The following is a 55,395-nucleotide window of genomic DNA, read 5'->3' on the forward strand; positions in this document are numbered from 1 at the left end:
TGTGAGAGTAGGTCATCGTCAAGATTAAATTCCGAAACCCCTATCTGCGTATGCAGGTAGGGGTTTTGTTTTTGGCGCTCCTGTAGGCGCGAGCCCGCTCGCGAAAAACCCGAGAGCGCCGCGGGGCGTCAGGTTTCCCGCGTCATCGTTAGCGTTCTTCGCGAGCGAGCTCGCTCCTACAAGGTCATTGTAAAAAAATCACATAAACCTGACTCGCGTTGGGCTGTTGGACCTGTGTTGGATAGACGGCAGTCGCACCAGCTACCTAAACTGTCAGCAGATTTTTTGGATCGGGGCAGTGGATGAATCGCAATGAACTTCGCAAAGCGGATATCAACCTGATGGTGGTATTCGAAACGCTGATGCTCGAACGCAATGTCACTCGGGTGGCGGAGAAGCTGTTTCTCGGTCAGCCGACCATCAGTTCGGCGCTCAACCGCTTGCGTGCGATGTTCAATGATCCGCTGTTCATACGCGTTGGCCATCGCATGGAGCCAACGGCACGGGCCGAGGAGATCATCAGGCACCTGTCGCCGGCGCTGGATTCCTTGTCCGTGGCCTTGAGCCTGACCCATGATTTTGACCCGGCCAGCAGTACGATGTCGTTCCGCATCGGGTTGTCCGACGATGTGGAGTTCGGGTTGTTGCCGCCATTGCTGCGAGCGCTGCGCCAGGAAGCGCCCAACGTGGTGTTTGTGGTGCAGCATGTCGATTACTGGCGGATTCCCGACTTGCTGGCAGCCGGCGATATCACGGTGGGTATCAGCCAGACCCGTGGCTTGCCGGCCAATGCCAAGCGCAAGTTGTTGCGACACATCCAGCCCAGCATTTTGCGCGCCGATGCCTCTGATACACCGCTGACCCTCGATGAATATTGCGCGCGACCGCACGTGCTGGTGTCCCATACCGCCAACGTCAGTGGCTATGCCGACGAGTGGCTGGCGGATATCGGTCGCACACGCCAGGTGGTGCTTTCGGTGCCGCAGTACAGTGCATTGCCGGCACTGCTTGCCGGCACCGACCTGATTGCCAGCCTGCCGGACTACACCGCTGAGGCGATGGCTGCATCGGGAATGCTGTTCAAGGAACCCTTTCCCTTCAAGACACCGACCCTGGATCTATCCATGGTCTGGCTCAGCCATGTCGATAGCGACCCTGCCGAGCGCTGGTTACGTTCGCGCCTGGAGGCGTTCATGAGTGAGCGTGCCGTATTGCCGCTGCCCGAATGAACAGGGTGGCGCTGTGTTATATGTACGACTTTTCCACCCCACTTACAGGAACCCACTCATGCCTCACCTGCACATGGAATACACCGCCAACCTGACTGATCTGAATGCCGAAGTGGCATTGATGCGGTTGAACAATACACTGGTGGCTTCCGGTCAGTTTGCTGCCGAATTCGACATCAAGAGCCGCGCGATCAGGGTCGAGGCGTTCAAGGTCGGTACTGCATTGGCTGAACGGGCGTTCGTGCATGTGAAACTGGCACTGTTGAGTGGTCGTTCCGCACAGATCAAGAAACAGCTGTCTGAAAGCCTGCTGGCGGTGGTGCAGGACGTGTGTGAGTGGCCGAGCGGCGTTGAAGTCCAGTTGTGCGTGGAAATTCTCGACATCGATCGCGATTCCTACAGCAAGACCGCCATCAGCAACTGAGCATCAGGCCGTTTCCTGCTCGAAGCAGGCCTGGATCACTTGCGCTCGCAGCCAGGTGTTGGCGCTGTCCTGATCAACACCCTGGTTCCACTGCATGTCGAGGGTGAAACCCGGCAGGCCAGCGGGGGCTTCACAGTGATCGAAGGTGTCTGCACTGGCCAGTAGTCGCTGGATGCGCCGGGGCAGGGTCAGAACATAGTCGGTGCCGGTAATCAGCTTCAGCGCTGCGCTGTAGCTGTTGGCGCGTGCGACGATATGGCGCTGTTGTGCCTGCTGCGCAAGCCAGCCGTCGACCATGTTGGTGGCGGACGTCCAGGGTGTCGGGAACACGTGTCGACGTTCGACATAGGTTTGCAGGCTCAAGCGTGGTACTGCCGGCGTGGCGCGTTTGTCGAAAACACACACCAGGTCATCTTCGAGCAGCGTCTGCGATTTGAAATCGACGTGACTGCGATGAAAGTTCGGGCCGAAGCACATCACCAGGTCGAGGCTGCCTTCGCGCAACGCTTGGGCAGGGATATCGGCCTGGAGTTTGAACACATTGACCATCACCGGAAGATCGGCGAGGTCGAAGGTTTTCAACAAGCGCGGCAGGATCAGTTGCTCGAAATATTCCGGGGCGCAGATGTTGAAGGTCACGGGTTGCAGGCCTGGGTCGAACGTGGGTAAGCCGGCGTGACACAGGTTGATGCTTTCGAGGATTTTCAGCACGTGAGGGTACATCGCGCTGGCCTTGCCGGTGGGCTGCATGCCGCCGGTGCGAGTATTGATGAACAGTTCGTCCTCGAAACTGGTGCGCAATTTTTTCAGGCAATAACTCACGGTGGACTGGCTGACGCAAAGCGTCTCGGATACGTCGGTGACACTGTTCTGCTCATGCACGGCGACGAATACCATGAGGTCCTGCATGTCGAGCTTTCTAAGCGAATTACTGTTCAGCATCCATTCCATCTCGCTGCGTCCCTTGCGCTGACCATGTGCAAGGGGGGTGAATTATCCTAGCGGAATGGGCGAGCAGGGAGAATGCCTTGCAGGACGTTTCGCCCAAGGCCGTGTCAGCCCTGGACCATCGCCGACACGGCGCGGCGGCTGGACATCAATAGCGCGAACATGCCGAGGCCCACCAGCACCGCGCCGGTCATTTCCAGCGGCAGCGGCGTCTGGTGTCCCCATAGCCAGTGGAACAAGGTGATGAACAGCGTGCTCATATAGATGTAGGAAATCACCGAGGACGGCGCGATCACGCCGATGGCCCGGTGCAGCAGCCAGAACGTCGCCAGGGTGGCGAACACTGCCAGGTACATCAGCCAATAGAAGTCGTTGAGCGTTAGTAATGATGCCGAACGCCAACCGCCACTGAATCCACAGAACACCAGTAGAAACAGCGCACCGAACAGCATGTTCCAGAACGTCATGGGCACCGGTTCGCGTCCCTTGAGGGTATTGGCTTTCAGACGCTGGCTGAGGGGGGCGTAGAGCGCCATCGCCAAGCAACTGATGCCGTACACCGTCAATGCATAGGGCGATGGCAACTCGCCGGGGCCGATGCCTTTCATGATCAACAACACTGCCCCGGCAGCGGCGAGCAGCATCGGCATAATCCGTTGTTTCAGACGGCTGTCAGGTGTGAGCACGGCTTCGAAACCCAAGGTCATCAGTGGCACCAGCGTGAACATCGTCCCGGTGTTGACGGCCGAGGTGTAGCGCAACGCTTCGAACAGCGAACCGAAGTACAACGCCAGCAGCAGGCCGAGCACCGCGTGACCAAACAATGCGCGGGCGGTCATCACGGCATCGCCTTTGAGCAGCAACAACGGCAGAAACACCAAAGCGCAAAACAGCAGGCGTAAACCCGTCAGCAGGATCGGGTCGATGGCCTGACTGACTTGCGCCGCCGCGGAAAACGATGCGGCGATCAACAAGGCCCAAAGCAGCATGCTGGCGTGAGCGACGGCGAAAACGGTGGTTTTCATGACAGGCTCCGGGTCAATGGATGTGGCGGGCGTAGTGCCTTGGGTTGAAGCGCAAAACCATCAGCATCATCAGCGCCATGACCGCCGTGAGCGACCACCAGGCCCATTCAAAGCTGCCGAGCTGGTCGCGGATGATCCCCGCCAGCAGCGGCGACAGGCCGGCGATCAAGTAGCCGATGCCTTGCACGAATGCGGTCAGGCCGCCAGCACGCAATGGATTGTCCAGGTGATCCAGCGATACGATCAGGCTCATCGGGAACAGGCCGCCAATGCCCAGCCCCAGCAGGCATGGCCACAGCAGGCTCAAATGCCGTGGGCTCAGAATCAGTCCGCAGAAACCGGCGATGATCAGTGTCAGCAATACCATCAGCACGACGCGGCGGTCGCGGCTGCGATTGGCAATGACGGGCGTCAACAGACCCGACAACACTTCCATGGCGGTCAGAAACCCGAGCAGCAATCCGGCGTGTTGCTCGCTCCAGCCCTTTTCCACGTAGTAAGGCGCCAGCCAGGCCAGAACACAGGTGTAGGACGCAGTGCCCAGGCCAAAGAAAATCGCGAGTAACCACGCGCGGGAATTGGCAAAGTACGAACCTTTGCCGGATGCCCTCGAATCCAGTGTTGGCATCCCCGCGCTTTGGCTGCGCCAGAAGAGCAATGCCAGCACAGCGAGAACGGCCCAGATCGCCAGGCCCATACGCCAGCTGCCGGTACGTTCCATCACCAGCGGCGCAAAGGAGGCACCCATGGCCGCACCGCCCATGATCGATGTGACGTAGAGCCCCATGCACAGGGCTACGTGGTCGCTGAAGCGGGATTTGATCAACGCTGGCATCAGGGCCTGGATCAGGGCGATCCCGACACCGGCCAGCACCGCGCTGAGGAGCAACTGCGCGGCTGAATCAAGGAACAACCGCGAAAGCGTGGCCACGCCGATGATCAGCAACGAGAAGACTACCGTGCGTTGATCGCCGAATCGCTGACTGACGCGCAGGCCGACAAACATCGCCAGCCCCATGGCCGTCACCGGCAACATTGTCAGCAGTGAAGCCTGGCTGAAGCTCAGCGCAATGTCGTCGCGAATCGCTGAGAGCAGCGGCCCGACAGCGGCCATGGAAGGGCGCAGGTTCAGGGCAACCAGGACAATGCTGAACATGAGCCAGAGGGCAGGGCGGGAAGTGGCTCGGGTGTTTTCCATGATCGGACCTTGATGAATAGGCAGGCGATTAAGGCGCGCGAGGCCCGAAGGGCACAAATCAGAAAGTCCGGGGTGGTATTTAGAAATCAAATACAGGCCTTCTCCCCACAGAAGGCAGCACAAAACCGCCAAATGTTTAGCCAGACGACATCCAAGGTTCTTCAAATCCTGATTTAACGACTTAAGCCATCGTGTGACTCTGCGGGTCATCTGTTTTCTGCGGTTCTCTCTATGGACGGTTGGCCAGTCGCAATCCACTGCAAGGCATCCAACGGCGTTCGAGCGTCGAGCCTTGGTCGTCGATTCACGCCTGCCACCGCGCCAAACCTCTCTGCACTTCCTTCTGAACTGGCTTTTTGGGCGCTGTGGCATTGCCGCCATGCGCGCCCGCCGGATTCCTGCTTTTTCCGCTGATTGTTCCTACCTGTTCCGCTTGATGGCGGGATTAAAGTGCGGGTGCTTTTGCGTACCCGTCTGACACGGAAAAAGAGAGTTCCCATGAGTTGTGCCACGACCTCGTTTGCCACCCGGCAAGAAGCCCTGACCTTTCTGGAGCAGAACCCGGATATTGAAATGTTCGAGCTGTTCATCCTCGACAACAACGGTGTGCCGCGGGGCAAGTTGCTGCATCGTGACGAGTTGTTGGCGGTGTATGAAAGCGGGCGACCATTGCCGAGCACCATCCTCGGCCTGACCATCAACGGTGATGACGTGGAAAACTCCGGGCTGGTCTGGGATGTCGGTGATATCGACTGCCGGGCCTACCCGATCAGCGGCAGCCTCACGCGTATGCCGTGGCGTCTGATACCGACCGCGGCCGTGCAGGTCAGCATGCACCCAACGGAGGGAATGCCCGCCACTATTGCCGATCCCCGTCATTTGCTGGCGAAAGTCATCGAGGGTTTGCAGGCCGACGGTTATTACCCGGTCATGGCGGCGGAATTGGAGTTCTACCTGCTGGATCAGCAACGCGACAGCAATGGCCGGCCGCAACCGGCACGGGATGTCGATGGCGGGCGTCCATACGGCACCCAGGTCTATGGTTTACGCGAGCTTGAACAGATCGAGCCGTTCCTGGCCGATCTCTACAGTGCCTGCAAACTCCAGGGGATTCCGGCGCGCACGGCCATTTCCGAATACGCGCCGGGGCAAGTGGAGATCACCCTCGAACACCGCACCGACGCACTACAGGCGATGGATGAAGCGGTGCGCTACAAGCGTCTGGTCAAAGGCGTGGCGCACAAGCACGGCATGACAGCCTGTTTCATGGCCAAGCCTTTCGATGACCTCGCCGGCACCGGGATGCACATGCACGTGAGCCTGGCGGACAAGGACGGCAACAACCTCTTCGCCAGCGAAGCTGCGGATGGAACGCCGCTGCTCAAGCAGGCCGTCGCCGGCATGCTCAGTACCTTGCTCGATTCGCTGTTGCTGTTCTGCCCCAACGCCAACTCCTACCGTCGATTCCAGGCCAACAGCTATGCGCCCCTGGCGGCCACCTGGGGCGTGGACAATCGCACCGTGAGTTTGCGTGTCCCAGGCGGGCCTGCGTATTCCCGGCACATCGAACACCGAATCTGTGGCGCAGATGCCAACCCCTATCTGGCGGCTGCGGCGATTCTGGCCGGTATTCATCGCGGCATCCGCGAACAACTCGATCCTGGTGCGCCGGTGGAAGGCAATGGCTACGCCCAGGCCACGAAACTGTTGCCGACAGACTGGCTGACCACCTTGCGATCACTGGAAGGTTCGAGTTGGGCCAGGGAAGCCTTCGGCGGTGAATTCCTCGGCGTCTACCTGGCGGTGAAACGCGCTGAGTATCGTCAATTCATGGGGGAGGTCGGTGAACAGGACTGGCGCTGGTACTTGCATCAGGCTTGAGTCGAATCTGAATCGGGGCTGAACCATTCTCAAATAGTCTGAAAGTGTCAGACGGACTTAATAAGCCAACTAATTGTTGGCTTATTTTTCACAAAAAATTGATTGTTGGCTTCCTAAAATTAGAGCTGTCTCGGTAAATGAAATTTTCACATTTGCCGTAGACACTTATTTTCAGGATCCGCCAAATATCATGCTTAATATTAAAGCCGTGCGCCCCGAATGGGTGACACTGATTGCCAGTGCACTTTTGTTAGTTGGCTTCAATTTTGTACTCTGGCAGCACCTGTTCGAAATCACCGCATCCGATGGCAAAGGCATCGTCATGTGCGCGGCCTTCGGGGTGATGATCTTCGCGGCCTTCAACATTGTGATGACCCTGCTGGCATTCCGGCCGGTGCTCAAGCCGCTTCTGACCCTGCTGTTCATGACCAGCGCGGGCGTGGTTTATTTCATGAGCCAGTATGGTGTTTTGATCGATACTGGCATGCTGCGTAACTTCGCCGAGACCAATGCAACGGAAGTGCGTGACTTACTGTCGCTCAAGTTGTTTGTTTATATTTTACTGCTCGGCGTTTTGCCGTCCTGGCTGTTGTGGAAGACACCGATTAATTATCGTCGTTGGCACCGTGAACTGCTCAGTAAAGTTTTGGTGACTTTTGCCTCGGCAGCAGTCATTGGTGGAGTTGCACTGGTTAACTATCAAGGCCTGTCTTCGCTGTTTCGCAATCACCACGAGTTACGCCTGATGGTGGTGCCAAGTAACTACATTGGTGCCTCGGCTGGCTTCTTGCGCGAGCAGGTTGCGTCTGCACATCAACCTTTTGTGAAGCTCGGTGAAGATGCCCGGCGCAATCCAGCCTGGCAAACTCACGGGCGCAAATCCCTGACGGTACTTGTCGTGGGTGAAAGTGCCCGGGCGGAGAACTTCGGCATCCTTGGCTATAGCCGCGACACCACTCCGAAGCTGAGTAAGGAAGACGGACTGATCGCTTTCACCGATGTGCACTCCTGCGGTACTGAAACCGCCGTATCGGTGCCTTGCATGTTCTCCAACATGGGGCGCAAAGACTACAACGCCAGCAAGGCAAAGAACGAAGAAGGCCTGTTGGACGTGCTCAAGCATGCAGGTATCGACGTGATCTGGCGCGACAACCAGTCAGGCTGCAAAGGTACGTGCGATCGCGTCACCCTTCAGGACGTCAGTAATCTGAAGGACCCGGCGCTGTGCGCCAACAGTGAATGCCGCGATGAAATCCTGCTGCAAGGGCTGCAGCATTTCATCGATACCCTGGACAAGGACACGGTATTGGTATTGCACCAGATGGGCAGCCACGGTCCTGAGTACTTCAAGCGTTATCCGAAAGAGTTCGAGCGCTTCACCCCGGTTTGCGAGAGTAATGCCCTGAACAATTGCAGCCGCGAAAGTATCGTCAATGGCTACGACAACACCCTGGTCTATACCGACCATGTACTGTCGACCTTGATCGATCTGCTGCGCAGCAACCAGGACAAAGTGGATACCGCGATGCTGTATCTGTCGGACCACGGCGAGTCCCTGGGTGAATACAACTTGTTCCTCCACGGCACGCCCTACATGCTGGCACCGGAGCAGCAAAAGCATGTCGCCATGTTTGCCTGGTTCTCCGACAGCTATAAAAAGTCGTTTGCGCTAGATACCCGCTGCTTGCAACAGAGCCGTGAAAAGTCCCTCAGCCAGGACAACCTGTTCCATTCGATGCTTGGGCTGCTGGAGGTTGACAGCAAGGTCTACCACCAGGATCTGGACATGTTTGCCGGATGTCGTGGTCCAGTGACAGACGGCGTATTGGCCAAGGATTGATCGCCTCTGACTCTGTTTCACGCAGCGGCCACCGACCTGGTTTTTGACCGGTGTTGGCCGAACACGGTGATTCTCGCGACGGTTCCAGGTGCTGGGCAAGACCAGCTAGCTCGGCTTTGTAGGACTATTCTTTATGTCGCGCAGTAATTTTCGCTAATGCTCTTGTTCAGTGGATGCGCGGAAATCGCCGGGGGCGATATATACTGCGCGCCATTCTTCAAGGGAGAGCCGTGTGGCCATCGATATTCACTGGATTCGCGACAACGATAGCCTCGGACGGTTGTGTGCCGAGTGGCAACAGTTGCCATTCGTTGCCCTCGACACCGAATTCATGCGGGTCGACACCTTCTACCCAATCGCCGGCCTGCTGCAGATCGGTGATGGCGTTCGCGCCTATCTGATCGACCCGCTGACCATCGACAACTGGCAGCCATTGGCCGCTTTGCTGGAAAACCCTGCGGTGGTCAAAGTTGTCCACGCGTGCAGCGAAGACCTCGAAGTCCTGCTACGCCTGACCGGCAGCCTGCCGGCGCCGCTGTTCGATACGCAACTGGCTGCCGCTTATCTGAACCTTGGTTTTTCCATGGGCTATTCGCGGCTGGTGCAGGAAGTGCTCGGCATCGACCTGCCCAAGGGGGAAACCCGTTCCGACTGGCTGCAACGCCCGCTTTCCGAAACCCAGATCAGCTATGCCGCCGAAGATGCCGTGCATTTGGCTGAAGTTTTCGTAAAACTGCGTCCAAAGCTGTCCGACGAGAAATACGCCTGGGTCCTGGAAGATGGCGCCGAACTGGTGGCCAACCTGCGCCGCGAGATCGATCCGTACGAGGTCTATCGCGATGCCAAGCTGGCCTGGAAGCTGTCTCGCGCCCAACTTGCCGTTTTGCGTGAGCTCTGCGCCTGGCGTGAAAAGGAAGCCCGGGCCCGCGACCTGCCGCGCAACCGGATCATCCGCGAGCATTCGTTGTGGCCACTGGCGCGTACGCAACCGGATAACCTCGGCGCGCTGGCGAAAATCGAAGACATGCACCCACGTACCGTGCGTCAGGACGGCGAGTTTCTGCTTGATCTGATCAAGCGCTCTGGCAGTGTGTCGCCTGATCAGTGGCCGTCAGCCGTGCCGGAGCCGTTGCCGGTGGATGCTGCTGCGCTGCTCAAACAAATGAAGGCCATAGGCCAGGCCGAAGCCGAGCGCCTGAACATCGCGCCGGAACTGATGCTGCGCAAGAAAACCCTGGAAGCGCTGCTCAAGAGCGGCTTCCCCAATGGTCCCTACCAATTGCCTGATTCGCTGCGTGGCTGGCGCCGCGAATTGATGGGCCAGGCGCTGCTCGACAGCCTGGCCACCGCCGGAGAACAGCCTTGAAACGTATTTGCTCCATCTACCGCAGCTCGAAAAGAAACGAAATGTACCTGTATGTGCTCAAGAGCGATGCTCTGGAGCGCGTGCCGGATACCCTGATGGCAGCCTTCGGCAAGGCCATCCACGCGTTCGACCTGGTACTGAGCCCAGAGCGCAAGCTGTCGCGCGAGGACATCACGGTCGTGCTGGAAAACCTCGAGAAACAGGGTTATCACCTGCAAATGCCGCCTGCCGAAGACGAGTACATCGAGCACTTGCCGGAAGAATTGTTGCGTCGCAACGATCCGATGTGAGCGGCAGACAGACTCTGTTCAGAGTGGTTATGAAACACTGATTGATTTTAGCGATGGCAGCATCGACGGAGCACTGCTCTGTCGGCGGCCGTCTGCACTGTTTTTGAAAGGTTTGAAGCATGCGCGTCCTGATTGCTGAACACGACCACCCCGTGTACGCCCAACTGTTGCGCGAGGCGGCACCGGACCTGGAGGTGCTGACCAGCGGTGATTCCGCCGAACTGGCCAGCCAGGCCGCCGATTGCCCGGTGTGGCTCGGCCAGCCTGATTTGCTGGCGACCCTGTTACGCCAGGGTCATCAACCGCAATGGCTGCAATCGACCTGGGCCGGCATCACGCCGCTGCTGGCCGATGGCTTGCCGCGGCACTATCGGCTGACCCGTGCAGTCGGAATCTTTGGCCAGGTCATGGCCGAGTACGTGCTCACGTACATGCTCGGTCACGAGCGTGAAGTGCTGGCGCGACTGGTCAGCCAGGTCGAGCGCAAGTGGGACAGTCGCCAGGTCCAGAGCCTGGCGGGGCGCAGGGTGTTGATCGTCGGCACCGGTGATATCGGTCAAAGTGTCGCGCAGTTCCTCGTGCCGTTCGGCGTCGAACTGTATGGCGTTGCCAGCAGCGCACGGGAGCAGGCACCGTTTATCGAAGTTGGTTCGATGGCGGATTTGCCGCGGCTGGTCGGTGAAGTCGATTACGTGGTCAATCTGCTGCCGAACACGCCGGACACCCACGATGTCTACGACGCGGCGCTGTTCAAGCAATTCAAGCCGACCGGGTTGTTCATCAACGCCGGGCGCGGAGTGGCGGTGGTCGATGCGGATCTGGTGGATGCCTTGAAGGAAGGGCATCTGGCGGGTGCAGTGATCGATGTGTGCCGTCAGGAACCCTTGCCCCAGCGTCATCCGTTCTGGACGGCCTGGGGCCTGCTGCTGACCGGCCACAGCTCGGCACCGACTTCGCCTTCGATGATGGTGAAGCTGTTTGTCGAGAACCTGCGGGCTTATGAGGCGGGAGAGGCGTTGCGCGGGGAAGTGGATTTCGATCGCGGGTATTGAACACACCCTCAAAAACTGTGGGAGCGAGCTTGCTCGCGATGAGGCTGGTACATTCAACATCAATATTGACTGTCCTACCGCTATCGCGAGCAAGCTCGCTCCCACAGGGATTTTCAGTATGGCTCAGAGGGTGAAGTCACCTTCAGCCGCCAACTCGCTCAATGGACGACGCGGGCTGGGTTCTTCACGGGCTTGCAGATAATCCGCCAGGCTCGCCTTGTCCCCCAGCTTGCCCACCGCGACGGCGGCGTGCAGGGCGTAGCCTTCAGGAATGTTCAGCGCCTTGCGGGTCAGCTCCTGGTCGAAGCCGGCCATGCCGTGGGTGTGCCAGCCGCTCAGGCTCGCTTGCAAGGCCAGGTGGCCCCAGGCGGAACCGGTGTCGAAGGTGTGCCACAGGGCCGGGGTTTCTTCGGCGGCGCCAGGCACGGCGAAGGTGGTTTTCGAAATCACGATCACCAGGGCCGAAGCATGTTGCGCCCAGCTGCGGTTGAATTCGTTCAGCAGGCCCAGGTAACGCTCCCAGTTCGGCGTGTCGCGACGAGCGTAGAGAAAGCGCCAGGGTTGCGAGTTGTAGGCCGAGGGTGCCCAACGGGCGGCTTCGAAGAAGCTCAGCAGGGTTTCCTCCGGAATCGTTTCGCCAGTGAAGGCGCGGGGCGACCAGCGATCGGTGAACTGAGGGTGAATGGCGTAATCGGCAACGCGTGGGTTGGCACTCATCAAGAGATTCCTGGCTACGTTTGAAAGTGGGAGCAACACAAAACCCTACTTGGCAGCGCAAAAACTGACAAGCCCGGTGTACCGACAGTCGCCAATGCTTGGCCCGCGGAGCTGCGGGCACTAGACTGGCGGCCTTTTCACCACCTGATGTCGATGCTCGAACCATGGCCGCCAAAGTAGAACCGTTCTGGATACGCAAGACCCTTGATCAACTCGATCAGGAGGAATGGGAGTCGCTGTGCGACGGCTGTGGATTGTGCTGCCTGCAAAAGCTTGAAGACGAAGACGACAACAGCGTCTATTACACGCGCATCGCCTGCAAGTTGCTGGACCTGAAAACCTGCCAGTGCACGGACTATCCCAACCGCCGTGACTCGGTGCCGGACTGTATCCAGCTCACGCCGGGCAAGGCCGACGAATTCAAATGGCTGCCACCGACCTGCGGCTATCGCCTGGTCAGCGAAGGCAAGGACCTGCCGTTGTGGCATCACCTGGTGTGCGGTGATCGCGATGCCGTTCATCACGAGCGGATTTCCCAGTCCGGGCGCATGCTCGCCGAAGGCAGCGTGCCGGAAGATGATTGGGAAGATCATCTGATTTTCCGCGCAGGCTGATTGCCTGAGGTTCAACGTTTCACGAAGGAGTGTGTATGGCTGTGGGATGGCGGCAGGCGTGGATCCTTGGATTACTGGCCGTGAATTCGCCGGCATGGGCTGCGAACAAGGTCAATCTGGATTACCACGTGCGCCTGTTGCCGCAGAGCGATCAGGCCGAAGTGCGCCTGACGCTCGCCCAGGGCTCGGCGGTACGCAGCCTGGATTTCGACCTTGGCGACGGCAGCCACTACAGCGATTTCAAGGCTGACGGCCAATGGCAACTGACCCCCGGCAAAGCGGCGCGCGGTGTCTGGCGTCCGGCTGCGGACAAGGCCAGCCTGACCTACCGCGTGAGTATCAGCCACGGGCGCAAGAGCGGCAGCTTCGACACGCGCATGACGCCAGGCTGGGCGTTGATGCGCGGCGACAATCTGGTGCCGGCTGCCAGACTCGATCAACAGGACGGCATCGAACTGGTTTCACGCCTTGAGTTCGAGCTGCCCGGTGGCTGGAAAAGCGTTGAAACCGCTTGGCCACGAATCGGCCCGAATAAATTCCGTATCGATAACCCTTCCCGACTGTTCGACCGGCCTACCGGCTGGATGCTCGCTGGTGAGCTCGGCAGTCGCCGCACTCGTCTGGGCGAGACCGAAGTCACAGTCGCCTCGCCGCTGGGGCAGGGCATGCGCCGTATGGATGTGCTGACGCTGCTGACCTTCGTCTGGCCGCAAGTGCAGGCGCTGTATCCGCGACACCCGGGCAAACTGCTGATCGTCGGGGCCAATGATCCAATGTGGCGCGGCAGCCAGTCGGCGCACGAGTCGATCTATCTCAACAGTCGCCTGCCGTTGGTCAGCGAAAGCGGCACCAGTGCCCTGGTCCGTGAGTTGGCCCAGGTGTTCGGGCGCGTCAAAGGCACCCGGCGCAGTGACTGGATCAGTGAGGGCTTTGCTGAGTATTACGCCATCGAACTGGTGCGTCGGGCTGGCGGCATGAGCGATGAGCGCTACGAGAGCCTGCATCGCAAATTGGTCAAGATCAGCCAGAAAGTCACCACGCTGCGCGGTGAGCGGATCAGCTCGACGCAGGTGGCCAGGGCGGTGGTGTTGCTGCAGGAACTGGACCGCGAGATTCGCCTGAAAACCCACAACAAGCGTTCGCTCGATGATGTGTTGCGCGGGGTGATGCGGATGGATAACGTTGATACCAAGGACTTTGTGCAGCTGTCGGAGAGTGTTATTGGCGACTCTTCCAAAGTCCTTGATACCGGTTTACTTCAGTGAGTCCGTCATCGCGAGCAAGCTCGCTCCCACAGTGATTGGGGGTGAACACAAATGTTGTGAGCGCCACATAACCCTGTGGGAGCGAGCTTGCTCGCGATGAGGCCAGTGGCTTCAGCGCAAATCCTGATTCAAACCCCGGCTTTCGGCGACTTCAAGGAATCATCGCCGGTAACGGTTGCGGTTTTGGTCGCCGCCTCGGCATTGGCCTTCAGCGTCTTCAACTCTTCACCCGCCCGCTGAATTTTCGCCCGCACGTTGTTCATGTCCTGACGGCTTTTCTCCAGCAGGCTTTTCGCCGAGCTGTGGCCGGTAATTCCACGCGCCAGGGCCACGCCGCCGATGGCCACCTGGATCAGGCCAAAGATCCCGCCACGCCGCAGTCCCTTGCCCACCATCACCACGCCACCGGCCAGGGAGCCAATGCGTTCCCAGCCCTGCACGTTTTGCTCGGAAGGGCTCTGGAACGGGGTGGATTCGATACGCTCGACGGGTTTGAGTTCGCTCATGGTCTGTCTCCAGGCTTCAGTGATCGATAGTCAAACTGACAGCCTGGGCGGGCAGCTCGTTCAATCGGATGTGTGGCGATTCAGCGGAATTTTGGTCCGGAGCGGGTATTGAGCCCCTTGGACATGCGGTCGTAGAGCACGACGTTGACCGTGGCGGCCAGGTTCATGCAACCGGTGGTCGGAATGTAGACCACGTCTTCGCACCAGTCGCGAATCTCTTTATCCAGCGATCCGTCTTCCGGGCCGAAGATGTAGAGCGCGCGATCCGGGTGGGTGTATTCCGGCAACGGGCGGGCGCCCTCGACCAGTTCCACGGCGACGGGCACACAATTGAGGGGCAGGATTTTCTTCAGGTCGTCGATGCCGATCAGCGGGATGTCGTAGTGCACGCGCTTGGTATCGGTGACGAAGTCTGCGGCGCGCTCATAGCGCTTGCCGGTGTAGAACACCGACGCCACGCCATAACAGCCAGCGGCGCGCATCACCGAACCGACGTTCTCCGGTGATTTGGGGTTATACAAACCAATGCAGCTGTACCGTTTGTCTGCCACGAGCGGGGTGCCTTTCGGGAAAAAAGCGGGATTATACGGGGATTGGGCGGCAGCGGTCAGTTTGGAGATTGGCGGTGGCAGGGCTATTGCCATCGCGGGCAAGCTCGCTCCCACATTTGATCTGTGTCGTTCACAAAATCAACTGTAGGAGCGAGCTTGCTCGCGATGAGGCCGGATCAGGCGCTGAAAATCTTCAGTCTTCTTTCTTCATCAACCCCGCCAACGCCGCAAACGGGTTGTGCGTAGCCTTGGCGATTTTCGGCGTGCTCAGCGAGCCTTCGTCGAAATACTGCTGGTCGGTATACCGTGAGTGTTCGTTATCGTGGCAGTACAGGCACAACAACTCCCAGTTCGAGCCGTCCTGCGGGTTGTTGTCGTGGTTGTGGTCGCGGTGGTGCACGGTCAGTTCGCTCAGGCGCTTGCCGGAGAACTCACGGGCGCAGCGGCCACAGACGTGCGGGTACATCTTCAGGGCCTTGTCGCGGTAGCCCATTTCCTTGTCGCGCTGGTTGTCGGCGAGGATGCGATCCAGCTTCGAAGTGTTGGTCGGGGTGGACGAACTCATGGGTTCACCTTTGTAGAAAGACTAATGACGGTTATAGGGTGAAGTTTAGCCTAGCCCTTGAGCTTCTCGGCAATCCAGATGGTGTGGCGGGTGCCCTTGTTGCCGTGGGCGAAGACCTGCACTTCCTCGGCCTTGAAACCCGCCTTCTTCAGTTTGTCGGAAAACTGCCGGTCAGCGCTGGCCGACCAGACGGCCAACACGCCTTTTGGTCTCAGGGCCTTGGCGCAGGTACTGAGGCCTGCGGCGGAGTAGAGCCAGCTGTTGGCTTTCTGGGTCAGGCCTTCGGGCCCGTTGTCGACGTCGAGCATGATGGCATCGAAACCCTGAGGCTCGGACTGCAGGACTTTGGCCACGTCTTCCATGCGAATCACGGTCCGCGGGTCTTGAAGCGGGTTTCCGGCTTTCTCGCCGAGTGGCCCGCGATTCCACTCCACAACGCCAGGCACTAATTCAGCGACCACCACTTCGGCAGTCTTGCCCAGGTGCCTGAGCGCCGAAGCGAGGGTGAAACCCATGCCCAGGCCGCCGATGAGCACCCGTGAACCCGGTCGGCCGGCGACCTTGCGACACGGGATCTCGGCCAGGGCATCTTCGGAGCCGTGCATGCGCGTGTTCATCAATTGTCCGCCGTCGCCGCCCTGGATCTTGATGACAAAATCCTCGCCGTATTCGAACAGGCACAGGGCGCCGCCGTTTTCAGGGATGGGGGTGGTGTCCAGCAGAACGAAACGTTTCATGGGGCTCACTTGAAGAAAATTGGCAGAACTCGGGAGGGCAAACAGACGCAGTTGGGAGTAGCCTGTTTATGACGACAAGGCCAACGGAGCCATTGATGAAGCGCACCATTCTAACGGTCATTGCCCTGGCCGCGCTCTCGATAACTGCAGTGCAGGCGCAACAGCTGCAATCGATTCCCGTAAGCCCCGCGCCGATACCCGGTTCGCCCGGCACCGCGACGCCCACGCCGTACCCGCAAATCAGCCCGGCGCCTTTGCCTAAAGTCGGCCCCGGCAGTAGCGGTCCGCCGTTGGTGCCGATTGAAATGCCCAGCCCGCCGATCAAGGACCAGCCTATACCGGGCCTGGAGCCCAATCCGCCGAAAACCAAATCGCCGGGCGGCTAGACCTGCTGCGAAAGCAGTTGACCGTCGGCCATGCGCAGTCGTTTGGAAAGGGAAACGGCGAGGGCGCGGATGATCTTGGCGGCGATTTTCGGTGCGTCGTTGAGCATCTTTTCCAGCGAGTCCTTGCCCAGGTTGAGCAACTGGCAGTTGCTTGCGGCCACGCAACTGGCCGAGCGCCGTTCGCCGTCGAGCACGGCCATTTCACCGAACGAGCGGCCGCTGCGCAACGTGGCGATGGTGACTCGCTGCCCGTCAGCGTTGGTTTTCTGCACCGCCACCTGACCGGTATGGATGATGCACATGAAACTGCCGGCATCGCCCTCCTGGAAGATTTCCTCGCCCTGGACAATGGTGCTGATACTGAAGTAGCCCGAAGCCGCGGCGAAGTCGGCTGGCTGCAGTTGATTGAACAGGCCGCAATCCATCAGCCAGTCGCGAATTTCGTTGTTCAGAAAGGTTGGTTCAGACATGTCGTCACGGTCTTTATTGTTGTGTCTGTTACTGGCTCGAATTTGAAGTCACCGAAAACCCCTTGTGGGAGCGAGCTTGCTCGCGATTGCGGCTTCACAGGCAACGGTAATGTTGAATGTGCTGACGCCATCGCGAGCAAGCTCTCTCCCACAGGGTACTGGTGTTGTATCGGCTACCAGTGTGTGGAATTAAGACCGGTTCATCGGCCCGGGTTCCTCAGGCCATGCCCAAAACCTTGAACAAAAATGCATATTCGAGTGCTACGTCACGCAATCCCTGATATCGACCGCTCATCCCGCCATGCCCGGCACCCAATTCAGTCTTGAGCAGCAGGGGATTGCTGTCGGTCTTTGTCGCGCGCAATTTCGCCACCCACTTGGCTGCTTCCCAATACTGCACGCGGCTGTCGTTGTAACCGGCGATCACCAGGGTTGCCGGATAAGCTTGCGCGGTGACATTTTCATACGGGGCGTAGGCCTTGATCCGATCATGGACGTCCGGCTCTTCAGGGTTGCCCCACTCGTCGTACTCCGTCACGGTCAATGGCAGATCAGGGTCGAGCATGGTGTTGAGTACGTCGACGAACGGCACTTCGGCGATGGCGGCGCCAAACAGCTCCGGCCGTTGGTTGAGCACCGCGCCGATCAGCAAGCCACCGGCGCTGCCGCCACTGATAGCCAACTGCGGTGCAGTGGTGAAGCCTTGGGCGATCAGGTGTTCGGCGCAGGCGATAAAGTCGCTGAAGGTGTTGTGCTTGTGCTCCTGCTTGCCGGCGCGATACCAGGCTTCCCCCAGTTCGCCGCCGCCACGCACGTGGGCAATGGCAAACGCCATGCCGCGATCCAGCAGACTCAGGCGCGCGTGGGAAAACCATGGGTCGAGGCTTTCGCCGTAGGCACCATAGCCGTAGAGGTACAGCGGCACGGGTTTGCCCAGGTCTGCGCGCTTGATCACCAGGCTGATGGGCACTTGCGTGCCGTCCGGCGCACTGGCCCACAGGCGTTGGCTGACGTAGGCGTCGGCATCGAACGGGCCGAGCACCGGGGTTTGCTTGAGGACTTTCTGCTCGCCGGTCGCCAGTTCAAGCTGGCGGATTTGCGCCGGACGGTTCAACGCTTCGTAGCGCAGGCGAATCCGGTTGCTTTCGAACTCCAGGCTGTTTTGCACGTGCAGGCTGTAGGCCGCATCCGGCAGTTGCACACGATAAGGCGCCAGGCTTTGTGGGTGAACTTCAATGACCGGCAAGCCGCCAACCCGCAGGCTCAGGGTCATGGCCCCGGTGTTAAGGCTGATGCCGTCGATCATCACGGTGTCGCTGTGGGGGATCAGGTTCTGCCAGTCGGCTTCGGTGGGCGCGACGCCGGTATCGACGGCCGTGTACAAGGCGAAATTGATGCCGTCACGGTTGCTGCGAATGAACCAGGTCCATTGACCATTGAGTACGCCGTGATCGACGTCGTACTCATGCTCCTCGACCCGTGGCGCGATGCAGGTAAAAGCGTGCTGCGGTTGGTTGGCGTCAAGCACCCAGGCTTCGCTGGTGGTCTTGCTGCCCACGGACAGCAGCAATTGCTGCTCGGAGCTTGAACGGTAGCAATGCATGAAGAAGCGCCCGTCCGGCTCATGGAAAACTTCTTCGGCCGCCGTGCCGTCCAGTCGATAGCGATACAGCTTGTGCGGACGATGGGTGTCATCCAGTTCGCCAAAGAATAGCGTCAGGCTATCGTTGGCCCAGGTCATGCTGCCGTCGCAGTCCTGGAATTCCAGCTCGCTGACACGGCCGTCGGACAATTCCTTCACGAACAGCGTGTAAATCTCCTCGCCGCTGGAGTCGATGCTGTAGGCCAGACGCTGGTGGTCCGGGCTGATGCTGAACGCCCCGAGCGAAAAGAAACCACCCTTGGCCAGTTCGTTGGGGTCCAGCAACAGTTGTTCGCGGCTTTCGTCGAGGGTCAGGCTGTCATCGGCCGGACGCGGGCAGCGGTAGTGCCTGGCGTACTCATCGCCTGCCGTGGTGCGGGTGTAATACAGATAGGGGCCCCATGGCGAGGGCAGGGACAGATCGGTCTCGAGAATCCGCCCCTTGATCTCTTGGAACAGGGTTTCGCGCAATGCGGCCTGGTCGGCGGTTTGCGCTTGCTGATAGCTGTTTTCGGCTTTCAGGTAGTCGAGCACTGCCTCGGTGTCGCGCTCTTGCAGCCAGGCATACGGGTCGGAGCCTTCAGCCTTGTGGGCAATCGGAGCGTCGTGAATGTTGGCGGATTGGGGCATGAAGGGCTCTCGAGCAGTGTACGGAATAGGTTTGGAACCTGTGGGAGCGAGCTTGCTCGCGATGAGGCCAGTACATCCAACATCAATGTTGACTGTCAGTCCGCCATCGCGAGCAAGCTCGCTCCCACAGGGTTCTATGTCTTGACCGAAGGCATTGATGCAGCCTGATGGGCGAAAAGCCGTTATCATAAGCGCCTCTTTGCCTGCCTTGCCATGGACACCATGACCGAGAACGACTATCTGATCGCTTGGGGCCTCTACGCCTTCGCCGCTTTAGGCTGCCTGTTGGTGTGGATGCGCTTGACCCGCTGGATGTGGCGTTGGCTGCGTGAGCCGCTACGGCTGGCGATGGTCGTGCTGCTGTTCAGCCCGACCATCATCGACCCGGTCAAGGACAAAATCGCACCGGCTCTCGCCATTACCGCGCTCGACCTGCTGTTCAAGGTCGGCAACAACGCCTGGCGGGCGATTTCCGATCTGTTCATGTACGGCATGATCGCGTTCGGCCTCTATCTGGTGCTGGTGGCGATCCGTTTCCCCATCGAGCGCGCCTCCAATGCCCGCAGGGAGCAGGCTGCCGCCGCCAAAGCCGCCGTCCGTGCCGACGAGCCCGAGGACGATCAACCGTTCGGCGGTGCCGGCGATGATCGTTATGGTCGTCCGCCCGTGCCGAGCACTCCTCAGCGGATGCGAGTCGAACCCCGTCTGTAACCTTGCCCCTGCGATTGAGCGAGAGTCCGAGCATGTGTGAGTTATTGGGCATGAGCGCCAATGTCCCGACCGATATCGTGTTCAGCTTCACCGGGCTGATGCAGCGCGGCGGACGCACCGGCCCGCACCGCGATGGCTGGGGCATTGCCTTCTATGAAGGCCGTGGACTGCGGCTGTTCCAGGACCCGGCGGCGAGCTGCGAGTCGGAGGTCGCGAACCTGGTGCAGCGCTATCCGATCAAGAGCGAAGTGGTGATCGGGCACATCCGCCAGGCCAACGTCGGCAAGGTCTCCCTGTCCAACACGCATCCGTTCGTCCGTGAGCTGTGGGGGCGCAACTGGTGTTTCGCCCATAACGGCCAGTTGGCGGACTTCCAGCCAGTGACCAGTTTCTATCGCCCGGTCGGCGATACCGACAGCGAAGCGGCTTTCTGCGATTTGCTCAACCGTGTGCGTGCGGCGTTCCCCGAGCCGGTCGAGGTCGAAGAGCTGCTGCCTGATCTGGTGGCAGCGTGCGCCGAATACCGCAGCAAAGGCGTGTTCAACTGCCTGCTCAGCGACGGTGACTGGCTGTTCTGCTATTGCTCGACCAAGCTGGCGCAAATCACCCGTCGTGCACCGTTTGGCCCGGCACGCTTGAAGGATGTCGACGTGATCGTCGACTTTCAGGCCGAAACCACGCCTAACGATGTGGTGACCGTCATCGCCACCGAACCCCTGACCGAAAACGAAACCTGGACCCGTTACGAACCGGGTCAATGGAGCCTGTGGCGACGCGGCGAATGTGTCAGCCAGGGCCAGACCGAATAAGGACTCCTTGCATGTTGCTCAGTTATCTACGGCTGGTGTTGTTTGCGGCGGGCCTGTTGATCGGTGTCCAGGTACCGGGCTTCATCAGCGATTACACCAAGCGGGTCGAGGCGCACCTGATCGAGGCGCAGGCCAGTCTGAGCGGCTTCCAGAACACCGCCAATCAGTTCTTCAAGGGTGACATGCAGGCTCTGGTCGCGCATTACCGCGCCAGCGAAGACCCGATCTTTCGCAGCGACGCCGACAGCCTGGGCAACCTGCTGACCCGTCAGGTGGCGCTGGACAAGCAATTCCAGGCGATGCAGGGCCCGTGGTACATCCGCTTCCTGCAAGTGGTGCTGGCCGCCGATCCGGATATCCGCAAGGAAACCTGGAATGGCTACAGCTACCAGATCCTGTTGACGCCCGAAGCGATGGTCTGGGGCATGAGCGGCGCGTTGCTGCTGTCGTTCGGGATCGAGTGCCTGTTCCGACTGATCGACTGGGTGGTGCTGGGCGGCAAGCGTCTGCGCCAGAGCCGGCCGATCGAAGAGCGGGATTTGCGCGGTTTGTAACACTGCGCGGTCCCTGTGGCGAGGGGGCTTGCCCCCGTTGGGTTGCGCAGCAGCCCCAAAACCAGATACCCCATTTTTCAGGTGTACTGCGTTTATCAGATTTACGACTGCTGCGCAGCCGAACGGGGGCAAGCCCCCTCGCCACAGGACGTCATCAGTCAGCCAGAGTGATGTAGTCGTCACCCACCTTCTGCGCATACCGCTCCACCACGTGCTGACACAACGTCACGATCTCCTCGACCCACTCCGCGCCAACCCGCCATGACACCACCACTTGCAGGTTGGGCGGGTGTTGGTCGATGGCCAGCAAGGTCAATTCCCCCCGCTCCAGTTCCTCGGCCACCAGCACCGGTGGCAATGCGCCGATGCCGAAGCCGTCGCGCAACAAACGGGTGATGGCCGACACCGAATTCACGCAGTTCAGTCGCGGTGTCATGACGCCATTGGCCTGCATCAGCGCCAGAACTTCCTGATGCGGATGGGAGTTTTTCGAATAAGTGATAATCCGCTCACGCGCCAGTTCGGCGACGTTTGTGTAATTGCGGTTGTAGATCGAGTTGCTGGCAACGATCCAGCCCATGGGGTGGCTGGCCAGTTCCAGGCTGCGCACGCTTTCCTGGCGCAGCAGGTCGGTCTGCAGGATCACATCGAGAAAGCCTTTTTGCAGCTGATCGCAGAGGTTGAGCGAGGTATCGGCTACCAGTTCGATTTCCACCAGCGGGTAGTGATCGGTCATCTGCGCCACCAACGGGCTGAGCCAGGTATGGATCACTGTGTCCATCACGCCGATGCGCACCCGTCCGGCCTTGCTCGAGCGGGTCTCGATCGACTGCTTGAGCGCCTGCATGGTGTCCATCATCTGCTCGGCGTAATCGAGCACCTTGAGGCCTTCGGGCGTCAGGCTCACGCCGCGCGAATCCCGCAGAAACAGCTTTACCCCCAGCTCGCTTTCAAGCACTGCGATGCGGCTGGAAATCGAGGCCTGAGTGGTGAAGAGCTTGTCGGCGGTCAGGCGGAAACTCTTGAGTCGGGCGACCCAGACAAAGGTCTCGAGAAACTTCAGGTTCATGGGATAAAGATTTCTTATGTCTAAGGCGGGTTTTTATTAGTTGGACGCAGCAGGGGCGCGCGTCCAAAAATCGGCGCATCCGGTTCCCACGATAGGCGTCGTCGGGGCTCAGAACAATACCAATAAAATCAGCGCGGAGATTTGCCATGAGTGCGCCCGACACCACCGCCATTCCGAAAGCCTCGGCCCGTCCGGGACCTTTCGACTGGTATCGCAACATCAATCAGCAGGAACGCCGCACCTTCTGGAGCTGCAAGATCGGCTATGGCCTGGACGGCATGGACACCCAGATGCTCAGCTTTGTGGTGCCAACCCTGATTGCCATGTGGGGTATCACCACCGGCCAGGCCGGGCTGATTCACACCAGCACGCTGATCGCTTCGGCCATCGGCGGCTGGGTAGCGGGGATTCTCTCCGATCGCATCGGTCGTGTGCGCACCTTGCAATTGACGGTGTTGTGGTTTGCCTTCTTCACCTTCCTCTGCGGCTTTGCCCAGAGCTACGAGCAACTGCTGATTGCACGGACCCTGATGGGCTTCGGTTTCGGCGGTGAGTGGACGGCCGGCGCGGTGCTGATCGGTGAAGTCATTCGAGCCAAGGACCGTGGCAAGGCCGTGGGCATGGTGCAGTCCGGCTGGGCGCTGGGTTGGGGGTTGACGGCGATTCTGTATGCGCTGCTGTTCTCGGTATTGCCACCGGAAGACGCCTGGCGCGCGCTGTTCATCCTCGGCATCGTGCCGGCAATCTTCGTGATATTCGTCCGCCGCCTGGTCAAGGACCCGGAAATCTATCGTGAAGCCAAAGCCAGGCAGGAGCCGAGCAACCCGTCGAAGTTCTACGAGATTTTCGCCCCCGGCATGCTCTTCACCACGATTCGCGCTTCGTTGCTGACTACCGGCGCCCTGGGCGGCTACTACGCGATCACGTCCTGGTTGCCGACTTTCCTGAAGAACGAACGCGGTTTGAGCGTGCTCAATACCAGCGGTTATCTGGCGATGGTGATCGTCGGGTCCTACGTGGGTTATGTCATCAGCGCCTATTTGACCGACATCCTCGGACGTAAAAAGAACTTCATCCTGTTCGCCGTCGGCTCGTTCACCATTGTGTTGCTGTACACGCAACTGCCGGTCAGCAACGGCGTGATGCTGTGGCTGGGCTTTCCGCTGGGCTTTTTTGCCTCCGGGATCTTCAGTGGCATGGGTGCATTCCTGACCGAGTTGTTCCCCACGCGCATTCGCGGTTCGGGCCAGGGTTTTTGCTACAACATCGGACGGGCGCTGGCGGCGTTGTTTCCACTGTTGATTGGCCTGCTCAGCCAGACCGTGCCGCTGAGTGTAGGCATCGGTGCCTTTGCGGCGGTTTCCTACGGCGTGGTGATCCTCGCGGCCTTGAGTTTGCCGGAAACCCGTGGCAAGCAACTCGACGCCCAGTAACTGATAATCTGCGGGGCTGTCTTACGGATATGTCCCGCAGCTAAAAAGAATAAAGCCTACAGGAGTGTTCAGTGTGAGCCGCCTGCTATTGAACTGCGACATCGGCGAGAGTTTCGGCAGCTGGACCATGGGTCTGGACGCGGAAATCATGCCCTTCATCGATTGCGCCAACGTTGCCTGCGGTTTTCACGCCGGCGACCCGAGCATCATGCGCAAGACCGTCAGCCTGGCCCTCAGCCACGGTGTGCAAGTTGGCGCGCATCCGGCCTATCAGGACCTGGTGGGGTTCGGCCGCCGCTCCATGGCCTATGCCCCCCAGGAACTTCAAGACATTCTGCATTACCAGATCGGCGCCCTCGACGGCATCTGCCGGGCCCAGGGCGGTCGTGTCAGTTACGTCAAACCCCATGGCGCGATGTACAACGACATGATGGCCAACCCGGCACAACTGCGCGCGGTGCTGCAAGCGGTAGCGTCCTATGATCGCAACCTGCCGTTGATGTTGATGGCCACCCGCGACAACAGCGCCGCCCAACAACTGGGCGATGAATACGGCGTGACCCTGTGGTTCGAGGCTTTTGCCGACCGCGCTTATGACAGCGCCGGCAGGCTGGTGTCGCGACAACTGCCGGGAGCGGTGCATCACGATCCGGAAAAAATCATCGAGCAGGCGCTGACCATTGCCCGTGGCGATCCGCTCACCGCCAGCGATGGCAGCGCCCTGCATTTGCAGGCCAACACTCTTTGCGTGCACGGCGACAACGCCAGTTCGGTCGCTGCCGTGCAACGCATCCGTGAAGCCTTGAACCGGCAGAGCGCGTCATGAAGCTGCGGGTGGAAGTGGTGGCGCTGGATTGCCTGATGGTGCGCCTGTTCGATGAAATTGCCGAAACCAACATGCCGTGGATGCTGGCGGCCAGTGAAAGTCTGCGCACGGCATTTGCCGGGCATCTGATCGATCTGGTGCCGTCCTACACCACCTTGATGGTGCATTACGACTTGACCGCGCTGAGTCCCGCCCAGGCCAGGGAGTTGATTGCCCAGGCACTGATCGATCTGTCGCCCAATGCGCGTACGCGCGGTACCTGCCATGTGTTGCCGGTGTGGTACGACTTGAGCGTCGGTCCGGAATTGAGCCTGTTGTCGCAACGTAGCGGGTTGGCGGTGGAGGAGGTGATCCGTCGTCACTGCGAGCGTGAATATCAGGTGTTTGCCCTGGGCTTTGCGCCGGGCTTCGCTTTCATGGGGCTGGTGGAAGAGGTGCTCGCCGCGCCGCGTCTGAACACGCCCCGCAAGAAAGTCGCCGCCGGCAGTGTCGGCATCGCCGAACGGCAAACGGCGGCCTACCCGGTGGTGTCGCCGGGGGGCTGGAACCTGATCGGCCGCACGCCGGCCAAATTGTTCGATCGCAACCGTGACGGCTACAGCCTGATGCAACCCGGTGACACCGTACGGTTTGAAGCAGTCGGCCATGCCGAATTCATTAACCTGGGCGGTGACGATACGCCACTGGAGGCCCAGGCATGAGCCGTCTGACCATTGAAGCGAGTACGGCGCTGTGCCTGTTGCAGGATGCCGGTCGATTTGGCGTGCGGCATCTGGGCGTGACCCAGGGCGGAGCCGCCGATTGGCGTTCGATGTCCTGGGCCAACTGGCTGCTGGGCAACGGGCTGGATGCGCCGGTAATCGAAATCACCCTTGGCGGATTCACCCTCGTGGCCGAGGAAGATTGCGTGCTGGCCTTGGCCGGAGCGGATCTTGGCGCGCAGGTGGACGGCGAAGCGCTGGCGCCATGGCGCAGTTTCAGGTTGCACAAAGGTCAGCGTTTGCAATTCACCCGACCGCTACTCGGCGCCCGGGCCTATCTGGCGGCGCCGGGTGGGTTTGATGCAGCGAAAGTGCTGGGCAGCAGCGCGACGGTGGTCCGTGAAGAACTGGGTGGCCTGGACGGAATGGGCCATGCGCTGGGTGAAGGCGCGTCCTTGAGCTACTCGGGGAACTCGCTGGTATTGCTGCGGGAGTTGCCAAGCCAATGCGTGCCGGACTTCACCGGCGAGCCATTGCTGGATCTGGTGCTGGGTGCGCAGATTGGCGAGTTCAGCGGGCAGAGTCTGTTCGATGCGTTCAACAGCGTGTGGAGTCTTGACAGCCGAGCCGATCGGATGGGCATTCGCCTGTTGGGCACGGCGCTGCAGTACCAGGGCAAACCGATGATTTCCGAAGGTATTCCGTTGGGGGCGGTGCAAGTGCCGCCTGACGGGCAGCCGATTGTGTTGCTCAATGATCGACAGACCATCGGTGGTTATCCGCGATTGGGGGCGTTGACACCGTTGGCACTGGCGCGGCTTGCGCAGTGCCTGCCGGGGGCGCGGGTGCGGTTGCGGCCGGTGGTGCAGGATGTGGCGCATCGAGAACAGGTCGAGTATTTGCGGCGCTTTTTGAAAGGCTAAAAGCATCGCGAGCAAGCCCGCTCCCACATTGGATCTTTGCCGTACATAAGACCCTGTGGGAGCGAGCTTGCTCGCGATGGCGTCAGTCCAGACAGCAGAACTACTTGGACAGAAACCGCATCCCTTCCTCCAGCCCGCGAAGGGTCAGCGGATACATCTGGTCCTCAATCAAATCCCGCACGATGTTGGTCGAAGAGGTATAGCCCCACGTGTCCTTCGGATACGGATTGATCCAGATGAGTTTCTTGTACTTCTCCTTGAACCGCTGCATCCACACGTAACCGGCTTCTTCGTTCCAGTGCTCGACGCTGCCGCCCGCCTGGGTGATTTCATAGGGTGCCATGGCGGCGTCACCGATGAAGATCACTTTGTAGTCGGCACCATACTTGTGCAGCAGGTCCATGGTCGAAGTACGCTCGGAGGTGCGGCGCATGTTGTTCTTCCACACCGATTCATAAATGAAGTTGTGGAAGTAGAAGTATTCCAGATGCTTGAACTCGGTCTTGCAGGCCGAGAACAGCTCCTCGCAAATCTTCACATGGGCGTCCATCGAGCCGCCGATGTCGAACAGGAGCAACAGCTTGACGGTGTTACGCCGCTCCGGCCGCATCTGGATGTTCAGCAGGCCGGCATCCTTGGCGGTATGGTCGATGGTGCCATCGATGTCCAGCTCTTCGGCCGCGCCCTGACGGGCGAACTTGCGCAAGCGCCGCAGGGCGACCTTGATGTTGCGGGTGCCCAGCTCGACCGAATCGTCGAGGTTCTTGTATTCGCGCTGGTCCCAGACCTTGACCGCCTTGCCCTGGCGCTTGCCAGCATCGCCGACCCGAATACCTTCCGGGTTGAAACCGCCGGAACCGAACGGGCTGGTGCCACCGGTGCCGATCCACTTGTTGCCACCGGCGTGGCGTTCCTTCTGTTCTTCCAGGCGTTTCTTGAACTCTTCGATCAGTTTGTCCAGGCCGCCCAGGGACTGGATCGCCGCCCGCTCTTCGTCGGTCAGCGAACGCTCGAATTCCTTGCGCAGCCAGTCTTCGGGAATCAAGGCCTGCAAGTGGTCGTCGAGTTTTTCAAGGCCATTGAAGTAGGCACCGAACGCCCGGTCGAACTTGTCGAAATGCTTTTCGTCCTTCACCAGGATCGCCCGGGACAGGTAATAGAACTCGTCCATGTCGGCGAAGGTCACGCGTTGTTTCAGCGCGTTGATCAGGTCCAGCAGCTCACGCACCGAGACCGGCACCTTGGCTGCACGCATTTCATTGAACAGGTTGAGCAACATGGCGTTGACCCTTATCGGCTGCCGCGACGGCTCATGAACGCCAGACGCTCCAGCAGTTGCACGTCCTGTTCGTTCTTGACCAGCGCACCGGCCAGCGGCGGGATGGCCTTGGTCGGATCACGCTCGCGCAGCACCGCTTCGCCGATGTTGTCGGCCATCAATAGCTTCAGCCAGTCCACCAGCTCGGAGGTCGAAGGCTTCTTCTTCAGGCCCGGCACCTTGCGTACGTCGAAGAACACGTCCAGCGCTTCGCTGACCAGGTCTTTCTTGATGTCCGGGTAGTGCACGTCGACGATCCGCTGCATCGTCACGCGATCCGGGAAAGCGATGTAGTGGAAGAAGCAGCGGCGCAGGAACGCATCCGGCAGCTCTTTTTCGTTGTTGGAGGTAATGATGATGATCGGGCGTTTCTTCGCCTTGATGGTCTCGTCGATCTCGTAAACGTAGAACTCCATCTTGTCGAGTTCTTGCAGCAAGTCGTTCGGGAATTCGATGTCGGCCTTGTCGATTTCGTCGATCAGCAGGATGACTCGTTCTTCGGATTCGAAGGCTTCCCAGAGCTTGCCCTTTTTCAGGTAGTTGCGAACGTCGTGGACCTTTTCCGTGCCGAGCTGCGAATCGCGCAGGCGGCTGACCGCGTCGTACTCGTACAGGCCCTGGTGGGCCTTGGTGGTGGATTTGATGTGCCAGGTGATCAGCTTGGCGCCAAAGGATTCGGCCAGTTGCTCGGCGAGCATGGTCTTGCCGGTGCCCGGTTCGCCCTTGACCAGCAACGGCCGCTCCAGGGTGATGGCGGCGTTGACCGCCAGCTTCAGGTCATCGGTGGCGACGTAGGCCTGGGTGCCTTCGAACTTCATCTGCTAATCCTCGAACGGTAACGCCGACCTGTACGAGGCAGGGCGGGGGGCAATAAAAGAGTCAGCCCCGACTATAACGCGGTGTCCGGTCGACTGTGAACGCAGACGGCTTATTCAGTCTCTGAATGGGGCGTCACTTGGTGACTCAGCCTGCATCCGGCTTTGGCCGTTCATACCGCGCATTGAATGCCTGGATGAAACCATTGCGTAAAATCTGTAAAAAAGCCTGGAATGCGCTGACATCTTGCTGATGCACGTTACCCTTGAGCTCGACCCGTGTCGCAAACTGGTTTTTGCCCTGGTTTTTCAAGACGGTCTCGGTACCGCCGACGAGGGCTTCCCAAATCGAGCGGAATAGCCCTTTGTCCTCGCTTTGCACATCCTGCTGCCAGTTGAACACATCGACATCGCGCAGCAGCGGCTTGATGTAGCCGGTCAGTCGCCCCTTGTTGGCTGTGGCTTCGATCACCACGTCGCCATGGCCGGCATTGAAGTCGAACTTGCCGTAGGCCGCGGCGAAGTCGTTCAAGCGCTTGAGCTCGATATCCGTGGTGCGCAAGCGAAACTCGAAGTCTTCGAAGTCGCTCAAGGGATCGAAAGTGGCCGTGGTTTCCAGTGGCGCGTGCCCCAGCAGCAGGGCTTTGCCTTCGAAGCGCGCATCACGCTTGCCTTTGGTGTCGACCACGTTGGTCAGGTTGTAGATGTTGGCATCCACTTTTGTGGCATTCATGTTCACGGGTGGCTTGGAGTTGAAGTTGCGAAAACTGATCTTGCCGTCGTTGATCCGCACTTCGTTCAGGGTAATGGGCAGCAGCTTGCCTAATTGTGCTCGCCAGTCGGTACCCTCGCCGGTCTGGGAATTTTGCTTGTTGGCGCCATCGACGAAGTTGACCTCGGGTTTGTCGAACTGCGCCTCGGCCACCACTGCGTGGTCATACCAGAGCGAGTGCCAGCTGACGGAGAGGTCAATCAATGGCGCATTGACGAAAGGCACAGGGACCTTGCCATTGACCTTGACGATTTTCAGTCCATTGATTTTGTAGGCGCCGCGCCACAGGGCCAGGTCCACGTCGGTAATCTGGCCGCGGTAGTCACCCATGTTCGCCAATCTCTCGTTGAGGTAGTCGCGCACGATGTAGGGCAGGGCAATGTGCAAGGCAACCAGCAGCAGACCGAGGCCGGCTAGAGTCCACAGGGGCCAGCTGTATCGACGTTTCATGGCGGCAAATCTCTGGCTGTCTAAAGCCATTGACTGCACTGATAAGCGGACGTTCGACCCGACTGGACGCCTGCGGGCAAGAGGCTTACCTTGATGCCCTATTTCAATGCTGTCGTTAAGGACCCAGCCATGAGCCGCATTTTCGCTGACAACGCCCACTCCATCGGTAATACGCCGCTGGTGCAGATCAATCGCATTGCGCCGCGTGGTGTGACCATCCTGGTCAAGATCGAAGGGCGCAACCCCGGTTACTCGGTCAAGTGCCGGATCGGTGCGAACATGATCTGGGATGCCGAGGGCAGCGGCAAACTCAAGCCGGGGATGACCATCGTAGAACCCACCTCCGGCAATACCGGCATCGGCCTGGCCTTCGTGGCCGCCGCCCGTGGCTACAAGCTGATGCTGACCATGCCGGCGTCCATGAGTATCGAACGCCGCAAGGTACTCAAGGCACTGGGCGCCGAACTGGTGTTGACCGAGCCGGCCAAAGGCATGAAAGGCGCCATCGAGAAAGCCGGTGAAATCGTTGCCGGCGACCCGTCGAAGTACTTCATGCCGGCGCAATTCGATAACCCGGCCAACCCGGCCATCCACGAAAAAACCACCGGCCCGGAAATCTGGAACGATACCGACGGCGCGGTCGACGTGCTGGTGGCAGGCGTCGGAACCGGTGGAACCATCACCGGGGTTTCACGGTATATCAAGAATACCCAGGGCAAACCGATACTCTCGGTGGCGGTGGAACCAGTGGTGTCGCCGGTGATCACCCAGGCCCTGGCCGGTGAAGAAATCAAGCCGAGCCCGCACAAGATCCAGGGCATCGGTGCCGGTTTTGTGCCGAAGAACCTCGATTTGTCGATTGTCGATCGGGTGGAACTGGTCAGTGACGAAGAGTCCAAGGCCATGGCCTTGCGCTTGATGCAGGAAGAGGGAATCTTGTGCGGGATTTCCAGCGGCGCCGCCATGGCGGTGGCCGTAAGACTGGCGGAGACCCCGGAAATGCAGGGCAAGACCTTTGTCGTGATCTTGCCGGATTCCGGTGAGCGTTACCTGTCGAGCATGCTGTTCAGTGATCTGTTTACCGAACAGGAGAATCGCCAGTAAGTGCCAGATATTGGCGGATCGTGGCTGGCGCTGACGGTTGAGGCGTTATCGCTGGTTGCGATCCATTGATCTGTTCCGGTTGATGATGGATTGCATCAGCCAGCGTTCAGGCACCTTATGTTAATAAGTGCTTTGTTGCACATTCATTAACATTGAATGTTGAAAAGTGCAGGTTTTCACCGGGGCGGTAGTGTTTATCATGCTGGTAGCCACGTCGGGCAATGGACGTGGTGCGGTGCCGTTTATCTTCAAAGGAGTTGTCGATGATCCCGTCGTTTGCCGCGAAAGCCTCGTTGTTATTGCTGTTTCTCGGTAGCACCCTCTATGTGCATTTGCGCGGCAAGACGCGCCTGCCGGTTTTGCGCCAGTTCGTTAACCATTCGGCACTGTTCGCCCCCTATAACGCCTTGATGTACCTGTTTTCCGGTGTGCCGTCGAAACCGTATCTGGATCGCAGCAAGTTCCCGGAACTTGATGTACTCAAGGACAACTGGGAGGTGATTCGCGACGAAGCGATGCACTTGTTCGACGAGGGGTATATTCGCGCGGCGGCAAAGAACAACGACGCCGGCTTTGGCTCGTTCTTCAAGAAGGGCTGGAAGCGTTTCTATCTCAAGTGGTACGACAAACCGCTGACTTCCGCCGAAGCCTTGTGCCCGAAAACCGTGCAACTGGTCAACAGCATCCCCAGCGTCAAAGGCGCCATGTTCGCGCTACTGCCGGGCGGCAGCCACCTCAATCCGCATCGCGATCCGTTTGCCGGTTCCCTGCGTTATCACTTGGGCCTGTCCACTCCCAATTCCGATGATTGCCGCATCTTTGTCGACGGTCAGGTTTACGCCTGGCGCGATGGTGAAGACGTGATGTTCGACGAAACCTACGTGCACTGGGTCAAGAATGAAACGCAAAAGACCCGTGTCATACTGTTCTGCGATATCGAACGTCCGCTGAGCAATCGCTTCATGACCCGCATCAATCGCAGTATCAGCGCCTGGCTAGGTCGTGCGACTGCACCGCAGAACCTTGATGACGAGCGAGTAGGGGGCATCAACCGGGTCTATGCCTGGAGCAAGAACTCCAGCGATAAATTCAGTGGTGTGGTCAAGCAATGGAAGCGGCGCAATCCCGAGGCCTACCGTGTACTGCGTCCGGTACTGGCGGTGCTGGTGCTGATGTTGCTGGGGTATTGGTTGTTTGGCTAACGCCGGATACAGAATAAAAGAACCGTTCGTTGTGAGCGGCTTTTTACAGGTTTTCGCGCAATCCCTGAAAGCCCCTCCAACCGCACAATGCAGACTCTGTACCGATTGTCGTAGCTGGCCTTTTGGTCGAGTCGTTGCAATCCATGTCGAACGCTGGTTATAGTCGGCGCACGGTGAGTTTCGGACTCACTTTTTTATCCCTCGAGTAAAGATCAGCCCAATGCCTGCATCCCTCATCAAAGCGGTAGTCGATTCAGCGGTCAACGCTGGCGTCGTGCCGTGCGGGAATCTGCAACCGGGGCAGATCAGTCATTACCCCCCTCCTGTCAGTCGCACGCCAGTGTGCGCGGTGGTCTCACCGCCAGGCGTTGGCATTTCGGGCTGATCAGCTGCTTTCTGCTGTTCCCAAGCACGTCTGAAAAAGCGCCCGCCTGAAGAAAACGACTGAATTTCAGCTTCGGCTGAGTTGGCTTTTTGCCTGACTACAGGTGGTATTCATGTTTGTCCTTTCGAAAAACTCCGCGCTCGCGGCGGCGTCCACGAGCCTGTTCGTTCTGCTGTGGAGCAGCGGGGCGATCTTCTCCAAATGGGGGCTGGCCCACGCGTCGCCCTTTGCCTTCCTGATGTTCCGTTTCGTCATCGCCCTGGGCGGCCTGGTGTTGCTGGTGCCGTTGCTCAAGCTGAAGTTGCCCAAGGGCGGCAAACCGATGCTGTATGCGATGGTCACCGGCGTGGTGTTGTTGGGGGCGTATCAGATTTTCTATCTGCTGGCCCTCGACCTTAAAGTCACGCCCGGGGTGATGGCGACCATCATGGGCGTGCAGCCGATTCTCACCGTGGTGCTGATGGAGCGGCACCGATCAATAAGCCGGATGTTCGGTCTGGCGCTAGGCTTGGCCGGGTTGATCATGGTGGTTTACCAGGGCATCGGTTTGGCCGGCATGTCTTTGGCGGGCATGCTCTTCGGTCTGCTGGCGCTGGCGAGCATGACGTTCGGTTCGATCATGCAGAAACGCATCACCGACAATCCCCTCGGCACACTGCCGGTGCAGTATCTGGCCGGACTGCTGTTGTGCGGGATTTTCGTACCCTTCCAGCCGTTTCACTTCGAACACAGCAGTGGATTCATCCTGCCGGTGCTATGGATGGGGCTGGTGGTGTCGGTGCTGGCAACGCTATTGCTGTACCGCTTGATCGCTCGAGGCAATCTGGTGAACGTCACCAGCCTGTTTTATCTGGTGCCGGCGGTAACGGCGGTGATGGACTATCTGATCTTCGGCAATCGCCTGGCGATGTTGAGCCTGTTCGGTATGCTGCTGATCATCGTCGGTCTGGTGTTTGTGTTCCGTAAAACCGCGTAATTGCGTGCAAACCCGCAAGGGCCTGGAGCCATGCTCCGGGCCTTTGTGATTTTTGGCGTCATCCGCAACGCCACAACACTACCGGCCAGCCACCAAACCCGGTTTCAACACCAACCACAACGCCAGCGCAATCAACATCCCGCCATAGATATGCGCCATCGACAGTGGCTCATCGAGAAACAGCGCCCCCCACAACACGCCGAACAATGGGATCAAAAAGGTCGTAGTCATCGATTTCACCGGACCAATCGAGCTCAGGAGGCGGAAGTAAATAATGTACGCAAACGCCGTGCATCCCAGACCCAACCCCAGCAACGAGAGCCAGACACTCCAGCCGCCCCAGGTCGCGGGTGGTTGGCTGATCACGCTGTAGCCGAACAGCGGCAGCAGGAACAATGTCGCGCCAAGCATGCTGCCCACTGCCGACAAACGGCTGTCGAGACCACCGGCCTGATCGAGCCAGCGGCGGGCCAGAAACCCCGCAAATCCATAGCAGGTGGTCGCGAGCAGGCAGGCGACGGCACCCATCAGCAGTTCCAAATCGAACGCCACCGGACCGGCACGGGTCAGCACGCCCACGCCGAACAGCCCCAGGAACACGCCGCCGAGTTTGGCGCCAGTGAGCCTTTCATGGAAAAACAGGCCGCCGATCAGCACGCCCATCAAGGGTGTCGTGGCATTGAAAATCGACGAGTAACCGGCTGGTAGCACCTGCGCAGCCACCGAATAGAGCGTCGCCGGAATCCCGGAGTTGATCACCCCGAGCAGCATCACGGTCTTGAGTTTGCCCTTGAAGTCCCAACTGATGCGCATCAGGCCGAGAATCACCAGCAGTCCGGCAGCGGCGATCGATACACGGAAAAAAGCGGTAGGAATGCTGCCGATCACCGGGGCGATGATGCGCATGAACAGAAAACTGGCCCCCCAAATGGCCGCCAGGGACAGTAAACGGAAAATATCGACGGGGTTCACAGCGCGGTCCTTCCTTGGGGGAGGGGCGAAAGTGTTGCTGAGTGTGTGATCGATGGCAACCGAAAACCGGGCATTTAATTCACCCGCAAAATTACGCTTCTCCTGCACCCGGTTCACTGGCTAAGCTCAAGCCTCCCGAATTCCCGCAGAGGTCTCACCATGCCGCAGCAATGGCCAGCCGCCGACATCGCCCGCTTGATCCTCGATGGCTTTGACGATTACCGCGAGCATTTTCGCCAGATCACCGACGGCGCCCGGGCCCGCTTCGAACAGGCCAAGTGGCAGGAAACGCAGACGGCGTCGGCGGCACGGATCAATCTGTATGAAGACAAGGTCGGTGAAACGGTGGAGCGACTGCGCACCGCGTTTGACGCCGACACCCTGGACGTCAGCTGCTGGCCGCTGGTCAAAAACGCCTACATCAGCCTGATCGACCTGCGTTTCGACGATGAGCTGTCCGAGACCTGGTACAACTCGATCTTCTGCGGGCTGTTCAGCCATGACCTGATCAGCGACGGCTGCATGTTCATCCACACCACCCGGCCGAGCCTGCGCCGCGCCCGGGCCGCACAAACCCGCACCTACAAGCCGCAAGGCCAATTGTCGGCGATGCTCGCCAGCATCTTCGCCGACTACCGTTTCAGTGAGGATTACGCCGACCTGGCCGGTGACCTGAAGCGCCTCGAAGCGCAACTGCGCGAGAACCTGCCGGATTGGGTGTGCAAGGATCCGGAGCTGAGCGTCGAGCTGTTTTCCTCGGTGCTGTACCGCAATAAAGGCGCGTACCTGGTGGGGCGCATCTACACCGCCGACGAGCAATGGCCACTGGCAATTCCATTGCTGCACCTGGAGGGTCGCGGCATCCAGATCGATGCGCTGATCACCGATGAAGCAGACGTGTCGATCATCTTCTCGTTCACCCGCTCGTATTTCATGGTGGATGTGCCGGTGCCGGCGGAGTTCATCGGCTTTCTGCGGCGGATCCTGCCGGGCAAGCACATTGCCGAGCTGTACACCTCGATCGGCTTCTACAAGCACGGCAAGTCGGAATTCTACCGGGCACTGATCAATCACCTGGCCAATACCGACGACCAGTTCATCATGGCCCCTGGCGTGCGCGGCATGGTCATGAGCGTGTTCACCCTGCCGGGTTTCAACACCGTGTTCAAAATCATCAAGGACCGTTTCTCGCCGTCGAAAAACGTCGACCGCGCCACGGTGATCGAAAAGTACCGCCTGGTGAAAAGCGTCGACCGGGTCGGGCGCATGGCCGATACCCAGGAATTCGCCGACTTCCGTTTCCCCCTGAGCAAGTTCGATCCGGCGTGCCTGGAGGAACTGCTGGAAGTCGCACCATCCACAGTGTCGGTGGAAGACGATACGGTGCTGATCCGCCACTGCTGGACCGAGCGCCGCATGACCCCGCTGAACCTCTACCTGGAAAACGCCAACGAGGCGCAGGTGCGCGAGGCCCTGGAAGACTATGGGCTGGCGATCAAGCAACTGGCGGCGGCCAACATCTTTCCCGGCGACATGCTGCTGAAGAACTTCGGGGTGACCCGTCACGGTCGGGTGGTGTTCTACGACTACGACGAGATCTGCTTCCTCACCGAGGCCAATTTCCGCCACATTCCGTTGCCACGTACACCCGAAGATGAAATGGCGTCCGAACCGTGGTACTCGATCGGGCCACTGGACGTATTCCCGGAAGAGTTTCCACCGTTCCTGTTTGCCGATTCGGGGCAACGCAAGTTGTTCGATCAGTTGCATGGCGAGTTGTACAACGCCGATTACTGGAAGAGCCTTCAGGAAGCGATTCGGGCGGGGAAGGTGATTGATGTGTTTCCGTATCGGCGCAAGGGTCTCGATAACGAGTAGCACCGGTACGCATCCCCTGTAGGAGCGAGCTTGCTCGCGATGGTCGTTAACGGTGACGCGGGAAACCTGACACCCCGTGGCGTTCTTGAATTCATCGCGAGCAAGCTCGCTCCTACAAGGGATCTCGTTCGCCCTTCAAATCTGCGACAATCCGCACCCTGCGCCACTAGACGACTGAATTGCGTACCCGATGACCGACGAATCGCCCTCCATCGACAAACTGCTGAAAAACCTTGATCACGCCATGCTCGCCGACCGCCACCGGCTGCGGCGGCAGTTGCTTGAGCTGCGCAAGAAACCCGACGAGGCCAGGCTGGGCCAGTGGGTGACGCGGATGCAGGCGTCCTGTGAGCAGGTACTGGCGCGCAAGGCCAGCCTGCCGGTGATCCGTTACGACGACAGTCTGCCGATCGCCGCCAAGCGCGACGAAATCAAAAAGGCGCTGGAAAAGCATCAGGTGCTGATCATCGCCGGTGAGACCGGCTCGGGTAAAACCACCCAGTTGCCGAAGATCTGCCTGGAAATCGGCCGCGGCCAGCACGGCCTGATCGGCCACACCCAGCCCCGCCGGATCGCTGCCCGCAGCGTCGCCAGCCGGGTCGCCGAAGAACTCGGTACGCCGCTGGGCGCGTTGGTCGGCTATCAGGTGCGATTCGAGGATCAGAGCGATTCCAGCACCCTGATCAAACTGATGACCGACGGCATCCTGTTGGCGGAAACCCAGAATGATCGTTATCTGGAACGCTACGACACGATCATCGTCGACGAGGCCCACGAACGCAGCCTCAACATCGACTTCCTGCTCGGCTACCTGAAAACCCTGCTGCCGCGCCGTCCCGACCTGAAAGTCATCATCACTTCGGCAACCATCGACCTGGAGCGTTTCTCCAAGCACTTCGATGACGCGCCGATTGTCGAGGTATCCGGCCGCACCTACCCGGTGGAGACCTGGTATCGCCCGCTGACGCTTGAGCAGGACGAAGAGGGCAATCGCGTCGAGGACGATCTGACGGTGGATCAGGCGATCCTCGCCACCCTCGACGAAATCGCCGCTTATGAGCGCAGCGAACGCCGCAGCCCCGGTGACGTGCTGGTGTTCCTGCCCGGTGAACGCGAGATTCGCGACGCCGCCGACATGCTGCGCAAGGCTCAGCTCAAGCACACCGAAATCCTGCCGTTGTACGCGCGGTTGTCGCCGGCCGAGCAACAGCGGATTTTCCAATCTCACCCAGGCCGTCGCGTGGTTCTGGCGACCAACGTCGCGGAAACCTCGCTGACCGTGCCGGGCATTCGCTACGTGATCGACAGCGGAACGGCGCGCATCAGCCGCTACAGCTACCGGGCCAAGGTCCAGCGCCTGCCCATCGAAGCCATTTCCCAGGCCAGCGCCAACCAGCGTAAAGGCCGGTGCGGACGGGTCGAGCCGGGCATCTGCGTGCGCCTGTACAGCGAAGAGGATTTCCTCGGTCGCCCGGAGTTTACCGATCCGGAAATCCTGCGCACCAACCTCGCCGCCGTTATTTTGCAGATGCTGCATCTGCGCCTCGGCGAAGTCACCGCGTTCCCGTTTATCGAGCCGCCCGATGGCAAAGCCATCAGCGACGGTTACAACCTGCTGCAAGAACTTTCGGCGGTGGACCGCAACAGCCAACTGACTCCGCTCGGTCGCCAACTGGCGCGGCTGCCGGTGGACCCGCGCATGGGCCGCATGCTGCTGGAAGCGGCGAAGCTCGGCAGCCTGCAGGAAGTGCTGATCGTTGCCAGCGCCATGTCGATCCAGGACCCGCGCGAGCGTCCGCCGGAGCGTCAGCAAGCGGCGGATCAGGCCCACGCCCAGTGGAAAGACGCCGACTCGGACTTCGCCGGGCTGGTCAATCTGTGGCGTGGTTTCGAAGAGCAGCGCCAGGCGCTGACGGCCAGTCCGCTGCGTAACTGGTGCCGCAAGAATTTCCTCAATTACCTGCGCCTGCGCGAGTGGCGCGACTCCCATCGCCAATTGAGCCTGATCTGCCGCGACATGCAGCTGAGCCTCAATAAAGAGCCGGCGGACTATCCGAAACTGCACAAAGCGGTGCTGGTGGGGTTGCTCAGCCAGATCGGCCAGAAAACCGAAGACGGCGATTACCTTGGCGCCCGTCAGCGGCGCTTCTGGATTCACCCGTCGTCGGGAATCGGCAAAAAACGCCCGCAATGGTTGATGACCGCCGAACTGGTGGAAACCACCAAGCTCTACGCGCGTATGGTCGCCAAGATCGATGCCGACTGGATCGAGCCGCTGGCCGGGCACCTGATCAAGAAAAATCACTTCGAGCCCCACTGGGAGAAGAAGCGCGGCCAGGTCGTGGCGTTCGAGCAGATCACCCTGTTCGGGTTGATCGTGGTCGGGCGCCGGCCGGTGCATTACGGCCCGGTCGACCCGGTGGTGTCCCGCGAATTGTTCATCCGCGAAGCACTGGTGCGCGGCGAGATCCAGTCGAAAGCCAAGTGCCTGACCGCCAACAAACAGCTGCTGGAACAACTCGACGAACTGGAAGCCAAGGCCCGCCGTCGAGATATCCTCGCCGACGAAGAAACCCTGTACGCCTTCTACGACGCACGGCTGCCGGCGGAGATCCATCAGACCGCGACCTTCGACAGCTGGTACCGCATCAACAGCCAGAAAGACCCGCAGCTGCTGATCATGCGCGAAGAAGACGTGCTGGCCCGCGAAGCCAGTGAAGTCACCGCCCAGCATTACCCGGATACGCTGCATATCGGCGATCTGGAATTAGCCCTCAGCTACCACTTCGAACCGAATCACCCGCGCGACGGCGTGACCCTGCGCGTGCCGGCACCGCTGTTGCCGATGCTGCCACCGGAACGCCTGGAGTGGCTGGTGCCGGGCGTCATCGAAGCCAAATGCATTGCCTTGGTGCGCAACTTGCCCAAGGCCTTGCGCAAGAATTTCGTACCGGTGCCGGACTTCGTCAAGGCGGCCTTGCAGCGCATGACCTTTGCCGAGGGCTCGCTGCCTCAGGCCTTGGGTCGCGAACTGCTGCGCATGACCGGTGCCCGCGTCAGCGATGAAGCCTGGAGCGAGGCCGCGCAGCAGGTCGAAAGTCATCTGCGGATGAACCTGGAAATCGTCGACGCCCAGGGCAAGTTCCTCGGCGAAGGTCGCGATCTGGCCGAGCTCACCGCGCGTTTCGCCGAGGCCAGCCAGGCTGCATTGGCGGTTCCGCAAACCGCGAAGAGCCAGCAACCGGTGGAGCCGAAAGTGTTTGCCGCCGTGGCCGAGAAAACCCAACAGAAGATCGCCGGGCTGTCGATGACGGTCTACCCGGCGCTGGTGGAGGAAGCCGGGACGGTCAAGGAAGGGCGTTTCTCCACCCCGGCCGAAGCCGAGTTCCAGCATCGCCGTGCCCTGCAACGCTTGCTGATGCAGCAACTGGCTGAGCCTGCGAAGTTCCTGCGCGGCAAGTTGCCGGGCCTGACCGAATTGGGCCTGCTGTACCGCGACATGGGACGGGTCGATGCGCTGGTGGAAGACATTCTGCTGGCCAGCCTCGACAGCTGCATTCTCGAAGGTGAAGACCCGCTGCCCCGTGACGGCGCCGGTCTGGCGTCCCTGGCCGAGCGCAAGCGTGGCGCCTGGACCGAGCACGCCGAACGTGTGGCGAAGCTGACCCTGGAAATCCTCAAGCTCTGGCATGGCCTGCAAAAGCGCTTCAAGGGCAAGATCGATCTCGCCCAAGCCGTGGCCCTGAACGACATCAAGCAGCAGCTCAGCTACCTGGTCTATCCGGGATTTGTCCGGGAAACGCCGATGCAGTGGCTCAAGGAGTTGCCGCGTTACCTCAAGGCGATCGAACAGCGCTTTGAAAAAATCGGTGCCCAGGTGCAGCGCGACCGGGTCTGGAGCGGCGAATTGAGCGGCCTGTGGACGCAATACCAGACCCGCGCCAGCAAACACGCCCAGGAAGGCAAGCGCGATCCGCAGCTTGAGTTGTATCGCTGGTGGCTGGAGGAATACCGGGTTTCGTTGTTTGCCCAGCAACTGGGAACCAAGGTGCCGATCTCCGACAAGCGCCTGAACAAGCAGTGGAGTCAGGTAGAGGCCTGACACACCCTTGTAGGAGCGAGCTCGCTCGCGATGGTCGTCAACGATAACGCTGGGAACCTGACACCCCGCGGCGTTCTCTGGTTCATCGCGAGCGAGCTCGCTCCTACAAGTATGTTGTCGCTCTTGCAAAAGGCGCCAAAACCCAAGGTTTATGGCAAACTTCGCGACCATAAACGCCAGTTTCGCGACCTAGAGCCTTCGACACGGTTGCGAGCAGGAATAAAGCGATGCCAGGTTTGCGTCCCCCGGATGGGAATAGACCCTTTGTGTATTGGTACGACGGTGCCAATGCTTTCTGCCTGAACAGATTAGAGACACGACCATGCATAACGTCGTCATCAGCGGCACCGGCCTGTACACCCCGGCCAATAGCATTTCCAACGAAGAGCTGGTGCAGTCTTTCAATACTTACGTCGCGCAATTCAACGCCGACAACGCCGATGCCATTGCGCGCGGTGAAGTGGAGGCATTGACCGAATCCAGCGCCGCATTCATCGAAAAAGCCTCGGGCATCAAGAGCCGCTTTGTCATGGACAAGGATGGCATCCTCGACCCGCAGCGCATGGCCCCACGTCTGCCGGAGCGTTCCAACGACGAGTGGTCGGTGCTGTGCCAGATGGCCATCGGCGCGGCCGAACAAGCCTTGCAGCGCGCCGGCAAGACCGCCGCGGACATCGACGGCGTGATCGTCGCCTGTTCCAACCTGCAGCGCGCCTATCCAGCCATTGCCATCGAAGTCCAGGAAGCGCTGGGCATCCAGGGTTTCGGTTTCGACATGAACGTGGCGTGCTCCTCGGCGACCTTCGGTATCCAGACCGCCGCCAACAGCGTACAACTGGGCCAGGCCCGGGCGGTGCTGATGGTCAACCCGGAGGTCTGCACCGGCCACCTGAACTTCCGTGACCGCGACAGCCACTTCATCTTCGGTGACGCTGCCACCGCGGTGATCATCGAGCGTGCTGACCTGGCGACGTCCAAGTACCAGTTCGACATCGTCAGCACCAAGCTGCTGACCAAGTTCTCCAACAACATCCGCAACAACTTCGGCTTCCTCAACCGCGCGGCGGAAGAGGGCATCGGTGCCAAGGACAAACTGTTCGTGCAGGAAGGCCGCAAGGTGTTCAAGGAAGTCTGCCCGTTGGTTGCCGAGCTGATCGGTGAGCATCTGCAGGAGAACCAGCTCAACGTCAGCGACGTGAAGCGTTTCTGGCTGCACCAGGCCAACCTCAGCATGAACCACCTGATCGTCAAGAAACTGCTGGGTCGCGACGCCACCGAACAGGAAGCGCCGGTGATTCTCGACACCTACGCCAACACCAGTTCCGCCGGTTCCGTGATTGCGTTCCACAAGAACCAGGACGATCTGGCTGCAGGTTCGCTGGCCGTGCTCAGTTCGTTCGGTGCCGGTTATTCGATTGGTAGCGTGTTGCTGCGCAAGCGCTGAAATTGTTTTAACTGTCGCAGCTGCGATTTTTTTGGCAGGGCTTTTGTGGCGAGGGGGCTTGCCCCCGTTCGGCGACGAAGTCGACGTAGAACAGGCTGATACGGTATGTCTGTCAAATTGCAGTGGCCGGGTTTGGGATCGCTTCGCGATCCAACGGGGGCAAGCCCCCTCGCCACAATTAATATGTGCAGGCGGGGATATGAAAACAGCCCGGCGTTGATGTGTCGGAGGATGATGGGGACCGATACATCAAAGCCAGGCTGTAAAAGCGTCCCGGGCTTCCTTGCCCGAGTCGTATAGCGGGGTGAATCAGAACTTGGCTTCGGCATCCAGTTGCAGGGTGTTGATGTCCGAATCGGTTTTCTTGATGTTGGCGTTGGTCTGGTCCGAGGTCGCCATGTAGTAGGTCGCGCCCAGGGTGAAGTTCTTGTCCAGTTCGTAGCTCACTTTCAGCTTGCTGCCGCGCGAACCGGTGAAGCCGTTGGCGAAGTCGGAGTCGGTGAAGGCGCCCACCACAGCGTTACGCTGTACGTCGCGGTAGTTGTAGTCCACGCCGAAGCCGTAAAGCTTGGTCTTGACACCGGCCAACCAGCCAGTGTCCTGGTCGTTGCTGGCATCGGCGTTGTTGACGTACTGACCGTACAGCGACAGCGGTACTGGCAGGTTGGAGAAGTCCAGCTGGCCAAAGCCTTCGTACAGTTTGAACTGTTCGCCCGGGCTGTTGCCGTTGACGGCCAGTGCGCACGGCGTGGTGACGGTGCCGCTGGTAGGGCAGGCGCTGCTGTCATCGTTGTCGTAGGCGTAGAGACTGCCGCCCAAGGTCATTTTCATGCTGTCGGTGATGGCGAAGCGACCACCCAACTGGCCGGCATACAGGCGCAGGTCGTGCTTGAACTGCACGCCTTCACCGTCGACGTTGTCCTTGAGGGTGTAGTGACCGGCGCTGCCGAACAGCTCGGTGCTGCCGCTCAGCGGGTACTTGTAAGTAACGGCCAGACCTTCCGGGCTGATGTCGCTATCCCAGATGATGTCGCCCATGCTCACCCATTGTTGCGGCATCTTGCCGCCAACCAGGTGCAGGTTCTTGATCGCGTCCGGGTGGTAGTCGACGTAACCCTGGTCCAGCCAGATCTGCTTCTTGTCGAAGTAGTTGTCCAGGCTCTGGTTGGTGGATCGAGCGTCGTCGTTGTTGCCGGTGGCGATACGGATACCAGTGTCGACTTGAGGGTTGATTTCGGTGTAGGCACCCAGGCGGGCACGAATGCGCTGACGGTCCTGGTCTTTGTTGTTGGATACGCCATCGTTGTGCACGGTTTCCTGACGGAAGCGCACGTCGCCCTTGAACTGGGTCTTGGCAGCCCAGGCCAGTTTCTGGTCGAAAGCGCTCAGTGTGTCGGTTTTCTTCGCGGTGGCCGCAATTTGCTCGTTGGTCTCTTGCTGAGCCTGACGGGCGATCTGCTGTTCTTTCTGATCCCTGGCCAGCTCGGCTTGCAGTTCGCTGTACTGCGCGCTGGTGATCGAGCCGTTAGCCTTGAGCATGTCGAGCAGTTTGGCGTCGACTGCGGCACTGGCCGGAACACTCATGGCCAGCAACAGGCCACCGCACAAGGCCGCCGCAGTTTTCGTGGAAGCAAGACGCATATCAATCTCCGAAGATGAGAGGGGATGACAGAGCCATCCGGGACACAACCGACCATAAGGGGGCGGAAAACAGTGGCCGGGTATAACCCGGCGCTCTAAAAACAGGCGCCAGTATCGCGATGGTTTATTACAGAGCAGTGGCAATGTGATGTCATGTCGATGACGATACAAAGCTGCCGTGAACTATTGAGTTAGAGCGCTGTCGTCGTTTTGCCCGTGTGCATTGCAGAGCGATAGGCGATACTCGCGGGGCTTTCACGCCATGAAGAGTGAGGATGGTGATGCCGTTGCAACGCCTGCAAAAACTGTCAGAAATCGCCCCGCAGACGTGGGACGCACTGGCGCCCGAGACTCAGCCTTTTCTGCGTCACGCCTTTTTGAGCGCACTGGAAGACAGCGGCAGCGTCGGACCCCATACCGGCTGGCAGCCCGAGCATTTATTGCACGTCGAAGGGGATCGACTGATCGCCGCGCTCCCCGGTTATCGCAAGTGGCATTCCTATGGCGAGTACGTGTTCGATCACGCCTGGGCCGATGCCTGTGAACGTGCCGGCATCGACTACTACCCCAAGCTGTTGAGCGCGGTGCCGTTCAGTCCGGTCACCGGGCCGCGGCTGTTGGCGGCCACGGTCGAAGACGGCTTCGAGTTGTTGAAAAGCCTGCCGGGCTACCTGGAGCTTGAAGGGCTCTCCAGTGCCCACATCAATTTCACCGATCCGTTCACCGACGCGGCACTGAGCGAGCAACCGGGCTGGCTGCAGCGCGTTGGCTGTCAATACCACTGGCAGAATCGCGGCTACCGGGATTTCCAGGACTTCCTCGACGTTCTCAGTTCGCGCAAGCGCAAACAGATGCGCAAGGAGCGCGAGCAGGTGGCCGGCCAGGGTTTCGAGTTCGAATGGCTGGAGGGGCGGGAACTGAGCCAGGCGCAATGGGATTTCGTCTATGCCTGCTACGCCAATACTTACGCGGTGCGCCGGCAAGCGCCGTATCTGACGCGGGAGTTTTTCAGCCTGCTGGCCGAGCGCATGCCGGATTCGATTCGCGTGGTACTGGCCAAACAGGATTCAAGGCCGGTGGCGATGGCGTTCAGTCTGGTGGGGGGCGACAGTTTTTATGGCCGTTATTGGGGATGCCTGGCGGAGTTCGATCGCCTGCATTTCGAGACCTGTTTCTACCAGGGCATGGACTATGCCATTGCCAACGGTTTCCAGCGTTTCGATGCCGGAGCCCAGGGCGAGCACAAACTGATTCGCGGATTCGAGCCAGTCATTACGCATTCCTGGCACTACTTGCGGCATTCGGGATTGAAAGCTGCGGTGAAAGACTTCCTGGAGCAGGAGCGGCTGGGGGTGCTGGCTTATGCAGAGGATGCGAGGTCAGCCTTACCTTATCGACAAGGCTGAACTTCAGCGTGTCAGCTTTCTTCCTTGCCCAGCCAGCGATACAGCACGCCACCGACCACTGCACCGAGTAGCGGCGCGACCCAGAACATCCACAGTTGTTGAATCGCCCAGCCGCCGACGATCAGCGCCGGGCCGGTGCTGCGCGCCGGGTTGACTGAAGTGTTGGTGACCGGGATCGAGATCAGGTGGATCAGCGTCAGCCCCAGGCCGATGGCAATGGGTGCCAGTCCTGCCGGTGCACGTTTGTCGGTGGCGCCGAGGATGATCAGGATGAACATCGCGGTCATCACCAGTTCACAGACAAACCCTGCCGCCATCGAATAGCCGCCAGGCGAGTGTTCGCCGTAGCCGTTGGACGCCAGGCCTCCCGCCAGTTCGAAGCCGGGTTTGCCGCTGGCAATGAAGTACAGCAGCGCGGCGGCAATCACACCGCCAATGACCTGGGCAATGATGTAGGCTGGCAATTCCTTGGCCGGAAACCGCCCACCCACCACCAGGCCGAGGGATACCGCGGGGTTGAGATGACAACCGGAAATATGGCCAATGGCAAAAGCCATGGTCAGCACTGTCAGGCCAAACGCGAAGGACACCCCGAGCAGGCCGATCCCCACCTCCGGAAAAGCCGCCGCCAACACTGCGCTGCCGCAACCACCTAACACCAGCCAGAACGTACCAACCAACTCAGTCGCCGAACGTTTTAACAGAGACATAAGAGAGTGCCCTTTCGAGATTATGCTGCCTTTAGCATCCAGCTGATGGACTGCAGAACCATCTCCAGAACGTTGAAGTCAGTACAGCACGGTTTTTTCAGAATTCCAGCAGGCATAAAAAACCGCCAGGGCCCGTTGTTGGCGGGCCCTGGCGGTTTTTTACAATCTTTCGGCTTCACTTGCCCCCCCCCCCCTGTAGGAGCGAGCTTGCTCGCGATGAACCAGAGAACGCCGCGGGCTGTCAGGCTCCCAGCATTATCGTTGACGACCATCGCGAGCAAGCTCGCTCCTACAGGGTAATGTGGCCATCCTGCGGATCAATCGATCCCGACAAACCCACCGGTCTGATGTTGCCACAACCGCGCATACAAACCGCCATGGGCGAGCAGCTCGGCGTGGGTTCCGGTTTCGGCGATCTTGCCGTTTTCCAGCACCACCAGCCGGTCCATCCGGGCGATGGTCGAGAGCCGGTGAGCGATGGCGATCACGGTTTTGCCCTGCATCAGGGTCTCGAGGCTTTCCTGGATCGCCGCTTCGACTTCCGAGTCCAGTGCCGACGTGGCCTCATCCATGATCAGGATCGGCGCGTCCTTGAGCAGTACCCGGGCGATGGCAATGCGCTGGCGCTGGCCGCCGGAGAGTTTCACCCCGCGCTCACCGACGTGGGCATCGAAACCGGTACGGCCTTCAGCGTCCGACAACGAAGGAATGAAACCGTCAGCCCGGGCCTTGTGCACCGCTTCCCAGAGTTGGGCGTCGGTGGCGTCGGGTTTGCCATACAGCAGGTTGTCACGGATCGAGCGGTGCAGCAGCGAGGTGTCCTGGGTGATCATGCCGATGCGTTCGCGCAGGCTTTCCTGGCTGACGTCGGCGATGTTCTGGCCGTCGATCAGGATGCGTCCGCCTTCGACGTCGTACAGGCGAAGCAGCAGGTTCACCAGGGTTGACTTGCCTGCGCCGGAAGGGCCGATCAGGCCGATTTTCTCGCCAGCCTTGATGCTCAGGTTGAGGTCGCCGATGATCCCGCTCTGCTTGCCGTAGTGGAAATCCACCTGTTCGAAGCGTACTTCGCCACGGGCCACCGCCAGGGGTTTGGCCTGGTCGCGGTCGGTGACGCTGACCGGTTGCGAGATGGTCTGCAGACCGTCCTGCACCATGCCGATGTTTTCGAAGATGCCGGTGACCACCCACATGATCCAGCCGGACATGTTGACGATGCGGATCACCAGGCCGGTGGCCAGGGCAATCGCCCCGACGCTGATCAACGACTGCGTCCACAACCACAGGGCCAGGCCGGTGGTGCAGACGATCAGCAAGCCGTTCATGCTGGTGATGACCACGTCCATGCTGGTGACCACACGGCCAGCCAGTTGCGCCTTTTCGGTCTGTTCCTTGATCGCTTCGCGGGCGTATTGCTGCTCGAAGTTGGTGTGGGCGAACAATTTCAGGGTGGTGATGTTGGTGTAGCCGTCGACAATCCGCCCCATGAGTTTGGAGCGCGCATCGGACGCCACCACCGAGCGATCCTTGACCCGTGGCACGAAGTAACAGAGGGCGCCGATGAAGGCGAAGATCCAGGTCAGCAGCGGGATTATCAGGCGCCAGTCGGCTTCGGCGAACAGCACCAGGGAACTGATGGCGTAGATCAGCACATGCCACAACGCATCCACGGCTTGCACGGCGGAATCGCGCAGTGAGTTGCCGGTTTGCATGATGCGTTGGGCGATGCGCCCGGCGAAGTCGTTCTGGAAAAAATTCAGGCTCTGCTTGAGCACGTAGCTGTGGTTCTGCCAGCGGATCATGCTGGTCATGCTGGGGCTCAGGGTCTGGTGCACCAGCAGGTCATGCAGGCCCACGAAGATGGGGCGCAGCACCAGCGCAACCACCACCATCCAGGTCAGTTCGAGGGCGTGATCCTGGAACAGATTGATGTTCGGCGTGCCTTGGGCCAGGTCGATGATACGGCTCAGGTAGCTGAACAACGCCACCTCGATCAACGCACCAATCAGGCCGACGATCAGCAGGGCGGCGAAGCTCGGCCAGACCTGCTTGAGGTAATAAGTGTAGAAAGGGAAAACCCGGTCCGGCGGAGACGCCGTCGGTGCTTCGCGGAAAACATCGATCAGTTTTTCAAAACGGCGATAAAGCATTGGTTGTTCGCCCGCGAGCGGGCTCTCCTTTTAACGTTTTGAGCGTTGCCGGCAAACACCGGCAACGGCTCGGACATCCTTGTCCAGCTTAGTCTCAGTCGATGCGCTTGGCTGACTTGATGAACACCGGATCGGCCGGCACGTCGCGCATACCGTTTTTGCTGGTGGTAGGCGTGTTGACGATGATATCGACCACGTCCATGCCCTTGACCACTTTGGCGAACACGGCGTAGCCGGCGTCGCGGCCCGGATCAAGGAAATCGTTGTCCTTGACGTTGATGAAGAACTGGCTGGTGGCCGAGTCAGGATCGGAGGTGCGTGCCATCGACAGCGTGCCACGCACGTTATGCAGGCCGTTGCTGGCTTCGTTCTTGATCGGGTCCTTGGTCGGTTTCTGCTGCATCGAGGAGGTGAAACCACCGCCCTGGGCCATGAACCCCGGGATCACCCGGTGGAAAATCGTGTTGTTGTAGAAACCACTGTCGACGTACGCAAGGAAGTTCTTGGTACTGATCGGGGCCTTGACAGGGTCCAGTTCGATTTCGATCTGGCCGTTGGTGGTGTCCAGCAGCACATGCGGGGCCTTTTCCGGCGTCGCGGCCATCAGGTTGGCGGCAAACAGGACGGTGCCTGCGGCGAGGGCGATTGTTTTCAGCATGGGTCAGTGATCCTGAGTGGTGGTGTCGACTGCGGTCAGAAACTCCAGCAGCGTCTGGTTGAAGTGTTCCGGCTGGTCCAGCGGCGTGGCGTGGCGTGAATCGGCGATCACCACCAGCCGCGCGTCGGGCAACAGTTTTACGTAGTTTTCCTTCAGCGCCACCGGTGTGTAGTCACGGTCGGCGCTGACAATGAGGGTTGGACAGGTGACCTTCGAAAGTCGTTCCTGGACTCCCCAGCCGACAATGGCATTGAAGCTGGCGAGATAAGCATGTTTGTCGTTTTTTGCCCAGCGTTCGGCCATTTTTTGTCGCAAATCGGCCTGCTCGGGTTTGGGGAACAGCTTGCTACCCAGTGCCTTGCCAATGGTGCGCAGGCTGAGTGCGTGCATCAGGCTCCAGCGCTTGAACCACTGCCAGTAGTCATCGCGGCTGCGCAGCTTGACCTCGGGCGCGCTGTTGACGATGCACAGGCTCTTGAGCAGTTGCGGCTGATCCACGCCCAGCTGGAAGCCGATCATGCCGCCCATGGACAGGCCGACATAGTGTGCCGGACCGAGATTGAGGTGTTCGATCAGTGCAATCAGGTCAGCGCTGAATCCGGCAATGCTGTAGCGCTCCCGGGGTTTGTCCGAACGGCCGTGACCGCGCACATCCGGGACGATCACCCGGTAGCGGGTGGCAAGTGCCGGGATCTGTTTTTCCCAGTCCAGGGTGCTGGAGCCGAGGCCGTGGACCAGCAGCAGCGGCGTGCCGTGGCCATATTCCTCATAGTGCAGGTTACAACCTTCGTGTTCGAAATAGGCCATGCATACACTCCGTGTCAGGCTTGTTCGGGGGCGGCGAACGGTGCGTCCAGTGGTGCGGTGTCAAACGTACGCAGCAGTTCGATGAGAATCTGCGTGGCCGGTCCCAGCGGTTTGTCCTTGTTCGAATACAGGTAAAAGCTCGGGTTACGGCTGCCGCCCTGATCCAACGGTAGCAGCTTGAGCGTACCTTCCTTGAGTTCCCGTTCGATCAAGTGCCGGGGCAGCCAGGCAAACCCCAGACCGCTGCTGACGAAGGTCGCGGCGGTGGCCAGGCTGCCGACGGTCCAGCGCTGTTCGGCACCGAGCCAGCCGACGTCCCGTGGTTGCTGGCGGCCCGAGTCGCGGATCACCACTTGCATCTGGCTTTCCAGGTCCTGGAAGCTCAGTTCGCGGTTGAGGCGGTGCAGGGGATGCTCCGGATGGGCAACCGCAACGAACTCGACATCGCTCAACTCCGCGCCCAGGTAACCGGGAATACTGAAACCCGTGATGGCCAGGTCGGCCACGCCTTCGAGCAGGACTTCCTCCACGCCAGACAGCACTTCCTCGCGCAGGCGCACCCGGCAGCCACGGCTTTGCGGCATGAACGCGGTCAAGGCGCGGACGAGGCGGGCGCTTGGGTAAGCGGCATCGACCACCAGGCGCACTTCGGCTTCCCAGCCCTGCTCCATGTGATGGGCCAGGTCTTCGAGTTGACTGGCCTGTTTCACCAGTTGCCGGGAACGGCGCAGCAGCACCCCGCCGGCTTCGGTCAGCACGGCTTTGCGTCCGTCGATACGCAGCAACGGCACGCCGAGTTGATCCTGCATGCGGGCCACGGTGTAGCTGACTGACGATTGCGAGCGATGCAGCGCCTCGGCGGCCTGGGCGAAACCACCGTGATCGACCACGGCCTGCAGCGTTCGCCATTGATCGAGGGTCACGCGGGGCGCTTTCATGTTGAACTCCTCTTGTCCTAAGCTGGCAGCCCTAATTGGAGGCTGCTGAATGAAAAAATTCTGTTGTGTGCTGCTGGCGCTGCTGCCGCTGACGGCGATGGCTTACCCGATCGATGTGAAAAAAGACCTCAACGGCATGAAGATCGATTACCAGACCTACGACACGGATAACGACATCGGCTCCATCCAGGTGGCCAACTACGGTGACGTCGATGCGAGCTGCAAGGTCGTTTTCATCAATGGCCCGGAAGCACCGCGTAACCGCAAGATCGATGTACCGGCCGGCAAGCACAAAAATGCAACCGCCAAATTCACCCGCAGCATCATCAAACTGCGCATCGAGCTGACCTGCACCCCGAAATGAAATCAATCCCCTGTGGGAGCGAGCTTGCTCGCGATAGCGGTGTGTCAGGCAACAGAAAAATTGAATGACATGACGCCTCGCGAGCAAGCTCGCTCCTACAGGGGGTAGTGCATGCTGAGCTTATAAACGAATTTATTGATGGGTTATAGCAGTTATTTGCGCTTTTTCATCGATATGACTCTGTTTAACCTTCACTCCATCGACCTACAGCATTCTCAGATGGAGGCTACATCCCATGTCCCGCGTTCTGATCATCGAAAGCAGTGCCCGTCAGCAAGACTCAGTTTCCCGCCAACTGACCCAGACGTTCATCAGCCAGTGGAAAGCCGCTCACCCGAATGACCAGATCACTGTCCGGGACCTGGCCGTCAAGCCAGTGCCGCATCTGGACATCAACCTGCTGGGTGGCTGGATGAAACCCGCCGAACAGCGCAGCGACATCGAACAGGCATCCCTGGAACGTTCCAACCAGTTGACCGATGAATTGCTTGCCGCCGATGTACTGGTCATGGCCGCGCCCATGTACAACTTTGCGATCCCCAGCACCCTGAAAGCCTGGCTCGACCATGTACTGCGTGCCGGCGTGACCTTCAAGTACACCGAAACCGGTCCCCAAGGCCTGCTCAGCGGCAAGCGTGCGTATGTGTTGACGGCTCGCGGCGGCATCTATGCCGGCAGCACCGCCGATCACCAGGAACCGTACCTGCGCCAGGTCATGGGTTTCATCGGCATCCACGACGTGACGTTCATCCACGCCGAAGGCATGAACCTGGGCGGTGACTTCCAGGAGAAAGGCCTGAACCAGGCGAACGCCAAGCTTTCGCAAGTGGCCTGACCGGTTAATCGCCAGATAATCGCTGGATGGTCTAGTGACCTGGCGCAACCCTTCAAGCCTGTACGCGCATCGAACCTCCCTTCGCACTTGTTGCTCCTGAGTGCCCTGGCCCGATTGAACGCTTTAGCGAGATCGGGCTTTTTTTTGCCTGCGATTTAACCAACACCGACAAAACCCTGTAGGAGCGAGCTTGCTCGCGATGACGGAGTGTCAGTCGACAATGATGTTGAATGATCCACCGCTATCGCGAGCAAGCTCGCTCCCACAAGGAATTTGTATTATTTGGGTGTTCGCGATCAGCAGCAAAACCCGCTATCGTCGCCGCCATTCGAAATGAGGCGAGCATGGGCTATCTACTTTTTGTCACGCTGATCCAGGCGTTTTCCTTCAGTTTGATCGGCGAATACCTGGCCGGTCATGTCGACAGTTACTTCGCCGTGCTGGTACGCGTGCTACTGGCAGGGCTGGTGTTCATCCCGCTGACCCGCTGGCGCTCGGTAGAGCCGGCATTCATGCGTGGCATGCTATTGATCGGCGCGTTGCAGTTCGGCGTGACCTACGTCTGCCTGTACCTGAGCTTTCGCGTACTGACGGTGCCGGAAGTGTTGCTGTTCACCATCCTCACGCCGCTGCACGTGACCCTGATTGAAGATGCGCTCAATCGTCGCTTCAACCCCTGGGCCCTGGTCGCGGCGCTGGTGGCGGTGGCGGGGGCTGCGGTGATTCGCCTTGACCGGATCAACCCGGACTTCTTCATGGGGTTCATGTTGCTGCAACTGGCCAACTTCACCTACGCGGCCGGGCAGGTGCTCTACAAACACCTGGTCGCGCGCCATCCAAGCGATCTGCCGCATTACCGCCGTTTCGGCTTCTTCTACCTCGGCGCACTGGCGGTGGCGTTGCCGGCGTTTCTCTTGTTCGGCAAACAGAACTTCCTGCCCGAAGCACCGCTGCAATGGGGTGTGCTGCTGTTCCTCGGCCTGGTCTCGACCGCTTTGGGGCTCTACTGGTGGAACAAAGGCGCGTGTCTGGTCAACGGCGGGACCCTGGCGGTGATGAACAACCTGCATGTGCCGGTGGGGTTGCTGATCAACCTGTTGATCTGGAACCAGCATGAAGAACTGGGGCGGTTGTTGCTCGGTGGTTCGGTGATTTTGCTGGCGGTGTGGATCAGTCGGTTGGGTATACGCAAGCCTTTGGCCGTTCACTAAACTCCGGGTGCTCCGATAAACCTGTAGGGGCAAGCTCGCTCCCACAGGAAATTGTGTGATTTAAAAATCACTTCGGCGCCAGTTGTCCTACCAGAAACTCGATAAACGCCCGGGTCTTTTGCGGCACCCGCCGGGCTGACGAATACACCGCATTGATGGTGATCGCCGGAGCCTGCCATTCACACAGCACCGGCACCAGTCGCCCGGCCGCCAGCGCATCCTCGACGATGAAGTCGGGCAGCAGGGCGATGCCCATGCCGGCTTCGGCGGCCTGGGCGAGCAGGTCGCCATTGTTGGCGTGCAACGGGCCGGTGACGTTCACCCGCTGGGTTTCCTTGCCATTGCAAAGTTGCAGGCTGACACCGCTCTGCAGATACCCGTAGTTCAGGCATTGATGGGCGCGCAGGTCCTGCGGAGTCCGCGGAATGCCCGCGCGCTCGAGATAAGCCGGGGACGCCACCATGATGCGCGGTGCGGGCGCCAGTTGCCGGGCGATCATCGTCGAGTCGGGCATGCTGGCGATGCGGATGGTCACGTCAAACCCACCCCGCACGGGATCGACCTGCTGGTCGCTGAGTACCAGTTGCAGCTCGATGTTCGGGTGCTGTTCATGAAACAGCGGAATCAACGGCCCCAACCGCCGAAGACCAAACGACATCGGCGCATTGACCCTCAACACACCACGTAACTCGCCGATGCCATCACGGGCCCGTTGCTCGGCCTCGTCCAGCGCCGCCAATACTTCCCGTGCAGCATCGAAATACTCGGCCCCGGCCTCGGTCAGGTGCAGGCTGCGGGTGGTGCGTTGCAGCAATTGCACACCGATGGCTTCTTCCAGCGCCTGAATCTGTTTGCTGACTTTCGAGCGCGGCACGTCCATGGCCCGGGCGGCTGCGGCGAAGCCGTTCTCGCCAACCGTGACGACGAAGGCGCGCATGCATTCGATGCGATCCATATTGTCCCTTTTTTAGAATCAATGATTCTCGATTTTAGGTAATTGTCCCTTTAATGACTAGCCCCTAAAGTGACATCCAAGCCGACAGCAACGCCGCAGAAGGCAACGTCGACCAACCCCTTACCCATTCGAAGTATCGACATCAAAAGGAACGCGCCATGTCTATTCGTGAACTGCTCAACCCAACCAACTCCGCCCTGATCCTGATCGACCATCAGCCGCAAATGGCATTCGGCGTTCAGTCCATCGATCGCCAGACCCTGAAGAACAACACCGTGGGCCTGGCCAAGGCGGCGAAGATCTTCAACGTGCCGACCATCTACACCTCGGTCGAAACCGAAAGCTTCAGCGGTTACATCTGGCCCGAGTTGCTGGCTGTGCACCCGGATCAAAAGCCGATCGAGCGCACTTCGATGAACTCCTGGGAAGACAAGGCATTGGTAGACGCGGTGAAAGCCACCGGTCGCAAGAAGCTGATCATTGCCGCGCTGTGGACCGAGGTTTGCCTGACCTTCCCGGCACTGGAAGCTCTGGCTGAAGGCTACGAGGTGTACATCGTCACCGACGCCTCCGGCGGCACCAGCAAGGAAGCCCACGACATGTCGGTGCAACGGATGATTCAGGCCGGCGCGGTACCGGTGACCTGGCAGCAAGTGTTGCTCGAATACCAGCGTGACTGGGCGCACAAGGATACTTACGAGGCAGTGATGGAACTGGTGCTGGAGCACAGCGGCGCGTACGGCATGGGCGTGGATTACGCCTACACCATGGTGCACAAGGCACCGCAGCGGCAGGTCAAGTAACCCGCAAACGCTGAAATGGATGTACCCCTGCCCTTGTAGGAGCGAGCTTGCTCGCGATTGCGGACTGTCAGACGACACATATGTTGACTGACACGCCCTCATCGCGAGCAAGCTCGCTCCTACAGGTTTTTTGTAGTGTTACATCATGCGTTTTTCGGCTTCGGGAATGTGGCTTGCCCCCAGCACTGCCGGCAGCAACCCGGCCCGTAAATCCGTACCACTCGGCTGCTGATAAAGGCTCAGCCCGAACTCCGGCAGCACCGCCAGCAGGTAGTCGAAAATATCCCCCTGAATCCGCTCGTAGTCGGCCCACGCCGTGGTGCGGGTAAAACAGTAGATTTCCAGCGGAATACCTTGGGCCGTGGTCTGCATCTGGCGCACCATGCAGGTCATGTTCGGCTGGATCTCCGGGTGACTCTTCAGGTAGGCCAGCGCATAGGCGCGGAACGTGCCGATGTTGGTCATCCGCCGGCGGTTGGCCGACATGGCCGCGACGTTGCCCTGGGCTTCGTTCCAGGCCTTGAGTTCGGCCTGTTTGCGGGTCATGTAGTCGGTGAGTAGGTGGATATGGGTCAAGCGCTGCTCTTCGTCATCGGTGATAAAGCGCACGCCGCTGGCATCGATGAACAGGCTGCGCTTGATTCGCCGGCCACCGGACGCCTGCATGCCGCGCCAGTTCTTGAACGACTCGGACATCAGGCGCCAGGTCGGGATCGAAACGATGGTCTTATCAAAGTTTTGCACTTTGACCGTATGCAACGTGATATCCACTACATCGCCATCTGCACCAACCTGTGGCATTTCGATCCAGTCGCCGACCCGCAGCATGTCGTTGCTGGTCAATTGCACGCTGGCGACGAACGACAGCAGCGTGTCCTTGTAGACCAACAGAATCACCGCCGACATGGCGCCCAGCCCCGACAACAGCAACAGCGGCGAGCGGTCGATCAGCGTGGCGACGATGATGATCGCGCCAAACACGTACAAGACCATTTTCGCCAGTTGCACATAGCCCTTGATCGAGCGCGTGCGGGCATGTTCGGTGCGGGCATAGATGTCCAGCAGGGCATTGAGCAGGGCGCTGATGGCCAGCACCAAGAACAGGATGGTGAACGCCAGGGCCACGTTGTCGAGAAA

Annotated in this window: 51 protein-coding genes (1 of these 51 only partly in view); 28 read left to right on the forward strand and 23 right to left on the reverse strand. The window is 59.7% G+C overall.

The window, feature by feature from the left end:
• Positions 1-302: 302 nt before the first annotated feature.
• Both AC1Q6Y_RS26235 and AC1Q6Y_RS26240 read left to right on the forward strand, forming a co-directional pair.
• Positions 303-1,229 carry a LysR substrate-binding domain-containing protein gene (locus AC1Q6Y_RS26235; RefSeq protein WP_150815309.1) on the forward strand — a complete coding sequence of 309 codons (927 nt, stop codon included), beginning with the start codon at positions 303-305 and terminating at the stop codon, positions 1,227-1,229.
• Between the two features lie 58 nt (positions 1,230-1,287).
• Positions 1,288-1,653 (forward strand): 5-carboxymethyl-2-hydroxymuconate Delta-isomerase, encoded by a 366-nt coding sequence (locus tag AC1Q6Y_RS26240; protein WP_090453683.1) that lies wholly within the window; start codon positions 1,288-1,290, stop codon positions 1,651-1,653.
• 3 nt (positions 1,654-1,656) lie between these two features.
• Here AC1Q6Y_RS26240 and AC1Q6Y_RS26245 read toward each other — a convergent pair whose 3' ends face one another.
• From AC1Q6Y_RS26245 to AC1Q6Y_RS26255, 3 genes are all read right to left on the reverse strand, one after another.
• Positions 1,657-2,595, reverse strand: a complete 939-nt coding sequence (locus tag AC1Q6Y_RS26245; RefSeq protein WP_492625480.1) for a LysR family transcriptional regulator — start codon at positions 2,593-2,595, stop codon at positions 1,657-1,659.
• 113 nt (positions 2,596-2,708) lie between these two features.
• Positions 2,709-3,626, reverse strand: a complete 918-nt coding sequence (locus AC1Q6Y_RS26250; protein ID WP_492625481.1) for a DMT family transporter — start codon at positions 3,624-3,626, stop codon at positions 2,709-2,711.
• 13 nt (positions 3,627-3,639) lie between these two features.
• On the reverse strand, positions 3,640-4,824 hold the full coding sequence (locus AC1Q6Y_RS26255) for a cyanate transporter (protein WP_090453687.1): 1,185 nt from the start codon (positions 4,822-4,824) through the stop codon (positions 3,640-3,642).
• Between the two features lie 498 nt (positions 4,825-5,322).
• On the opposite strand from AC1Q6Y_RS26255, the gene AC1Q6Y_RS26260 reads away from it, so the two are divergent.
• From AC1Q6Y_RS26260 to AC1Q6Y_RS26280, 5 genes are all read left to right on the forward strand, one after another.
• Positions 5,323-6,705, forward strand: a complete 1,383-nt coding sequence (locus tag AC1Q6Y_RS26260) for a glutamine synthetase family protein (protein WP_057716009.1) — start codon at positions 5,323-5,325, stop codon at positions 6,703-6,705.
• Positions 6,706-6,895: 190 nt separating this feature from the next.
• Positions 6,896-8,545 (forward strand): phosphoethanolamine transferase, encoded by a 1,650-nt coding sequence (locus tag AC1Q6Y_RS26265; RefSeq protein WP_492625502.1) that lies wholly within the window; start codon positions 6,896-6,898, stop codon positions 8,543-8,545.
• A gap of 232 nt (positions 8,546-8,777) precedes the next feature.
• Positions 8,778-9,911, forward strand: a complete 1,134-nt coding sequence (gene rnd, locus AC1Q6Y_RS26270; protein WP_150815305.1) for a ribonuclease D — start codon at positions 8,778-8,780, stop codon at positions 9,909-9,911.
• Complete coding sequence (locus AC1Q6Y_RS26275) at positions 9,908-10,201, forward strand: YcgL domain-containing protein (RefSeq protein ID WP_057716006.1); 294 nt, start codon at positions 9,908-9,910, stop codon at positions 10,199-10,201. The genes rnd and AC1Q6Y_RS26275 overlap by 4 nt, the downstream gene beginning before the upstream one ends.
• Before the next feature lie 119 nt (positions 10,202-10,320).
• Positions 10,321-11,253 (forward strand): D-2-hydroxyacid dehydrogenase, encoded by a 933-nt coding sequence (locus AC1Q6Y_RS26280; RefSeq protein WP_102671295.1) that lies wholly within the window; start codon positions 10,321-10,323, stop codon positions 11,251-11,253.
• 123 nt (positions 11,254-11,376) lie between these two features.
• Here AC1Q6Y_RS26280 and AC1Q6Y_RS26285 read toward each other — a convergent pair whose 3' ends face one another.
• Positions 11,377-11,970 (reverse strand): nitroreductase family protein, encoded by a 594-nt coding sequence (locus AC1Q6Y_RS26285; protein WP_057716004.1) that lies wholly within the window; start codon positions 11,968-11,970, stop codon positions 11,377-11,379.
• Between the two features lie 164 nt (positions 11,971-12,134).
• Between AC1Q6Y_RS26285 and AC1Q6Y_RS26290 the strand changes: the two genes are divergently transcribed.
• Together AC1Q6Y_RS26290 and AC1Q6Y_RS26295 are read left to right on the forward strand one after the other, a co-directional pair.
• The gene (locus tag AC1Q6Y_RS26290; protein ID WP_008015986.1) at positions 12,135-12,584 is read left to right on the forward strand and encodes a YcgN family cysteine cluster protein; all 450 of its coding nucleotides are present in this window, start codon (positions 12,135-12,137) and stop codon (positions 12,582-12,584) included.
• A 35-nt stretch (positions 12,585-12,619) separates the two neighbouring features.
• Complete coding sequence (locus AC1Q6Y_RS26295; RefSeq protein WP_492625482.1) at positions 12,620-13,849, forward strand: hypothetical protein; 1,230 nt, start codon at positions 12,620-12,622, stop codon at positions 13,847-13,849.
• Between the two features lie 128 nt (positions 13,850-13,977).
• Here AC1Q6Y_RS26295 and AC1Q6Y_RS26300 read toward each other — a convergent pair whose 3' ends face one another.
• The 4 genes from AC1Q6Y_RS26300 to AC1Q6Y_RS26315 form a co-directional block, all read right to left on the reverse strand.
• Positions 13,978-14,355: a YgaP family membrane protein gene (locus AC1Q6Y_RS26300; RefSeq protein WP_492625483.1), complete on the reverse strand. Its 378-nt coding sequence runs from the start codon at positions 14,353-14,355 to the stop codon at positions 13,978-13,980.
• Positions 14,356-14,435: 80 nt separating this feature from the next.
• Positions 14,436-14,906: an RNA methyltransferase gene (locus AC1Q6Y_RS26305; protein ID WP_007993783.1), complete on the reverse strand. Its 471-nt coding sequence runs from the start codon at positions 14,904-14,906 to the stop codon at positions 14,436-14,438.
• 193 nt (positions 14,907-15,099) lie between these two features.
• The gene (locus tag AC1Q6Y_RS26310) at positions 15,100-15,471 is read right to left on the reverse strand and encodes a YajD family HNH nuclease (RefSeq protein WP_007898702.1); all 372 of its coding nucleotides are present in this window, start codon (positions 15,469-15,471) and stop codon (positions 15,100-15,102) included.
• Positions 15,472-15,521: 50 nt separating this feature from the next.
• On the reverse strand, positions 15,522-16,208 hold the full coding sequence (locus tag AC1Q6Y_RS26315; protein WP_492625484.1) for a spermidine synthase: 687 nt from the start codon (positions 16,206-16,208) through the stop codon (positions 15,522-15,524).
• Between the two features lie 95 nt (positions 16,209-16,303).
• Between AC1Q6Y_RS26315 and AC1Q6Y_RS26320 the strand changes: the two genes are divergently transcribed.
• Positions 16,304-16,594 (forward strand): hypothetical protein, encoded by a 291-nt coding sequence (locus tag AC1Q6Y_RS26320; RefSeq protein ID WP_057716000.1) that lies wholly within the window; start codon positions 16,304-16,306, stop codon positions 16,592-16,594.
• Here the strand turns inward: AC1Q6Y_RS26320 and AC1Q6Y_RS26325 are convergent.
• Together AC1Q6Y_RS26325 and AC1Q6Y_RS26330 are read right to left on the reverse strand one after the other, a co-directional pair.
• Entirely contained in the window at positions 16,591-17,064 is a 474-nt protein-coding gene (locus AC1Q6Y_RS26325; protein ID WP_492625485.1) for a Crp/Fnr family transcriptional regulator, read from the reverse strand. The two genes, AC1Q6Y_RS26320 and AC1Q6Y_RS26325, sit on opposite strands and share 4 nt — an antisense overlap.
• Before the next feature lie 217 nt (positions 17,065-17,281).
• Positions 17,282-19,336 carry a S9 family peptidase gene (locus AC1Q6Y_RS26330; protein WP_492588637.1) on the reverse strand — a complete coding sequence of 685 codons (2,055 nt, stop codon included), beginning with the start codon at positions 19,334-19,336 and terminating at the stop codon, positions 17,282-17,284.
• Between the two features lie 213 nt (positions 19,337-19,549).
• Between AC1Q6Y_RS26330 and AC1Q6Y_RS26335 the strand changes: the two genes are divergently transcribed.
• From AC1Q6Y_RS26335 to AC1Q6Y_RS26345, 3 genes are read left to right on the forward strand one after another with little or no spacing between them, the layout of a single operon-like run.
• Positions 19,550-20,047 (forward strand): hypothetical protein, encoded by a 498-nt coding sequence (locus tag AC1Q6Y_RS26335; RefSeq protein WP_057715997.1) that lies wholly within the window; start codon positions 19,550-19,552, stop codon positions 20,045-20,047.
• 32 nt (positions 20,048-20,079) lie between these two features.
• The gene (locus AC1Q6Y_RS26340) at positions 20,080-20,856 is read left to right on the forward strand and encodes a class II glutamine amidotransferase (RefSeq protein ID WP_057715996.1); all 777 of its coding nucleotides are present in this window, start codon (positions 20,080-20,082) and stop codon (positions 20,854-20,856) included.
• Between the two features lie 11 nt (positions 20,857-20,867).
• A complete protein-coding gene (locus AC1Q6Y_RS26345; protein WP_057715995.1) occupies positions 20,868-21,410 on the forward strand; it encodes a DUF2937 family protein in 543 nt (180 codons plus the stop codon).
• A gap of 154 nt (positions 21,411-21,564) precedes the next feature.
• Here AC1Q6Y_RS26345 and AC1Q6Y_RS26350 read toward each other — a convergent pair whose 3' ends face one another.
• Positions 21,565-22,479: a LysR family transcriptional regulator gene (locus tag AC1Q6Y_RS26350; RefSeq protein WP_492588635.1), complete on the reverse strand. Its 915-nt coding sequence runs from the start codon at positions 22,477-22,479 to the stop codon at positions 21,565-21,567.
• A 146-nt stretch (positions 22,480-22,625) separates the two neighbouring features.
• On the opposite strand from AC1Q6Y_RS26350, the gene AC1Q6Y_RS26355 reads away from it, so the two are divergent.
• The 4 genes from AC1Q6Y_RS26355 to AC1Q6Y_RS26370 all read left to right on the forward strand — a co-directional run bounded on the left by AC1Q6Y_RS26355 (position 22,626) and on the right by AC1Q6Y_RS26370 (position 26,362).
• Positions 22,626-23,912: an MFS transporter gene (locus AC1Q6Y_RS26355; RefSeq protein WP_057715993.1), complete on the forward strand. Its 1,287-nt coding sequence runs from the start codon at positions 22,626-22,628 to the stop codon at positions 23,910-23,912.
• Positions 23,913-23,985: 73 nt separating this feature from the next.
• A complete protein-coding gene (locus AC1Q6Y_RS26360) occupies positions 23,986-24,738 on the forward strand; it encodes a 5-oxoprolinase subunit PxpA (RefSeq protein ID WP_340314892.1) in 753 nt (250 codons plus the stop codon).
• Positions 24,735-25,439 (forward strand): 5-oxoprolinase subunit B family protein, encoded by a 705-nt coding sequence (locus tag AC1Q6Y_RS26365; RefSeq protein ID WP_154860798.1) that lies wholly within the window; start codon positions 24,735-24,737, stop codon positions 25,437-25,439. The genes AC1Q6Y_RS26360 and AC1Q6Y_RS26365 overlap by 4 nt, the downstream gene beginning before the upstream one ends.
• Entirely contained in the window at positions 25,436-26,362 is a 927-nt protein-coding gene (locus tag AC1Q6Y_RS26370) for a 5-oxoprolinase subunit C family protein (protein ID WP_492625486.1), read from the forward strand. The genes AC1Q6Y_RS26365 and AC1Q6Y_RS26370 overlap by 4 nt, the downstream gene beginning before the upstream one ends.
• A gap of 100 nt (positions 26,363-26,462) precedes the next feature.
• Here the strand turns inward: AC1Q6Y_RS26370 and AC1Q6Y_RS26375 are convergent, their stop codons facing one another.
• The 3 genes from AC1Q6Y_RS26375 to AC1Q6Y_RS26385 all read right to left on the reverse strand — a co-directional run bounded on the left by AC1Q6Y_RS26375 (position 26,463) and on the right by AC1Q6Y_RS26385 (position 29,747).
• Positions 26,463-27,641 (reverse strand): vWA domain-containing protein, encoded by a 1,179-nt coding sequence (locus AC1Q6Y_RS26375; protein ID WP_008055445.1) that lies wholly within the window; start codon positions 27,639-27,641, stop codon positions 26,463-26,465.
• 11 nt (positions 27,642-27,652) lie between these two features.
• A complete protein-coding gene (locus AC1Q6Y_RS26380) occupies positions 27,653-28,498 on the reverse strand; it encodes an AAA family ATPase (protein WP_057715989.1) in 846 nt (281 codons plus the stop codon).
• Positions 28,499-28,643: 145 nt separating this feature from the next.
• Positions 28,644-29,747, reverse strand: a complete 1,104-nt coding sequence (locus AC1Q6Y_RS26385; protein ID WP_492625487.1) for a DUF748 domain-containing protein — start codon at positions 29,745-29,747, stop codon at positions 28,644-28,646.
• A gap of 99 nt (positions 29,748-29,846) precedes the next feature.
• Here AC1Q6Y_RS26385 and cysK point away from each other — a divergent pair, with 99 nt between their 5' ends.
• The 3 genes from cysK (at position 29,847) to AC1Q6Y_RS26400 (ending at position 33,384) form a co-directional block, all read left to right on the forward strand.
• Positions 29,847-30,821 carry a cysteine synthase A gene (gene cysK, locus AC1Q6Y_RS26390; protein ID WP_057715987.1) on the forward strand — a complete coding sequence of 325 codons (975 nt, stop codon included), beginning with the start codon at positions 29,847-29,849 and terminating at the stop codon, positions 30,819-30,821.
• Positions 30,822-31,084: 263 nt separating this feature from the next.
• Positions 31,085-32,023: an aspartyl/asparaginyl beta-hydroxylase domain-containing protein gene (locus AC1Q6Y_RS26395; protein WP_057715986.1), complete on the forward strand. Its 939-nt coding sequence runs from the start codon at positions 31,085-31,087 to the stop codon at positions 32,021-32,023.
• A gap of 497 nt (positions 32,024-32,520) precedes the next feature.
• A complete protein-coding gene (locus tag AC1Q6Y_RS26400; RefSeq protein WP_492625488.1) occupies positions 32,521-33,384 on the forward strand; it encodes a DMT family transporter in 864 nt (287 codons plus the stop codon).
• A 78-nt stretch (positions 33,385-33,462) separates the two neighbouring features.
• Here the strand turns inward: AC1Q6Y_RS26400 and AC1Q6Y_RS26405 are convergent, their stop codons facing one another.
• Positions 33,463-34,356, reverse strand: coding sequence for a DMT family transporter (locus AC1Q6Y_RS26405; protein ID WP_492625489.1), 894 nt, complete (start codon positions 34,354-34,356; stop codon positions 33,463-33,465).
• Between the two features lie 159 nt (positions 34,357-34,515).
• Here AC1Q6Y_RS26405 and aceK point away from each other — a divergent pair, with 159 nt between their 5' ends.
• The 3 genes from aceK to AC1Q6Y_RS26420 all read left to right on the forward strand — a co-directional run bounded on the left by aceK (position 34,516) and on the right by AC1Q6Y_RS26420 (position 41,780).
• Complete coding sequence (gene aceK, locus AC1Q6Y_RS26410) at positions 34,516-36,234, forward strand: bifunctional isocitrate dehydrogenase kinase/phosphatase (protein WP_057715983.1); 1,719 nt, start codon at positions 34,516-34,518, stop codon at positions 36,232-36,234.
• Positions 36,235-36,424: 190 nt separating this feature from the next.
• Positions 36,425-40,336 carry an ATP-dependent RNA helicase HrpA gene (gene hrpA / locus AC1Q6Y_RS26415; protein WP_057715982.1) on the forward strand — a complete coding sequence of 1,304 codons (3,912 nt, stop codon included), beginning with the start codon at positions 36,425-36,427 and terminating at the stop codon, positions 40,334-40,336.
• A gap of 322 nt (positions 40,337-40,658) precedes the next feature.
• Entirely contained in the window at positions 40,659-41,780 is a 1,122-nt protein-coding gene (locus AC1Q6Y_RS26420; protein WP_057715981.1) for a beta-ketoacyl-ACP synthase III, read from the forward strand.
• 309 nt (positions 41,781-42,089) lie between these two features.
• Here the strand turns inward: AC1Q6Y_RS26420 and AC1Q6Y_RS26425 are convergent, their stop codons facing one another.
• Complete coding sequence (locus tag AC1Q6Y_RS26425) at positions 42,090-43,421, reverse strand: putative porin (protein WP_057715980.1); 1,332 nt, start codon at positions 43,419-43,421, stop codon at positions 42,090-42,092.
• Positions 43,422-43,702: 281 nt separating this feature from the next.
• On the opposite strand from AC1Q6Y_RS26425, the gene AC1Q6Y_RS26430 reads away from it, so the two are divergent.
• Complete coding sequence (locus tag AC1Q6Y_RS26430; RefSeq protein ID WP_492625490.1) at positions 43,703-44,827, forward strand: GNAT family N-acetyltransferase; 1,125 nt, start codon at positions 43,703-43,705, stop codon at positions 44,825-44,827.
• 11 nt (positions 44,828-44,838) lie between these two features.
• On the opposite strand, the gene aqpZ is transcribed toward AC1Q6Y_RS26430, so the two are convergent.
• The 5 genes from aqpZ to AC1Q6Y_RS26455 form a co-directional block, all read right to left on the reverse strand.
• A complete protein-coding gene (gene aqpZ / locus AC1Q6Y_RS26435) occupies positions 44,839-45,537 on the reverse strand; it encodes an aquaporin Z (protein ID WP_090453724.1) in 699 nt (232 codons plus the stop codon).
• A 317-nt stretch (positions 45,538-45,854) separates the two neighbouring features.
• Positions 45,855-47,687 carry an ABC transporter ATP-binding protein gene (locus AC1Q6Y_RS26440; protein WP_150813363.1) on the reverse strand — a complete coding sequence of 611 codons (1,833 nt, stop codon included), beginning with the start codon at positions 47,685-47,687 and terminating at the stop codon, positions 45,855-45,857.
• Positions 47,688-47,781: 94 nt separating this feature from the next.
• Positions 47,782-48,345 carry a peptidylprolyl isomerase gene (locus tag AC1Q6Y_RS26445; RefSeq protein WP_218496949.1) on the reverse strand — a complete coding sequence of 188 codons (564 nt, stop codon included), beginning with the start codon at positions 48,343-48,345 and terminating at the stop codon, positions 47,782-47,784.
• 3 nt (positions 48,346-48,348) lie between these two features.
• Positions 48,349-49,152 carry an alpha/beta fold hydrolase gene (locus tag AC1Q6Y_RS26450; RefSeq protein WP_218496951.1) on the reverse strand — a complete coding sequence of 268 codons (804 nt, stop codon included), beginning with the start codon at positions 49,150-49,152 and terminating at the stop codon, positions 48,349-48,351.
• Between the two features lie 14 nt (positions 49,153-49,166).
• Positions 49,167-50,090 (reverse strand): PA3225 family LysR-type transcriptional regulator, encoded by a 924-nt coding sequence (locus AC1Q6Y_RS26455; protein ID WP_007972479.1) that lies wholly within the window; start codon positions 50,088-50,090, stop codon positions 49,167-49,169.
• A gap of 49 nt (positions 50,091-50,139) precedes the next feature.
• Between AC1Q6Y_RS26455 and AC1Q6Y_RS26460 the strand changes: the two genes are divergently transcribed.
• The 3 genes from AC1Q6Y_RS26460 to AC1Q6Y_RS26470 all read left to right on the forward strand — a co-directional run bounded on the left by AC1Q6Y_RS26460 (position 50,140) and on the right by AC1Q6Y_RS26470 (position 52,500).
• Positions 50,140-50,454, forward strand: coding sequence for a 3-phosphoglycerate kinase (locus AC1Q6Y_RS26460; RefSeq protein WP_492625491.1), 315 nt, complete (start codon positions 50,140-50,142; stop codon positions 50,452-50,454).
• Positions 50,455-50,689: 235 nt separating this feature from the next.
• Positions 50,690-51,289: an FMN-dependent NADH-azoreductase gene (locus tag AC1Q6Y_RS26465; protein WP_046043697.1), complete on the forward strand. Its 600-nt coding sequence runs from the start codon at positions 50,690-50,692 to the stop codon at positions 51,287-51,289.
• A 344-nt stretch (positions 51,290-51,633) separates the two neighbouring features.
• The gene (locus AC1Q6Y_RS26470) at positions 51,634-52,500 is read left to right on the forward strand and encodes a carboxylate/amino acid/amine transporter (protein ID WP_150813367.1); all 867 of its coding nucleotides are present in this window, start codon (positions 51,634-51,636) and stop codon (positions 52,498-52,500) included.
• 67 nt (positions 52,501-52,567) lie between these two features.
• Here AC1Q6Y_RS26470 and AC1Q6Y_RS26475 read toward each other — a convergent pair whose 3' ends face one another.
• The gene (locus AC1Q6Y_RS26475; RefSeq protein ID WP_057715972.1) at positions 52,568-53,455 is read right to left on the reverse strand and encodes a LysR family transcriptional regulator; all 888 of its coding nucleotides are present in this window, start codon (positions 53,453-53,455) and stop codon (positions 52,568-52,570) included.
• Between the two features lie 158 nt (positions 53,456-53,613).
• Between AC1Q6Y_RS26475 and AC1Q6Y_RS26480 the strand changes: the two genes are divergently transcribed.
• Positions 53,614-54,258, forward strand: coding sequence for a hydrolase (locus AC1Q6Y_RS26480; protein WP_008018228.1), 645 nt, complete (start codon positions 53,614-53,616; stop codon positions 54,256-54,258).
• A gap of 138 nt (positions 54,259-54,396) precedes the next feature.
• On the opposite strand, the gene AC1Q6Y_RS26485 is transcribed toward AC1Q6Y_RS26480, so the two are convergent.
• Positions 54,397-55,395 carry the 3' portion of a mechanosensitive ion channel family protein gene (locus tag AC1Q6Y_RS26485; RefSeq protein ID WP_057715971.1) on the reverse strand. The gene runs 300 nt beyond the window's last position, so the window shows 999 of its 1,299 coding nt (coding positions 301-1,299); the start codon falls outside the window, past its right edge — the gene reads right to left on this strand; the stop codon is at positions 54,397-54,399.

Source organism: Pseudomonas sp. GW823-FHT06E10, from assembly GCF_058794995.1.

Excerpts from the sequence above, each read along its gene's own strand:
- AC1Q6Y_RS26235 (WP_150815309.1), top strand. The coding sequence starts at position 303 with ATGAATCGCAATGAACTTCGCAAAGCGGATATCAACCTGATGGTGGTA.
- AC1Q6Y_RS26240 (WP_090453683.1), top strand. The coding sequence starts at position 1,288 with ATGCCTCACCTGCACATGGAATACACCGCCAACCTGACTGATCTGAAT.
- AC1Q6Y_RS26245 (WP_492625480.1), bottom strand. The coding sequence starts at position 2,595 with ATGCTGAACAGTAATTCGCTTAGAAAGCTCGACATGCAGGACCTCATG.
- AC1Q6Y_RS26250 (WP_492625481.1), bottom strand. The coding sequence starts at position 3,626 with ATGAAAACCACCGTTTTCGCCGTCGCTCACGCCAGCATGCTGCTTTGG.
- AC1Q6Y_RS26255 (WP_090453687.1), bottom strand. The coding sequence starts at position 4,824 with ATGGAAAACACCCGAGCCACTTCCCGCCCTGCCCTCTGGCTCATGTTC.
- AC1Q6Y_RS26260 (WP_057716009.1), top strand. The coding sequence starts at position 5,323 with ATGAGTTGTGCCACGACCTCGTTTGCCACCCGGCAAGAAGCCCTGACC.
- AC1Q6Y_RS26265 (WP_492625502.1), top strand. The coding sequence starts at position 6,896 with ATGCTTAATATTAAAGCCGTGCGCCCCGAATGGGTGACACTGATTGCC.
- AC1Q6Y_RS26280 (WP_102671295.1), top strand. The coding sequence starts at position 10,321 with ATGCGCGTCCTGATTGCTGAACACGACCACCCCGTGTACGCCCAACTG.
- AC1Q6Y_RS26285 (WP_057716004.1), bottom strand. The coding sequence starts at position 11,970 with ATGAGTGCCAACCCACGCGTTGCCGATTACGCCATTCACCCTCAGTTC.
- AC1Q6Y_RS26290 (WP_008015986.1), top strand. The coding sequence starts at position 12,135 with ATGGCCGCCAAAGTAGAACCGTTCTGGATACGCAAGACCCTTGATCAA.
- AC1Q6Y_RS26295 (WP_492625482.1), top strand. The coding sequence starts at position 12,620 with ATGGCTGTGGGATGGCGGCAGGCGTGGATCCTTGGATTACTGGCCGTG.
- AC1Q6Y_RS26300 (WP_492625483.1), bottom strand. The coding sequence starts at position 14,355 with ATGAGCGAACTCAAACCCGTCGAGCGTATCGAATCCACCCCGTTCCAG.
- AC1Q6Y_RS26310 (WP_007898702.1), bottom strand. The coding sequence starts at position 15,471 with ATGAGTTCGTCCACCCCGACCAACACTTCGAAGCTGGATCGCATCCTC.
- AC1Q6Y_RS26315 (WP_492625484.1), bottom strand. The coding sequence starts at position 16,208 with ATGAAACGTTTCGTTCTGCTGGACACCACCCCCATCCCTGAAAACGGC.
- AC1Q6Y_RS26320 (WP_057716000.1), top strand. The coding sequence starts at position 16,304 with ATGAAGCGCACCATTCTAACGGTCATTGCCCTGGCCGCGCTCTCGATA.
- AC1Q6Y_RS26325 (WP_492625485.1), bottom strand. The coding sequence starts at position 17,064 with ATGTCTGAACCAACCTTTCTGAACAACGAAATTCGCGACTGGCTGATG.
- AC1Q6Y_RS26330 (WP_492588637.1), bottom strand. The coding sequence starts at position 19,336 with ATGCCCCAATCCGCCAACATTCACGACGCTCCGATTGCCCACAAGGCT.
- AC1Q6Y_RS26335 (WP_057715997.1), top strand. The coding sequence starts at position 19,550 with ATGGACACCATGACCGAGAACGACTATCTGATCGCTTGGGGCCTCTAC.
- AC1Q6Y_RS26340 (WP_057715996.1), top strand. The coding sequence starts at position 20,080 with ATGTGTGAGTTATTGGGCATGAGCGCCAATGTCCCGACCGATATCGTG.
- AC1Q6Y_RS26345 (WP_057715995.1), top strand. The coding sequence starts at position 20,868 with ATGTTGCTCAGTTATCTACGGCTGGTGTTGTTTGCGGCGGGCCTGTTG.
- AC1Q6Y_RS26350 (WP_492588635.1), bottom strand. The coding sequence starts at position 22,479 with ATGAACCTGAAGTTTCTCGAGACCTTTGTCTGGGTCGCCCGACTCAAG.
- AC1Q6Y_RS26355 (WP_057715993.1), top strand. The coding sequence starts at position 22,626 with ATGAGTGCGCCCGACACCACCGCCATTCCGAAAGCCTCGGCCCGTCCG.
- AC1Q6Y_RS26365 (WP_154860798.1), top strand. The coding sequence starts at position 24,735 with ATGAAGCTGCGGGTGGAAGTGGTGGCGCTGGATTGCCTGATGGTGCGC.
- AC1Q6Y_RS26370 (WP_492625486.1), top strand. The coding sequence starts at position 25,436 with ATGAGCCGTCTGACCATTGAAGCGAGTACGGCGCTGTGCCTGTTGCAG.
- AC1Q6Y_RS26375 (WP_008055445.1), bottom strand. The coding sequence starts at position 27,641 with ATGTTGCTCAACCTGTTCAATGAAATGCGTGCAGCCAAGGTGCCGGTC.
- AC1Q6Y_RS26380 (WP_057715989.1), bottom strand. The coding sequence starts at position 28,498 with ATGAAGTTCGAAGGCACCCAGGCCTACGTCGCCACCGATGACCTGAAG.
- AC1Q6Y_RS26385 (WP_492625487.1), bottom strand. The coding sequence starts at position 29,747 with ATGGCTTTAGACAGCCAGAGATTTGCCGCCATGAAACGTCGATACAGC.
- cysK (WP_057715987.1), top strand. The coding sequence starts at position 29,847 with ATGAGCCGCATTTTCGCTGACAACGCCCACTCCATCGGTAATACGCCG.
- AC1Q6Y_RS26395 (WP_057715986.1), top strand. The coding sequence starts at position 31,085 with ATGATCCCGTCGTTTGCCGCGAAAGCCTCGTTGTTATTGCTGTTTCTC.
- AC1Q6Y_RS26400 (WP_492625488.1), top strand. The coding sequence starts at position 32,521 with ATGTTTGTCCTTTCGAAAAACTCCGCGCTCGCGGCGGCGTCCACGAGC.
- aceK (WP_057715983.1), top strand. The coding sequence starts at position 34,516 with ATGCCGCAGCAATGGCCAGCCGCCGACATCGCCCGCTTGATCCTCGAT.
- hrpA (WP_057715982.1), top strand. The coding sequence starts at position 36,425 with ATGACCGACGAATCGCCCTCCATCGACAAACTGCTGAAAAACCTTGAT.
- AC1Q6Y_RS26420 (WP_057715981.1), top strand. The coding sequence starts at position 40,659 with ATGCATAACGTCGTCATCAGCGGCACCGGCCTGTACACCCCGGCCAAT.
- AC1Q6Y_RS26425 (WP_057715980.1), bottom strand. The coding sequence starts at position 43,421 with ATGCGTCTTGCTTCCACGAAAACTGCGGCGGCCTTGTGCGGTGGCCTG.
- AC1Q6Y_RS26430 (WP_492625490.1), top strand. The coding sequence starts at position 43,703 with ATGCCGTTGCAACGCCTGCAAAAACTGTCAGAAATCGCCCCGCAGACG.
- aqpZ (WP_090453724.1), bottom strand. The coding sequence starts at position 45,537 with ATGTCTCTGTTAAAACGTTCGGCGACTGAGTTGGTTGGTACGTTCTGG.
- AC1Q6Y_RS26440 (WP_150813363.1), bottom strand. The coding sequence starts at position 47,687 with ATGCTTTATCGCCGTTTTGAAAAACTGATCGATGTTTTCCGCGAAGCA.
- AC1Q6Y_RS26445 (WP_218496949.1), bottom strand. The coding sequence starts at position 48,345 with ATGCTGAAAACAATCGCCCTCGCCGCAGGCACCGTCCTGTTTGCCGCC.
- AC1Q6Y_RS26450 (WP_218496951.1), bottom strand. The coding sequence starts at position 49,152 with ATGGCCTATTTCGAACACGAAGGTTGTAACCTGCACTATGAGGAATAT.
- AC1Q6Y_RS26455 (WP_007972479.1), bottom strand. The coding sequence starts at position 50,090 with ATGAAAGCGCCCCGCGTGACCCTCGATCAATGGCGAACGCTGCAGGCC.
- AC1Q6Y_RS26460 (WP_492625491.1), top strand. The coding sequence starts at position 50,140 with ATGAAAAAATTCTGTTGTGTGCTGCTGGCGCTGCTGCCGCTGACGGCG.
- AC1Q6Y_RS26465 (WP_046043697.1), top strand. The coding sequence starts at position 50,690 with ATGTCCCGCGTTCTGATCATCGAAAGCAGTGCCCGTCAGCAAGACTCA.
- AC1Q6Y_RS26470 (WP_150813367.1), top strand. The coding sequence starts at position 51,634 with ATGGGCTATCTACTTTTTGTCACGCTGATCCAGGCGTTTTCCTTCAGT.
- AC1Q6Y_RS26475 (WP_057715972.1), bottom strand. The coding sequence starts at position 53,455 with ATGGATCGCATCGAATGCATGCGCGCCTTCGTCGTCACGGTTGGCGAG.
- AC1Q6Y_RS26480 (WP_008018228.1), top strand. The coding sequence starts at position 53,614 with ATGTCTATTCGTGAACTGCTCAACCCAACCAACTCCGCCCTGATCCTG.